Genomic DNA, 46150 nt, shown 5'->3' on the forward strand with positions numbered 1-46150 from the left:
CGATCACCAGCCACCCACCAGGCCCGGTGACAACACCCCCCGGATCATGACTGCGACTGGGGGCGAGAATCATGCCGGGCCTGGCTGGCCAAAGCCCCGATTATCGGGGCACGAAGATAGTAACGAGGGGCGCGGTGATGCGCATGCGCAACAGATGCCGACGATTTTGCCAAAGGGTTCCGGAACGCGCTGGCGACGCGCGGATACCCATGAGCCTTTCAGGGGTGCAAGGTACGGTCTGGGGATTGTTGCAGAAATCAACCCAATCTCAGAATAATTACCAATCTTTACGGCGATTGGGCATGTCTTCGCATCGACGCACAAATTTCCACGAAACGTTTGATTTTCAAGACTGCAATATGCCTGCAAAGCGCTTACGCTAACGTGAACGAGGTGGTATCAGAATGGTTCGTCGGCCGCACAGCTTTGCCGAAATTGCACCAGTCCGTTTCGCGAGGCGTCCGAGCGCGGGGCGGCGCGGGCTGATAAAATCCGGCGCCTGCCCATGTTGTGCCGATGGTAGCCATTCGAATCTTCCCGCATCCCGTCCCGGGCATCGCGCGAGGATATGCCACGCGAAGCCGGGCATGGCCGCCTTCGGGGACCGGGCCGTGCCTCCCCATTACACAGACGCTGCTGGAACAAGGAGTCGGGTCGTGCCCGCGTTCGTTGCTGTCGGAATATCCAATCACGTTCAACCCGGTTCGATCGATCGGCAGGGCGCGCGCGTTGCCGGAGAGCGTCGCGCATGACGCCGGCCGTCACGTTGCTGGACTGGCTCCTGACGGTGTTTACGCTGGCCGCGGCCGGCTATGCGCTCGTCGCCGCGTTCGCGCCGCGTCCGCGCACGCCGCGCACTGCCGCGCGCGACGGCTTCGAGCCCGTCAGCGTGCTCAAGCCGCTGTGCGGCGCGGAGCCGCACCTGTACGAGAACCTCGCGACGTTCTGCGAGCAGCGCCACCCGCGCCATGAAGTGCTGTTCGGGGTCGCGTCGGCGGCCGATCCGGCCATCGCCGTGGTCGAGCGGCTGCGCGCCGATTATCCGGAATGCGACATCACGCTCGTGGTCGACGCGCGCGTGCACGGCAAGAACCTGAAGGTCAGCAACCTGATCAATCTGGCGGAGCGCGCGAAGTACGGACGCATCGTGATCGCGGACAGCGACATCGCGGTGCAGCCGGATTATCTGGAGCGCGTGACGGCGCCGCTCGCCGACGCGTCGGTCGGGGTCGTCACGTGCCTGTATCATGCGCGCAGCGTCGGCGGGTTCTGGACGCGGATCGGCGCGCAGTTCGTCGATGCCTGGTTCGCGCCGTCGGTACGGATCACGCACCTCGGTCGCTCGAGCCGCTTCGGCTTCGGCGCGACGCTCGCGCTGACGCGCGACACGCTCGACCGGATCGGCGGCTTCATCGCGCTGAAGGACGAACTGGCCGACGATTTCTGGCTCGCCGAGCTGCCGCGCCGCCTCGGGCGGCGCACCGTGCTGTCCGAGGTCGAGGTCGCGACCGACGTGATCGAGCCGTCGTTCGGGCCGCTCTGGCACCGCGAGACGCGCTGGCTGCGCACGATCCGTTCGCTGAATCCGGCCGGCTTCGCGTTCCTGTTCATCACGTTTACCGTACCGTGGCTCGCGATCGGCGCGGCACTGGCACTGCGTCTCGACGGCACCGTCGCCGGCACGCTGGCGGGTGGCGCGGCCGTCGTCGGCGCGTTCGGGCGGCTCGTGCTGCACGCGCGCGGCGAGGACGGCTGGCGCGCGTTCTGGCGCGATCTGCCGCTCGTCGCGGTGCGCGACACGCTGCTCGCGCTCGAATGGCTCGCGGCCGCGTTCGGCACGCACGTCGTGTGGCGTGGCGCGAGGATGACGGTCGTCGGCGGCGAACGCGCGACGGCGGCAGTGGAAGGCGGGGACGGCCGCTGAGGTGTGTTCCCCGAGGGAGCCGGCCATGCGCCCGGCCCCGATCGAATCCGGCCCGAAGGCCGAGACGCGCCGCGCGGCAACGCCGCGCGACGCGACATGACAGAGAGGCGGGCGCCGGCAGGGCGGCCCGCGGTTGATTGACTGAATCGTTGAAACGAATCGAACTATGCAGGCTACCGGAGCATTCATGAAAACGCTGTTCTTGCAGGCCCCTTCGTATGACGGCTTCGACGGCGGAGCCGGCTCGCGCTACCAGGCGAAGCGCGAAATCCGTTCCTTCTGGTACCCGACGTGGCTCGCGCAGCCGGCCGCGCTCGTGCCGGGCAGCCGCGTCGTCGACGCGCCGGCCGACGGCCTGTCGGTCGAAGAGACGCTGAAGATCGCCAATGACTACGACCTCGTGATCATCCACACGAGCACGCCGTCGTTCCCGACCGACGCGATGTTCGCGCAGGATCTCAAGAAGATGAAGCCGTCGATGCTGGTCGGCATGGTGGGCGCGAAGGTGATGGTCGATCCGCACAACTCGCTCACGGCGAGCGAGGCGATCGACTTCGTGTGCCGCGAGGAATTCGACTACACCTGCAAGGAAATCGCCGAAGGCAAGCCGTTCCCCGAGATCAAGGGCTTGAGCTGGCGCGCGAAGGACGGCTCGATCGAGCACAACGAAGCGCGTCCGATCCTCGAGAACATGGACGAACTGCCGTTCGTCGCGCCCGTCTACAAGCGCGACCTGAAGATCGACAACTACTTCATCGGCTACCTGAATTACCCGTACGTGTCGATCTATACGGGCCGCGGCTGCAAGTCGCGCTGCACGTTCTGCCTGTGGCCGCAGACGGTCAGCGGCCATCGCTACCGCACGCGCTCGGTCGAGAACGTGCTCGCCGAAGCGAAGTGGATCCGCGACAACATGCCGGAAGTGAAGGAACTGATGTTCGATGACGACACCTTCACCGACGACCTGCCGCGCGCCGAAGCCATCGCCATCGGTCTGGGCAAGCTCGGCATGACGTGGTCGTGCAACGCGAAGGCGAACGTGCCGTACAAGACGCTGAAGGTCATGAAGGAAAACGGCCTGCGCCTGCTGCTGGTCGGCTTCGAATCCGGCGACGACCAGATCCTCGTGAACATCAAGAAGGGCGTGCGCACCGATTTCGCGCGCCGCTTCAGCGCGGACTGCAAGAAGCTCGGCATCAAGATCCATGGCACCTTCATTCTCGGCCTGCCGGGCGAGACGCAGGAAACCATCAAGAAGACGATCGAGTACGCGAAGGAAATCAATCCGCATACGATCCAGGTGTCGCTCGCCGCGCCGTATCCGGGCACGACGCTCTACAAGCAGGCCGTGGAAAACGGCTGGATGGAAGAGAACAAGACCATCAACCTGGTGAGCAAGGAAGGCGTGCAGCTGGCGGCGATCGGCTATGCGCACCTGTCGCGCGACGAGATCTATCACCACCTCGAGCAGTTCTATCGCCAGTTCTACTTCCGTCCGTCGAAGATCTGGGAGATCGTCCGCGAGATGCTGACGAGCTGGGACATGATGAAGCGCCGTCTGCGCGAAGGCGTCGAGTTCTTCCGCTTCCTGCGCGCGCACGAGGCCTGATTCGTGACGACGCAGCGGGCGGCGCGGGCGCTGATCTTCACCGCGGACGACTTCGGGCTGCACCCGCGCGTCAACGCGGCGGTCGAGCGCGCGCATCGCGACGGCGTGCTGAACGCCGCGAGCCTGATGGTCGGTGCGCCCGCGGCGCAGGATGCGATCGAACGCGCGCGGCGGCTGCCGTCGCTCGCGGTTGGCCTGCACCTCGTTCTCGCGGACGGGCCGGCCACGCTGCCCGCGCATGAAATTCCCTCGCTCGTCGGCCCCGACGGGCGGTTCGGCGATGCGATGGCGAAGGACGGCTGCCGCTTCTTCTTCCTGCCGCACGTGCGTGCGCAGCTGCGCCGCGAGATCCGCGCGCAGTTCGATGCGTTCGCGGCGAGCGGCCTGCCGCTCGACCACGTGAACGCGCACAAGCATTTCCACCTGCATCCGACCGTGCTGTCGATGATCATCGAGATCGGCCGCGACTACGGGCTGCGCGCGGTGCGGCTGCCGTACGAAACGCGCGCGCCCGCGCTGCTCAAGCCGTGGATCGCGCTGGTGCGCGCGCGGCTCGACCGCGCGGGGCTCGCGCATAACGACTATGTGGTCGGGATCGAGCATACGGGCGCGATGGACGAGGCCGTGCTGCTCGACGCGCTCGCGGCGCTGCCGCCCGGCGTCGGCGAGATCTACTGTCATCCGGCGGAAGCGGGCGACGGCCCGATCACGCCGACGATGGCCGATTACCGCCCGGTCGACGAACTGGACGCGCTGCTGTCGCCGCGCGTGGCGGCCGCGCTGAAGGCCGCGGGCGTCGCGACCGGCGGTTTTGCCGACGTGTTCGGCCAGCCGGCGGCGCGGTGCGGCACGCGAGCGTCGCGCGAAGCGGGGGCGCAGCCGTCATGACCAGGTGGATCAAATGGCTCGGCTGGCCGATCGGCATCGGGATCCTGCTCGCGCTCGGTTTGCACGAAGGTATCGGCGACGTGACGCAGATGCTCGAGCGTGCCGGTTTCGCGCTGCTGTGGCTCGTGCCGTTCCACGCGCTGCCGTTGCTGCTCGACGCGTACGCGTGGCACCAGCTGCTCGACCGGCGCGCGTCGCTGTCGTTCCTGTGGTGGGTCGCGACCGTGCGCGAAGCCGTGAACCGGCTGCTGCCGGTGGTCGGGATCGGCGGCGAGCTGGTCGGGATCCGGATGGCCCGCTGGCAGGTGCCCGACGCGAGCCGCGTGACCGCGTCGGTGATCGTCGAGGTGCTGGTGACGATCGTCGTCCAGTATGCATTCGCCGCGCTCGGCCTCGTGCTGCTGCTCGCGACGACGCACGACATGGGCGGCGGCACGATCGGCCTCGCGCTGCTGCTGACGCTGCCGCTGCCGGTGCTCGGCGTCGTGCTGATGCGTCGCGGTGGGATCTTCCATGCGATCGAGCGGTTCGCGGGGCGTCTGCTCGGCGATTCGCACCGGTTGCTGCAGGGCGTCGACGGCCGCCGCCTCGATGGCGACATCGACGCGCTGATGTCGCGCACGGCGCTGCTGTTCAGCGCGTTCTTCTGGCAGTTGTCCGGCTACGTGCTCGGCGCGCTCGAAATCTACTGGGCGCTCGCACTGCTCGGCCATCCGGTATCGATCGGCGGCGCGATCGCGATCGAGGCGATGACGCAGGCCGTGCGGCATGCGGCGTTCATGGTGCCGGGCGGCCTCGGCGTGCAGGAGGCGACCGTCGTGCTGCTCGCGCAGATGTTCGGCGTCGATCGCGAGACGGCGCTGTCGCTCGCGCTGGTCAAGCGCGGCCGCGAGGTGCTGTTCGGCTGCCTGGCGCTCGGTTCGTGGCAGCTGGCCGAACTGGTGCGCACGCGCCGCCGGATCAAGGCGACGCCAGCCGGGGCGCGCACCCCGCAGGCACGCCGCGAGGCCGAGGTGCAAACCGAAACGATGCAGTGAACACGAGACGGGCCGCGCGCCCGTCTCGCGCTTTTGGCGTTGCACGGGTATCCTTGCCGCGTGTTTTCTCGACGCGCATTTCTTCCGATGATTTTCCGTTTCCGGCTGCTTCCCGTGACGATGCTGGCCGCCGCGCTGGCGTTGACCGGCTGCGACGACAAGCAAGGCAATCTCGACGTGCAACGTATCAGGGACTTTTTCAACGCGATCAAGCCGGCGCCGCTGCTGCTCAAGGGGCTGAAGGCCGGCGTATCGACCGAAGCCGACGTGCGCGCCACGATGGGCAAGCCCGAGACCGAGCGCGCGTTCACCGACGGCTCGAAGCGTCTCGAATATCCGCGTGGCCCGATGGGCAACCAGACCTGGTTCGTCGACCTCGACGCGAGCGGGCACTACACGGGCGCGACGCAGGTGCTGACCGCCGAGAACTTCGCGAAAGTGCGTCCGGGGATGACCGAGGACGAGGTGCGGCGCCTGCTCGGCAAGCCGGGCGACATCGCGCAGTACCCGCTGAAGCCCGAGATCGTGTGGAGCTGGCGGTGGCTCGAGGACGGCGTAAACACCGACGCATTCTTCAACGTTCATTTCGGCCCGGACGGGCTTGTCTATACGACTTCGCGCTCCGACATCCTGAAGGGGCGGTGAGACCACCCGCGGCGCTATATCGAAAAAGCGACCGGAAAATTGCAAAAAGTCCGCTTCCCTGCGTGTCATCCGACTGTCAGGAAGCGGCTTTTTTCCTTTTGAAACAGTGGCGTAGGTCTTGCCTGCAAATGGTGCGACGAATTGCTGCGACGCAGCAATCACGCGCACGGTGATTTGAGGCAATCAATTTCGCTTGCGACTATCCGCGTCAGCCCGGCGCGGGAAGGTATGCGTGCCGGTGTTCATATCAACACTGGAGACGCGCGTGTTCCTTTACGGCTTTGGTCCTGTCCTCTGGGCCGGCACCGTGCAGACCATCGAGCTGTCGGTGCTGTCGCTCGCCGCTGCGGTGGCGCTGGGGCTGATCGGCGCGGTGGCGAAGCTGTCGCACAACCGGGTGCTGCGAGCGATCGCGACCGGTTATACGACGCTGATCCGCTCGGTGCCCGATCTCGTCCTGATGCTGCTGCTGTTCTACAGCATCCAGATCTGGCTGAACCAGTTCACCGACCTCGTCGGCTGGGACCAGATCGACATCGATCCGTTCGTCGCCGGCGTGTTGACGCTCGGCTTCATCTACGGCGCGTACTTCACCGAGACGTTCCGCGGGGCGTTCCTGTCGGTGCCGCGCGGCCAGCTCGAGGCCGGCGCGGCGTACGGGATGAGCGGGATGCGCGTGTTCGTGCGGATCATGTTTCCGCAGATGATGCGTTTCGCGCTGCCCGGCATCGGCAACAACTGGCAGGTGCTCGTGAAGGCGACCGCGCTGGTGTCGATCATCGGTCTCGCGGACGTCGTGAAGGCCGCGCAGGACGCCGGCAAGAGCACGTTCAACATGTTCTTCTTCATCCTCGTCGCGGCGCTGATCTACCTCGCGATCACGACCGTTTCCAACCTCGTGCTGATCCAGCTCGAGAAGCGTTATTCCATGGGCGTGCGGCACGCAGAACTATGATCGAGATCCTCCAGGAATTCGGCCAGGCGTTCCTTTATTGGGACGGCCAGCGCCTCTCCGGCCTTGCGGTGACGCTGTGGCTGCTCGTCGCGTCGATTTCGCTCGGCTTCGTGTGCGCGGTGCCGCTTGCGGTCGCGCGCGTGTCGAAGAAGAAGTGGCTGTCGATGCCGGTGCGGTTCTACACGTACGTGTTTCGCGGCACGCCGCTCTACGTGCAGCTGCTGCTGATGTACACGGGCATGTACAGCCTCGAGTTCGTGCGGTCGCACTCGCTGCTCGACGCGTTTTTCCGCAGCGGCTTCAATTGCGCGATCCTCGCGTTCGCGCTGAACACCTGCGCGTACACGACCGAGATCTTCGCCGGCGCGATTCGCGCGATTCCGCACGGCGAGGTCGAGGCGGCACGTGCGTACGGGATGTCGCCGTTCACGATGTACCGCCGGGTGATCCTGCCGTCGGCGCTGCGCCGCGCGCTGCCGCTGTACAGCAACGAGGTGATCCTGATGCTGCATGCGACCACCGTCGCGTTCACGGCGACCGTGCCCGACATCCTGAAGGTCGCGCGCGACGCCAATTCCGCGACCTACATGGCGTTCCAGTCGTTCGGAATCGCCGCGCTGATCTATCTTGCGGTATCGTTCGCACTCGTCGCGGCATTTCGCCGGGCGGAGCGCCACTGGCTCGCGTATCTCGCGGCCGGCCGTCATTGATTTCACTTCGAGGAGAGCCAGTTGGCCGAGATCACTCAAACGAGCGCGTCCGCTTCCGTCAAGCTTGCCGCCGTCGACATTCACAAGCGCTACGGCGATAACGAGGTGCTCAAGGGCGTGTCGCTGAACGCGAAGGCGGGCGACGTCATCAGCATCATCGGCGCGAGCGGTTCGGGCAAGAGCACGTTCCTGCGCTGCATCAATTTTCTCGAGCGGCCGAATGCGGGGCAGATCGTCGTCGACGGCGAGGCCGTGCGCACGAAGACCGACCGCTCTGGCGCGCTCGAGGTTGCCGATCACAAGCAGTTGCAGCGCATCCGCACGAAGCTCGCGATGGTGTTCCAGCACTTCAATCTGTGGGCGCACATGAACGTGCTCGAGAACGTGATGGAAGCGCCGGTGCACGTGCTAGGCATTTCGAAGAAGGAAGCCGAGGAGCGTGCGCGCGAGTACCTGGAGAAGGTCGGTTTGCCGCCGCGCGTCGAGAAGCAGTATCCGTCGCATCTGTCGGGCGGCCAGCAGCAGCGTGTCGCGATCGCGCGCGCGCTGGCGATGCACCCCGACGTGATGCTGTTCGACGAGCCGACCTCGGCGCTCGACCCGGAACTGGTCGGCGAAGTGCTGAAGGTGATGCAGAAGCTGGCCGAGGAAGGCCGCACGATGATCGTCGTCACGCACGAGATGGGTTTCGCGCGCAACGTGTCGAACCACGTGATGTTCCTGCATCAGGGGCGGACCGAGGAAGAGGGCGATCCGAAGGAGGTGCTGGTGCGTCCGCAGAGCGAGCGTCTGAAGCAGTTCCTGTCGGGCAGTCTCAAGTAACGCGAAAGGCGGGTTTCATACGTGGTACCGGTGTCTCGTCCCGCAGGCGCCACCCGCACGACGCAGGTGGCGATCGTTGCATTGCCGCCCGTGTCGATGTCGGGTGTGGGTCCGATCGTCGATGCGTTGCATCTCGCGAACGAGATCGACGGGCGCTTGCTGTATCGCTGGCAGGTGTGTTCGTGGGACGGGCGGCCGGTGCCGCTCGCCGGCGGTGCGCAGTGGCATGCCGATGCGGCGTTCAACGATGCGATTGCTTGCGACTGGCTGATCGTCGTGTCGGAGCGGTTTCAGCAGTTTGCGGACTATCGGTTGTTTCTCGCGAGTCTCGCGCGGGTCGGGCAGCGCACGCCGGTTGTGACCGGGATTCACCACGGCGTGTGGTGGCTCGCGATGGCCGGGCAGCTTTCCGGATATCGCGTGAGCGTGAACTGGGAGACGTATCAGCAGTTCGCCGAGCAGTTCGAGCGGTCGATCGTCACGCAGCAGATCTTCGAGATCGATCGCGATCGGGCGACGTGTGCGGGCGGGCAGGCGACCGTCGATTTCATGCTGGCCATGATCGGCCGGGAACACGGGGCGGATCTGGGTGAGCGCATTGCCGATGCGCTCGGGGCCGGCACGCTGCGCAGCGGCGAGGAGCGGCAGCGGATTCCTTTCGTGACCGCGCCGGGCGAGCGGCATCCTCGGCTGAACGATGCGTTGCTGTTGATGGAAGCCAATGTCGAGGATCCCTTGACGACCGATGAGATCGCCGGGCTCGTGGGCGTTTCTCGGCGGCAGCTCGAAAGGCTTTTTCGCCAGTATCTCGGGGCGATGCCCTCGAAGTATTACCTCAATCTCCGGTTGCTCAAGGCCAGGACCCAGTTGCAGCGGACCAGCAAGTCGGTGGTTCAGGTCAGCCTCGCTTGCGGGTTCTCTTCTGCTGCGCATTTTTCCAACGCTTATCGCGAGCGGTTTGGTGTGACGCCTCGGGAAGATCGGCGAGCGTGGCTCGAGAAGCAGACCGGCGGGGGCAGTGAGCCTCGTGGGGGGGCGCTTGTCGAGCGTGGTGCCAAGGATTGAGGTTTTTTGCGGTGCGCGGTTTGTTGGCGTGAAGCACCTGAGGTCGTGTCGGTCTATTAGCGTCGCCCCTGCGCGGGGCGGCGGTTACTTTTCTTTGTCTTGCCAAAGAAAAGTAACCAAAAGAAAGGCGCTCGGATAACGCATGACTTCCCGGTGCCATAGCCATCAAAGTGGCCCTCGCCTAAGTGTCCGCGCCAGGCGGGAACCCGGAGTGGTTCGAGCAATGGATCTGACATCACTCGCCACCCCACGGAGCGGTATACCGCCCGCTGGCTCCGTCCTCGCTTCGCTCGGCCGACAGGTCCACCCATCGCCTTTTCAACGCGGTTGGACGAATGTTTTCCAGAATCGTGGTGGGTAGCACATTGATCCAATAAATCGAATTTGTCGTCGCTATGCAGCGGAGCCTCACTGATTCGGCGAACTGATCAGTGGGCGTTCCTGATGACGCGCGCGCTCATGAATTGCGGCTGAAGAACCTTGCAGCCGAGCGAAGCGAGGACGGAGCCAGCGGGCGGTATACCGCTCCGTGGGGTGGCGAGTGATGTCAGATCCATTGCTCGAACCACTCCGGGTTCCCGCCTGGCGCGGACACTTAGGCGAGGGCCACTTTGATGGCTATGGCACCGGGAAGTCATGCGTTATCCGAGCGCCTTTCTTTTGGTTACTTTTCTTTGGCAAGACAAAGAAAAGTAACCGCCGCCCCGCGCAGGGGCGACGCTAATAGACCGACACGACCTCAGGTGCTTCACGCCAACAAACCGCGCACCACCAAACGACCCCAAATAAAGCCCACAAAAAAACCACCCCCGCCGAAAGGGCAAAATACGCCGAACCATCCGCTTCCGATAGAACCCGTCGCAAATCCGCAAGACGCTTGCGCCACCCTTACCTAAACTTGATCCTGTTGAACCCTCTTACGAAACCGAAAGGAACGACCATGACGACCTCGACCGTGACCCGCCAGACATTCGACGAAGTGATGGTGCCGGTATTCTCCCCCGCGCCGTTCGTGCCGGACCGTGCAGAGGGCTCGCGCGTGTGGGACACGGCCGGCCGCGAATACGTGGATTTCGCCTGCGGCATCGCTGTGACGTCGCTGGGCCACGGCCACCCGGAACTGCTGAAGGTTCTGGACGAACAAGGCCGCAAGCTCTGGCACATCGGCAACGGTTACACGAACGAGCCGGTGCTGCGCCTCGCGAAGCGCCTCGAATCGCTGACCTTCGCCGACCGCGCGTTCTTCGCGAACTCGGGCGCCGAAGCGAACGAAGCAGCCCTGAAGCTCGCACGCCGCGTCGCATTCGACCGCCACGGCGCCGACAAATACGAAATCGTGTCGTTCGTCCAGTCGTTCCACGGCCGCACGTTCTTCACGGTCAGCGTCGGCGGCCAGCCGAAATACTCGGAAGGCTTCGGCCCGGTGCCTGAAGGCATCAAGCACCTGCCGTTCAACGACATCGAAGCCGCCAAGGCCGCGATCGGCCCGCAAACCTGTGCGGTGATCGTCGAGCCGGTGCAGGGCGAAGGCGGCGTGATCCCGGCCGATCCGGCCTTCCTGAAGGCACTGCGCGAAGCCTGCGACGCCAACGACGCACTGCTGATCTTCGACGAAGTGCAAACGGGCGTCGGCCGCACGGGCCAGTTCTACGCGTACATGGACACGGGCGTCACGCCGGACATCCTCACGACCGCGAAGGCGCTCGGCAACGGCTTCCCGATCGGCGCGATGCTGACGACGAACGAACTGGCCGCGCACTTCAAGGTCGGCGTGCACGGCACGACGTACGGCGGCAACCCGCTCGCGTCGGCGATCGCGGACAAGGTCGTCGAACTGATCGGCGACCCGGCACTCCTCGAAGGCGTGCGCGAACGCAGCGTGCGACTGAAGGGCGCGCTGGAACGCATCAACGCACGCTTCGGCATCTTCAAGGACATCCGCGGCAAGGGCCTGCTGGTCGGCGCGGAACTCACCGCCGCATTCGACGGCCGCGCGAAGGACTTCGTCACCGCCGCCGCCGAGAACGGCCTGATCATGCTGATCGCCGGCCCGAATGTGCTGCGCTTCGTCCCGTCGCTCGTGATCCCGTTCGACCTGCTCGACGAAGGCGTGAAGCGCTTCGAGAAGGCGGTCGAGCAGGTGCTCGCGGCCCAGGAAGCCACCGCGCGCTGATCGGCGCACCCATCGCAGACAGGAACGACGATGCTATTTGTTCGCCCCGGCAAACTCACGGATCTCGATGCGCTCGCGCACATGGCGCGCACCGCGCAGCCGGTCCTGCACTCGCTGCCGCACGATCGCGCGGCGCTCGAAGCGCGCGTGGCGCTCTCCGAGGATTCGTTTCGCGCGGACGTCGATTTCGCCGGCGAGGAGTTCTACCTCTTCGTGCTCGAGGATTCGTCGACGGGCAAGCTGCTCGGCACGGCGAGCATCGTGGCCGCGGCCGGCTACTCGGAACCGTTCTACGCGTTCCGCAACGACGCACTGATCCACGCGTCGCGCGAGCTGCACGTGAACCGCAAGATCCACGCGCTCACGATGTCGCACGAGCTGACCGGCAAGAGCCGGCTGGCCGGCTTCTACGTCGATCCGTCGCTGCGCGGCGACGCGGCCGCGCACCTGATCTCGCGCGCGCGGATGATGTACATCGCCGCGAACCGCCGCCGCTTCACGCCGGAAGTATTCACGCTGCTGCTCGGCGTGAGCGACGGCACGGGCGCATCGCCGTTCTGGGAAGCGGTGGGCCGCAAGTTCTTCGGCCGCAACTTCACCGACGTCGACATCGCGTCGGGCGGCCGCAGCCGCACGTTCATCGCGGAAGTGATGCCGGCGTATCCGCTTTACGTGCCGCTGCTGCCGGAAGCCGCGCAGCGCGTGCTCGGCGAGCCGAACGAATCGGCGCTGCTCGCGTATGACATCCATCTCGAGGAAGGCTTCGAGCCGGACCGCTTCGTCGACATCTTCGACGCGGGCCCGGTGTTGACCGCGCAGGTCGACCGCACCGCGTGCGTGAAGCATGGTGCGGAGCGCGTCGTGCGCGAGGCCGCGCACCAGCAGGGCGACGTCGCATACATGGTGTCGACCGGCAGCGGCGACTCGTTCCGCTGCGTGCTGGCCGACCTGCCGGGCGACACGGCCGACGCGCGGGGCGCCGATGCGCCGCTGGCCGGCGACGTGCGCGCGGCGCTCGATGTGAAGGAGGGTGACGTCGTGCGTTGCGTGCCGCTGCACCGCCGCGACGATGAAGACATGAAGGGAGACGCAGCATGATCGTCGTTCGGGTCGTACAAACGGGCGACGTCGACGCGCTCGTATCGCTCGCGAAGGAAACCGGGCCGGGCCTGACCACGTTCAAGCCCGATCGCGACGCGCTCGCCGCGCGCATCGAACGCACGCGCCGCACGCTCGACGGCGAGGCGGCGCCGGGCGAAGCCGGCTACTTCTTCGTGATGGAAGAATCGAAGACGGGCGACATCGCGGGCGTGTGCGGAATCGAGTCGCAGGTCGGCCTCGAGCAGCCGTTCTACAACTATCGCGTGAGCACGGTCGTGCATGCGAGCCAGGAGCTCGGCGTGTGGACGCGGATGCACGCGCTGAACATCTCGCACGACCTGACGGGCTATGCGGAAGTGTGCTCGCTGTTCCTGAGCCCGCGCTATCGCACGGGCGGCGTCGGCGGCCTGCTGTCGCGCTCGCGCTTCATGTTCATCGCGCAGTTCCGCGACCGCTTTCCGGAACGCATCTGCGCGGAGCTGCGCGGCCACTTCGACGACGACGGCACGTCGCCGTTCTGGCGCGCGGTCGGTTCGCACTTCTACCAGATCGATTTCAATGCGGCCGACTACCTCAGCTCGCACGGCCGCAAGTCGTTCCTCGCGGAACTGATGCCGCGCTATCCGGTGTACGTCGACCTGCTGCCGCAGGACGCGCAGGACGCGGTCGGCCTCACGCACCGCGACACGCTGCCGGCCCGCAAGATGCTCGAGGCGGAAGGGCTGCGCTACCAGAATCACGTCGACATCTTCGACGCGGGCCCGGTGCTCGAATGCCACGTCAACGACCTGCGCACGGTGCGCGAAAGCGTCGTCGTGCCGGTCGCGATCGGCGAGCCGGACGTCGGAGCCGATGCGCCGGGCGGCCATTCGCCGAAGTCGCTCGTGTCGAATACGTCGCTCGGCGATTTCCGCGTCGGCGTCGCGCCGGGCGTGGTCGCGAATGGCGCGTTCGTGCTGTCGGCCGACGATGCCGCCGCGCTCGACGTGAAGGCCGGCGATCCGGTTCGCGTGCTGCCGCTCAAAGTCAAACAGGGATAAACGAATCATGACGGAACTCTTCATCGACGGCGCCTGGGTCGCAGGCTCGGGCCCCGTCTTCGCTTCGCGCAACCCGGGCACCGATGCGATCGCATGGCAGGGCGGCAGCGCATCGGCGGCCGACGTCGACCGTGCGGTCGCGAGCGCGCGTCGCGCATTCGCCGGCTGGTCGGCACTCGATTTCGAATCGCGCTGCGCGATCGTCAAGCGCTTCGCGGCGCTGCTCACCGAGCACAAGGAAGCGATCGCCACCGCGATCGGCCGCGAGACGGGCAAGCCGCTGTGGGAAGCGCGCACCGAAGTCGCGGCGATGGCCGCGAAGGTCGGCATCTCGATCCAGGCCTATCAGGAACGCACCGGCGAGAAGCGCCAGGACATGGCCGACGGCGTCGCAGTGCTGCGCCATCGTCCGCATGGCGTCGTTGCGGTGTTCGGCCCGTACAACTTCCCCGGCCACTTGCCGAATGGCCATATCGTGCCGGCGCTGATCGCGGGCAACACGGTCGTGTTCAAGCCGTCGGAGCTCGCGCCGGGCGTCGCGCGCGCGACGGTCGAGGTGTGGCAGGAAGCCGGGCTGCCGGCTGGCGTGCTGAACCTCGTGCAGGGCGAGAAGGACACGGGCATCGCGCTCGCGAATCATCGGCAGATCGACGGGCTGTTCTTCACCGGCAGCTCGGACACCGGCACGCTGCTGCACAAGCAGTTCGGCGGCCGTCCGGAAATCGTGCTCGCGCTCGAGATGGGCGGCAACAACCCGCTCGTGATCGGCGAAGTCGAGGACATCGACGCGGCCGTGCATCACACGATCCAGTCGGCGTTCCTGTCGGCCGGCCAGCGCTGCACGTGCGCACGCCGCATCTTCGTGCCGCAGGGCGCGTTCGGCGACCGCTTCCTCGCACGTTTCGCCGACGTCACGTCGAAGATCACGGCCGACGTGTTCGACGCCGATCCGCAGCCGTTCATGGGCGCGGTGATCTCGGCCCGCGCGGCCGCGAAGCTCGTCGACGCGCAGTCGCGGCTGGTCGAGCAGGGCGCGAAGCCGATCATCGCGATGACGCAGCGCGATCCGCGCCTGGGTTTCGTGAACGCGTCGATCATCGACGTGACCGGCGTGGCGCACCTGCCCGATGAAGAGCACTTCGGCCCGCTCGCGCAGATCGTTCGCTACGCGACGTTCGACGAAGCGATCGAGCGCGCGAACGACACGGCGTTCGGCCTGTCCGCCGGCCTGCTGGCCGACGACGCGCACGCATGGGACCACTTCCGCCGCACGATCCGTGCGGGGATCGTCAACTGGAACCGCCCGACCAACGGCGCATCGTCGGCCGCGCCGTTCGGCGGCACGGGCCGCTCGGGCAACCATCGGCCGAGCGCGTACTACGCGGCCGACTATTGCGCGTATCCGATGGCGTCGGTGGAAAGCACCGAATTGACCTTGCCCGCGAGCCTGTCGCCGGGCCTGCATTTCTGATCGAGGGAACGACGATGAACGCACAAGAAGCCAATTTCGACGGACTCGTCGGCCCGACCCACAACTACGCCGGGCTGTCGTTCGGCAACGTGGCGTCGCTCAACAACGAGAAGTCGGCCGCGAACCCGAAGGCCGCCGCGAAGCAGGGGCTGCGCAAGATGAAGCAGCTCGCGGATCTCGGTTTCGCGCAAGGCGTGCTGCCGCCGCAGGAGCGCCCGTCGCTGCGCCTGTTGCGCGAGCTCGGCTTCTCCGGCAAGGACGCGGACGTGATCGCGAAGGCCGCGAAGCAGGCGCCCGAATTGCTCGCCGCGGCGAGCTCGGCGTCGGCGATGTGGACCGCGAATGCGGCGACCGTCAGCCCGTCGGCCGACACGAGCGACGGCCGCGTGCACTTCACGCCGGCCAACCTGTGCAGCAAGCTGCATCGCGCGATCGAGCACGAGGCGACGCGCCGCACGCTGTCGACGCTGTTCGCCGATCCCGCGCACTTCGCGGTGCACGAGGCGCTGACGGGCACGCCGGCACTCGGCGACGAGGGAGCCGCGAACCATACGCGCTTTTGCGCGGAATACGGCCAGCCGGGCGTCGAGTTCTTCGTGTACGGCCGCGCGGAATACCGCCGCGGCCCGGAGCCGAAGCGCTTCCCGGCGCGCCAGACCTTCGAGGCGAGCCGCGCGGTCGCGCATCGCCACGGTCTCGCCGAAACGGCGACGGTCTATGCGCAGCAGGATCCGGACGTGATCGATGCAGGCGTGTTCCACAACGACGTGATCTCGGTGGGCAACCGCGACACGCTGTTCACGCACGAGCGTGCGTTCGTCAACAAGCAGGCGATCTACGACACGCTGACGGCCACGCTCGACGCGCGCGGCGCGCGGCTGAACGTGATCGAGGTGCCCGAAGCGGCCGTGAGCGTGAACGACGCGGTGACGTCGTATCTGTTCAACAGCCAGCTGCTGTCGCGCGCGGACGGCTCGCAGGTGCTCGTCGTGCCGCAGGAATGCCGCGAGAACGCGAACGTCGCCGCCTATCTGGATCAGCTCGCGGCCGGCAACGGCCCGATCCGCGACGTGCTTGTGTTCGACCTGCGCGAAAGTATGAAGAACGGCGGCGGCCCCGCGTGCCTGCGCCTGCGCGTCGTGCTGAACGAAGCCGAGCGTGCGGCCGTCACGTCGAACGTGTGGATCAACGACACGCTGTTCGCGTCGCTCGACGCGTGGATCGAAAAGCATTACCGCGATCGTCTCGCCCCGGAAGACCTCGCCGATCCGACGCTGCTCGACGAATCGCGCACGGCGCTCGACGAGCTCACGCAGATCCTGCGTGTCGGGTCGCTGTATGACTTCCAGCGCTGAGTCCCGCATGCCGGCCGCCGCGCTGCTCGACGACTTCCTCGCGTTCACGCTCGCGGGCGACGCGCCGGCCGTGAAGGACGGCACGTGCGCGGACAGTGCGGTGCGCTGGCAATGGCTCGGCGACGGGCTGCTCCAGCTCGAGCCGGCGTTGGCCGACGGGGCCGGCGACGCGGCGAGCGTGCTCGTGTCGGCCGGCGTGCATGGCGACGAGACCGCGCCGATCGAGCTGCTGTCGATGCTCGTGCGCGATCTCGCGGCGGCCACGCTGCCGCTCGCGTGCCGATTGCTCGTCGTGCTCGGCAACGTGCCGGCGATGCGCGCGGGCGAACGCTATCTCGACGACGACCTGAACCGCCTGTTCAGCGGCCGCCACACGCAAGTGCCCGCGAGTCGCGAAGCGCCGCGCGCGGCGCAGCTTGAAGCGGCGGCCGCCGCGTTCTTCGCGGCCGCGCCGGCGGGCGGCGCGCGCTGGCACGTCGACATGCACACGGCGATCCGCGCATCGGTGTTCGAGCAGTTCGCGCTGCTGCCGCACACGGGCACGCCGCCGACCCGCGCGATGATCGAATGGCTCGGCGATGCGCGCATCGCGGCCGTGCTGCTGCATACCGCGAAGGGCAATACGTATTCGCATTACACGGCCGAGCATTGCGGCACGCTCGCATGCACGCTCGAACTCGGCAAGGTGCGGCCGTTCGGCCAGAACGATCTGTCGCGCTTCGCGCCGGCGGACCGCGCGGTGCGCAAGCTCGTCTCGGGCGGGTGGGGCGGCCGTCCGCCGCGCGACGTCGACCATCCGCCGTTGCCGCGCGTGTTCACCGTCATCGACCAGATCACGAAGCAGAGCGACGCGCTCGAATTGTTCGTCGCGGCCGACGTCGCGAACTTCACCGCGTTCGCGCGCGGCACCGTGCTCGCGCAGGACGGCGACTATCGCTATACGGTGCAGCACGACGAGGAGCGCATCGTGTTTCCGAATCCGACCGTGAAGCCGGGTTTGCGCGCGGGCCTGCTCGTCATCGACACGACGCGCGAGACGCTCGCCGCACTCGTCTGACAAAAAAACGGTTGCGCGCGGCTTCGGTGATCCGTCGCCCGCGCATCGTCCCGCGGCATCCCCGAATTGCGTCGACGCACGCATGCCGCGCAGACGGCCCGCGCGTCGCGCCTTGCGTATTTGCGACATCGTCTTGCAAGTTCGACGGCGCATCCGGCCGTCATCGCGCATGCAGTGCAGCATCGTGTGCCGGCGGCCGCTTTGCCGTATCAGGCCGCGCGGATTGGTACAATCGCGGCCTTGCGGCTGTTGCGCCGCATCAAGGCACGGCATCGGCGTTGTCGTTGTCATCCGACCCTGCAATGATGCATGTGCCCGTAGTTCCGGAACATTCGAGTATCGAGGAGAACACCTGATGAAGTTGGATTGGCGTAAAGTGGCCGCGCATGCGGTAGTGGCGGCATCGGCCGTGGCGGCAGGCAGCGCGATGGCTGCGGATCTGAAGGAGATCCGGTTCGGCGTCGAGGCCTCGTACGCGCCGTTCGAATACAAGACGCCCGACGGCAAGCTGACCGGCTTCGACATCGACATCGGCAACGCGGTGTGCGCGAAGCTGAAGACGAAGTGCGTGTGGGTCGAGAACGACTTCGACGGCCTGATCCCCGCGCTGCAGGCGCGCAAGTTCGATGCGATCAACTCGGACATGACGATCACCGACCAGCGCAAGCACGCGATCGCGTTCACCGATCCGATCTACACGATTCCGAACCAGCTGATCGCGAAGCAGGGCAGCGGCCTGCTGCCGACCCCGCAAGCGCTGAAGGGCAAGCGCGTCGGCGTGCTGCAGGGCACGATCCAGGAAGCGTACGCGAAGAAGAAGTGGGCGCCGGCCGGCGTCGACGTCGTGCCGTACCAGACGCAAGACCTGGCCTACGCCGACCTGAAGTCGGGCCGTCTCGACGCGACGTTCCAGGATTCGGAAGCGGGCTCGAAGGGTTTCCTGTCGAAGCCGCAAGGCCAGGGCTTCGGCTTCGCCGGTGGCACGGTGAGCGATGCGGAGATCCTCGGCTCGGGCGTCGGTTTCGGCCTGCGCAAGAACGACGCGGCGCTGAAGACGGCGCTCGATCAGGCGCTGAAGGAACTGAAGGCCGACGGCACGATCGACAACCTCGCGAAGAAGTACTTCAGCGTGCCGGTCACGCTCAAGTAAGCGTTTCAATCCGTCGCACCATGCAGCCGGCCGCTTTCGCGGCCGGTTTGCTTTTGGGGCGCCGCTTGCGTTACGCGGGGAAGAACCGTCCCAGTTCGCGCGCGAGCTCGTTGAGCACGCTCATCTCCTGCTGCGTGATCTTGCGCGCCGGCTGCGCACCGGCCCAGTCGCCGTACAGCAGGCCGACGGTCTTCGTGCCGACGCGCACCGGCAGCAGCACGAACGCGCGCGTGTCGGGAAGCGCATCGAGATACCACGCGGGCAGGCGCTTCACCATCTTCGGGTCCTGCGCCTGCTCGATGAAGATGCCGACCGAGTTCGTGATCGCGAGATGGAACACGTCCGGCTCGAAGCGCTCGTCGAAGCACAGGCGGTCGAGCGCCGCGTCGACGTCCGGGCCGAAGCCGAGTCGCGCGGCGAACGCGCCGTCTTCACGGCGCACGAACATCACGGTGCGCGTGAACGCGAGGCCCGCCAGCAGGCTTTCCGACGCGAGCGCGAGCACCGGCGTCAGCACATGCTCGGACGGCAGCGCGCGCAGGTCCGCGAGGCCGGCTTCGAGGCATGCCTCGGGCTCGGGCTGCGCCCGCGCGATCGCGTCGGCGTTCGCGCGCAGCTCGACGATCTCGCGCATCACGGTGTCGCTCGCCTCCTCGCGTGCGAGCCGGTCGGCGATTTCCACCAGCGCGCCGGCGTCGATGTCCAGTTCCTGCTCGTAGTGCTGCGCGAGCACTGCGATATGCGCATCGCGCTGCGGGCCCGCGGGCATCGCGAGCGCACCGGCGACGTCGGTCGAGCAGCGGCTCACCGCGCGCAGCCAGCGCACGCGCTCGGGGCTGTCGTCGGCGCAGGCGTCGCGGGGCCGCTGGCGGTCTTCGTCGATGTCGTCCTCGTCGGCGCTGGCCGCGTGTGCGCCGTCGCCGTCGGCCATGCCCGCGCGGATCACGTCGGGCAGCCGCCAGCTCGCGGCGGCCTCGAGACCGATCTCGTCGAAGCCGACGCCCAGCACGTCGACGCACGCGGCCGCTTCGTCGCCGTTCAGCTCGGCGGCGCGGCGGCGGATCCGGTCCCATTCGCTGTCGAGATAGCAGACCACCAGCAGCTTGCCGACCTGACGCATCAGCGTGCAGACGACGGCTTCCTCGCCGCCGCGCAACTCGGCATGCTCGGTCAGCTTGCGGGCGACGCAGCCGGACAGCAGCGCGCGGTTCAGCTCGAGCTTCGCGTCGATGCGGCGCGGGGTGCTGTGGTGGAAATGGTCGACCAGCTTGAGCCCGACGACGAGATGGCCGACGGTGTCCATGCCGAGCACCATCAGCGCCCGCGTGACGGTCGTGATGTTGCCGCCGAACGCCATGTACATCGCGGAATTGGCGAGCCGCAGGACTTTCTGCGTGAGCGCGAAATCCGACAGCACGACGCGCACGAGCGCGGTGAAGTCGAGATCGTCGTTCTTCATCGCGGCCATCGTCGCGCGCAGCGACTCCGACAGCAGCGGGAAGTCGCCCCGTTCGTTCATCCGGGCCCACAGCTTGTCGAGCAGCGCCGTGCGGGGCAGGTGTGCGGTGATTGACATACGGATCTATCCGGTTCGCCGCGCGCGTCAGGCGGCGTGCAGGCGCAACTGCTGCGCCTCGAAGCGCCGCGCGAGCTCCTCGGACGGCAGCGCCTGACAGACGAGCCAGCCCTGGATGTGGTTGCAGCCCATCTCGGTCAGCAGCTCGCGCTGCGCCTCGGTCTCGACGCCTTCCGCGACGAGCTCGAGATCGAGCGTTTGCGCGAGGCCGACCACCGCCGACACGATCGCGCGATCGTTGCGCGACGTCAGCAGGTTCTCGACGAAGCTGCGGTCGATCTTCAGCTTCGCGAGCGGGAAGCGCTGCAGGTACGCGAGGCTCGAATAGCCGGTACCGAAATCGTCGATCGCGAAGCGGATGCCGAGCGCGGTCAGCTCCTCCAGCAGCCCCTTCGCCTGCACGGGGTCGTGCATCAGCAGGCTTTCGGTGATTTCCAGCACGATGCGGCGCGGGTCGATGCCCGTCAGCGCGATCGCCTCGCGCACGCTCTGCGTGAAGCGTGGGTCGCGGAACTGCTGCGGCGACACGTTGACCGCCACGTACTGCAGCGCGAGCCCCTGGCGATCCCAGGCGACGAGCTGCATGCACGCGGCCTTGAGCACCCAGTTGCCGAGATAGTTGATGAGGCCGATCGATTCGGCGAGCGGAATGAAGGTCGCCGGGGGCACGAGGCCGTGCACCGGATGGCGCCAGCGGATCAGCGCCTCCACGCCGTCCACCGTCCCCGACTGGCTGCGCGTGATCGGCTGGAAGTGCAGCGAAAACTCGCCGTTGCGCACGCCGTCGTACAGGTCGGCCTCGAGCTTCAGCCGTTCCGCGTCGGCCGGATCGTCGACCGGTTCATGGAACGCGAGCGCATTGCCGCCGGACGCCTTTGCCTGCGCGAGCGCATGGTCGGCGCGGCGCAGCAGCGGGCTGTGATGCTGGGCGCGATGGGGCGCGGCGCGCTCGTCCGGGTACAGCGCGATGCCGATGCTCGCGGACAAGTGGACGGTCTGCCCCTGATACGCGTAAGGTTCGCGCACCGCGGCCTGCAGCCGGCGCGCGAGCGCGTCGGCGGCATTGCTCGCGCGCGTGCGGTCCGGCGCGGTGAACACGATCGCGAACTTGTCGCTCGCGACGCGCGCGAGCTGTTCGCCGGGTGCGACGAGCGCCTGCAGCCGCTGCGCGGTGTCGCGCAGCAGCGTGTCGCCGGCGTCGTAGCCGAGCGCGCGGTTGATGCGCTGGTAGTCGTCGAGGTCGAGCAGCAGCAGCGCCGCGCAGGTGCCGCTTTCGTCGGCGGCCTGCTGCGCGCGCATCAGCGCGGGCACGAGCGCGGACAGATTGTCGAGCCCCGTCATCGGATCGTGGTGCATCTCGTACGTCAGGCGCGCCTCGAGCGCGCGCCAGGCCGACACGTCGAAGGCCGCGATCGCGAAGCCGTCGACGCCGTGGTGGCGGCTCTTGAACGCGCGGATCTCGACGTCGAGCGGGTAGGTGAGCGACTTGACGATGCACATCGTCGCCTTCTCGACCTGGCCGGAACGCGCGGCGCGCGCAAGCAGGCCTTCGAGCACCGCGGTATCCTGTTCCGCGATCAGGTCGCGCAGCGTCAGCGTGTGCAGGTAGTCGCGGTGATAACCGATGAAGCGCAGGCTCGCGTCGGACACGTACAGAAAGCGCAGCTCGCGGTCGACATGGGCGAGGAAATCCACCGTGCCGACCGTCTGTTCCAGCCAGTTGCGCACGGTGTCGTCGCGGCGCGGCGCGCCGGCGCGCGCAGGCATCAGCGCGCCGCCCGACCAGGCGAAGCGGCGCAGCGTATGCAAGGCATTGCGCCAGGAGCCCTTGCGTGGCGTCTGTTTCCTGTTGGCTTCCATGTATCTCGCTGACGTGAAGGGCTGGAACCGGCTGTCCGGAAGGAATAACGGCAGACTGCGCGGAATCTTTAACCGGCCGGCCGCGGCTGGCGCTGCCGCCGGGCCGGGTCGTGCACACCGGCGTTCGACAGGCGAACGCCGGTATGGCCTACATCGAGGCTGACTTTATAAGAAATGAGGACGCAGATGAAGCGAAAACTGTTGGTGGGCGGCGCGGCGGCGCTGCTGGTGGCCGGCCATGCGCTGGTCGCGCAGGCGCAACTGAAGCCGGGCGACGCGGCGCCCGACTTCACGACGCAGGCGTCGCTGGGCGGCAAGACTTACACGTACTCGCTGGCCGATGCGTTGAAGCACGGCCCGGTCGTGCTGTACTTCTACCCGGCCGCGTTCACGAAGGGTTGCACCATCGAGGCGCATGCGTTCGCGGATGCCGTCGATCGTTACAAGGCTTACGGCGCGACGGTGATCGGCGTATCCGCGGACAACATCGACACGCTGACGAAGTTCTCGGTGAGCGAGTGCCGCAGCAAGTTCCCGGTCGCGGCCGATCCGGACGCGAAGATCATCCGCGAATACGACGCGAAGCTGCCCGCGCTCGATCGTGCGAACCGCGTGTCCTACGTGATTTCGCCGGAGGGGAAGGTGCTGTACGAATACACGAGCCTGTCGCCCGACAAGCACGTCGAGAACACCCTCGGCGCGGTGAAGGCGTGGGCTGACGCGCATCCGAAGCCGTAAGCGGCAGTCAGCAAGCGCGCAGTAAAGCGGCCCGCATCGCGGGCCGCCGGCACGACGAAAACGCGCCGCCCGGGCGGGCGGCGCAGGCGTGCGTTACGCGCGCAATGCCTGTTCGATCGGCACGCTGCCGCCGACGAAGCCGATGACCTTGCGCGAAATGCCGAGCTTGATCGCCTCGATCGCGGCCCATGCGACATCCTGGCGTGACACCGGCGGCGCCGGGTCGAGCGGCTCCTCGGTCAGCGCGATCTTGCCGACGCCCGGGCCGTCCGCGAGCGGGCCGGGGCGCAGGATCACGTAGTCGATGCCCGATGCGATCACGCGGTCGTCGCCTTCGCGCTTCATCCGCGAATAGTGGCGCAGCGCGTCGCCGCTGCGCTCCGGCCAGTACGCGCTCAGCGAACTGATCACGACCAGCTTCTGCACGTTGTAGGCGAGCGCATGCTCGGCCGTGCGCGCGACCGCGTCGCGGTCGATCTGCTCCTCTTCGGCGGCGCCTTCCGATTCCGCCGAGCCGGCCGCGTAGATCACGTGCGTGATGCCCTGGAACGCGTGCGAGAAATCGCCCGTCAGATCGGCCTCGACGACCTTCGCGCCCGGCAGCGCATAGCCGTGCCGGCGCACCAGCGCAGTCACCTCGAATTCCGGCTGCTCGAGCAGCAGATCCGCGCAGGCTCGACCCGTGCGGCCGGTCGCGCCAATCAGCAATACCTTCGTCGTCATGAAACCGCTCCTTGCGCGATGCGTCATCCTCCCAGATAGGGACGGACGACCGATACTCAAGTGTATGTCGATTTGGGGAGGCGGCGCGCGGGTAATTGGGGCTGTACCGCTCCGTAACGGCCGGCGCGGCACCCCGTTATCCGCGCGGTCGCGCGCATGGATGGCGGAATCGACCCGCCGACCGGCTATCATGTGCGCGATGCATTTTTCGCCGCTACGCAATACAACGCGGCGACCAACCGGTTGGAGTACACATGGCATTACCCCTGGACAACGTCAGCATGGCCGTGTTCTGCGACTTCGAGAACGTCGCGCTCGGCGTGCGCGACGCGAAGTACGAGAAATTCGACATCAAGCCCGTGCTGGAGCGGCTGCTGCTGAAAGGCAGCATCGTCGTGAAGAAGGCGTATTGCGACTGGGAGCGCTACAAGGGCTTCAAGGCGTCGATGCACGAGGCGAGCTTCGAACTGATCGAGATTCCGCACGTGCGCCAGTCGGGCAAGAATTCGGCCGACATCCGGCTCGTCGTGGACGCGCTCGACCTCTGCTACACGAAGTCGCACGTCGATACGTTCGTGATCATCAGCGGCGACTCGGATTTCTCGCCGCTCGTGTCGAAGCTGCGCGAGAACGCGAAGAAGGTGATCGGCGTCGGCGTGAAGAAGTCGACCTCGGACCTGCTGGTCGCGAACTGCGACGAATTCATTTTCTACGACGACCTGGTGCGCGAGCAGCAGCGCGCGCTGGCGAAGCGCGAACAGCAGCGCACGGGCAACGGCGGCGCGAAGCGCGCCGACGAGCCGTCGCGCAAGCCGGAGCTGGAAGTGCGCCGGAGCGAGGCGATCGCGCTCGCGGTCGAGACGTTCGACGCGCTGGCATCGGAGCGCGACGACGTCGGCAAGATCTGGGCGTCGGTGCTCAAGAGCGCGATCAAGCGCCGCAAGCCGGATTTCAACGAGTCGTATTACGGCTTCCGTGCGTTCGGCAACCTGCTCGACGAAGCGCAGGCGCGCGGCCTGCTCGAGGTGGGGCGCGACGACAAGTCGGGCGCGTTCGTGTCGCGGCCGCGCCAGTCCGCCACGGCGGCCGAGCCGATGGCGGCGCGTGAAACGGGTGGCGCGCAGCACGGTCACGGCGGGCGCCACGGCGAGGCTGCAACGGCCGAGCGTGAGCCGCGGCATCGCGGGCAGCGTGCGGAAGCGGCCGTTCACGAAAGCGTGCAGGTCGATGCCGAAGAGGCGGACCTCGTCGACGTCGTGAGCGACGCGGCGCACGTGCCGGCCGCGACGGCTGAAGCGAATGAAGCAGCCGAGGCGCACGGCGACGCGAAGGACGGCCGCAAGCGCGCGCGCAAGAGCGCGGCGAAGAAGACCGGCGCGAAGAAGGGTGGCGAAGCGAAGGGCGCCGGCCGTCACGCGGCGGCTAAGCCGGACGAGGCTGCGCACGGCGGCGCCAAGCACGGCGGCGAGAAACATGCCGAAGCGCCTCATCGCGACGCGGAGCACGGTGAGGATCGCCACGTCGCGGCGCAGCATGCGGCGCCGACGGCCGGCGAGCACGGTGCCTCGACGGCGGCCGCGCAGCCGCCGCACGAAGCAGCACCGGCTGCCGAATCGACCGGTGAAGCGGCTGTCGAAGCGGCACCCGGCGCCAAGCCGAAGAAGCCGGCCCGCAAGACGGCGACCCGCGCGCGTCGCCCGCGCAAGACGGCAGCCGCCGCCGAGTAACGGCGTCACGGCGGGGCGGCATCCGATCGGGGGCGCCGCCCGCGTCGCCACGTCGGCCGGTGCAATGCCGGCCGACGCGTTCGGCTATCCGTTCAGCACGTATGGCTGCGTCATCACTTCGAGGAAGTGACCGTCCGGATCGTCGAAGTACACACCGCGCCCGCCGTTGTGGCGGGAGATGTCGCCGGTATGCCGTTTCGCAGGATCGGCCCAGTGCGGTAGCCCGCGCTCGCGAATGCGCGCGAACACGCGATCGAAGCCGGCCTCGTCGGTCAGGAAAGCGTAATGCTGGGCCGTGATGTCTCCCTCTTTTTCGTAGAAGTCGAGCGACACGCCGTTGTCGAGCTGGACGACCAGCATCGCGCCGAACGGCGTCGGCGCCGGCAGTTCCAGAAGCTCGGTGAGGAAGCGGCTCGACGCGTGCTTGTCGCGGCACCAGACGATCGTATGGTTCAGCTGGACGTTCATGGCGGGTCCCCGGGAAGGGGCGCGAGGGTGGGCATGGACACACGATAGCCGATCACGGCTGGCGTGCAAGCCCGTCACGCGGCCGCTTGATGCGGCCGCGTGCCCCGTTACCCGCTTACTCACCCGCCACCGCCGGTCCGCCAGGGTTGCCGCGGCGGTTGCGGCGCTTTTCGCCCCACACGCGGAACCGGTCCATGTACAGATAGACGACCGGCGTCGTGTATAGCGTCAGCACCTGCGACATGATCAGGCCGCCGGCGATCGCGATCCCGAGCGGCGCACGCAGCTCGGCGCCGTCACCGCTGCCGAACGCGAGCGGCAGCGCGCCGAGGAGCGCCGCCATCGTCGTCATCATGATCGGCCGGAAGCGCAGCAGGCACGCCTCGTGGATCGCATCGAACGACGACTTGTTGCCGTTGCGCGTCTGGTCGATCGCGAAGTCGACCATCATGATCGCGTTCTTCTTCACGATACCGATCAGCAGGATCACGCCGATCAGCGCGATGATGCTGAACTCGGTCTTGAACAGCAGCAGCGCGAGCAGGGCGCCGACGCCGGCCGACGGCAGCGTCGACAGGATCGTGATCGGGTGGATGTAGCTCTCGTACAGGATCCCGAGCACGATGTAGACCGCCAGGAGTGCCGCGAGGATCAGGATCGGCTGGTTGTTCAGCGACTGCTGGAACGCCTGCGCGGTGCCCTGGAAGCTGCCGACGATCGTCGGCGGCACGCCGATCTGCGCCATCGTCTGGTAGATCACCTGGGTCGCCTCCGACAGCGACACGCCCGGCGGTAGGTTGAACGAGATCGTCGTCGCGACGAACAGCCCCTGGTGGTTGACCGACAGCGGCGTCGTGCTCGGGCCGAAGGTCGCGATCGCGGACAGCGGGATCATCGTCGACTTCGACGTCGACACCGCCGCGCCCGACGACGCGCTCGACTTGCCGCTCGACGCGATCGAGTTCAGCGCCTGGTTGCGCGCCGAATCGGACGCGATCGCCGCGGCGCTGGTGGCGGCCGTCCCGGCGCTCGACGTGCCGGCCGAGGTCGCGACGAAGGTGCCGGCCGCGGCGTTGGTCGTCTGCGAGCCGTTCGCGCTGCCGCCCGACGTGCTGATCCACACCTGGTTCAGCATCTCCGGGCTCTGCCAGTATTTCGGCGCGACTTCCATCACGACGTGGTACTGGTTCAGCGGGTTGTAGATCGTCGAGACCTGGCGCTGGCCGAACGCGTCGTACAGCGTGTTGTCGATCTGTGCGGGCTTGATGCCGAGCCGCGCGGCGGTCGCACGGTCGATCGTCACCATCGCCTCGAGGCCGCCTTGCTGCTGGTCGGAGTTCACGTCGGTCAGCTCGGCGCGCTTTTGCAGCGCCTCGGTCAGCAGCGGGCCCCACTTGTACAGCTCGGCGCTCGAATCGCCGAGCAGCGTGAACTGGTACTGCGCATTGCTCTGCCGGCCGCCGACGCGGATGTCCTGCGCGGCCTGCAGGAACGTGCGCGCACCCGCGACGTCCGCGAGCGGCTTGCGCAACTGCTGGATCACCTGGTCGGCCGACAGCTTGCGCTCGGTGCGGTCCTTCAGCGTGACGAACATGAAGCCGGAGTTGGTCTGCGTGCCGCCGGTGAAGCCCGCAACGCTCTTCACGTTCGGGTTGGCCTGCACGATCCGCATCATTTCGGAGAACTTCAGCTTCATCGCCTGGAACGACGTCGACTGGTCGGCCTGGATGCCGCCGATCATCAACCCGGTGTCCTGCTGCGGGAAGAAGCCCTTCGGCACGATGATGTACAGGTAGACGTTCAGGCCGATCGTCGCGAACAGGATCAGCAGGACCAGCAGCGGACGGCGCAGCGCCCACGACAGCGTGCGCTCATAGCCGCGCTGCATCCGCGTGAAGAAGCGCTCGAGGAACCGGCCGAGGCGGCCTTCCTCCTGCACCTCGTGCGACTCGCGCAGCAGCCGCGCGCACATCATCGGCGTGACGGTCAGCGAGACGGCGAGCGACACGCCGATCGCGAGCGACAGCGTCAACGCGAATTCGCGGAACAGGCGCCCGACGATGCCGCCCATCAGCAGGATCGGCAGGAACACCGCGACGAGCGATATGCTCATCGACAGCACGGTGAAGCCGACCTCGCGCGCACCGTCGAACGCAGCCTGCAGCCGCGGCTTGCCGTTCTCGATGTGGCGCGTGATGTTCTCGAGCACGACGATCGCATCGTCGACGACGAAGCCGGTCGCGACGATCAGCGCCATCAGCGACAGGTTGTCGATCGAGAAGCCCAGCAGGTACATCGCGCCGAACGTGCCGATGATCGAGATCGGCACCGCGACGCTCGGAATCAGCGTCGCGCGCCAGTTGCGCAGGAACAGGAACACGACCATCACGACCAGGCTCACCGCGATCAGCAGCGTGTGCTCGGTGTCCTTCAGCGACGCGCGGATCGTCGTCGAACGGTCGAGCACCGGCGTCACCGTGATGTCGGCCGGCAGCGACGCCGTGAGTTGCGGCAGCGCCGCGCGCACGCGGTCGATCGTCTCGATGATGTTCGCGCCGGGCGAGCGGTAGAGGATCACGAGCACCGCGCGCTTGCCGTTCGACAGGCCCAGGTTGCGCAGATCCTCGACGCCGTCGACGACCTCGGACAGGTCGGACAGCCGCACGGCCGCGCCGTTGCGGTAGGCGACGACCAGGTCGCTGTACTGCGACGCCTGCGAGGCCTGGTCGTTCGTATAGAGCTGGTAGTGCTTCGGGCCGAATTCGATCGCGCCCTTCGGGCTGTTCGCGTTCGCGGACGCGAGCGCGGCCCGTACGTCCTCGAGGCCGATTCCGTAGTGGAACAGCGCGTGAGGCTCGAGCTCGACGCGCACGGCCGGGTTCGCGGAGCCGCTGACCGACACCTGGCCAACCCCGTCGATCTGCGACAGCGACTGCTGCAGCACCGTCGACGCGGCGTCGTACAGCTTCGCGGGCGACGACGTTTCGGATGTGAGCGACACGACCATGATCGGCGAATCGGCCGGGTTGACCTTGCGGTACGTCGGGTTGCTCTTCAGCGACGCGGGCAGGTCGGCGCGCGCCGCGTTGATCGCGGCCTGCACGTCGCGCGCGGCGCCGTCGATGTCGCGGTTCAGCCCGAACTGCAGGATGATCCGCGCGTTGCCGACGGTGCTGGTCGACGTCATTTCGCTGACGTCGGCGATCGAGCCGAGGTGCCGCTCAAGTGGGCTCGTCACGCTGGTCGCGACCGTCTCGGGGCTCGCGCCGGGCAGCGACGCCTGCACCGAGATGGTCGGGAAGTCGACCTGGGGCAGCGGCGACACCGGCAGCTTGATGAACGCGAACAGGCCCGCGAGCGCGACGCCGAGCGCGAGCAGCGTCGTCGCGACGGGGCGGGTGATGAAGGGGCGCGACAGGTTCATCGCTTACGCGCCCGTATGCTTGCCGGCGTCGCGGCCGGGGCCGTGCCGTTCGAACCAGCCGCGCACGCGGCGCGCGAGGCTGTCGAAGCCGAGGTAGATCACCGGCGTCGTGAACAGCGTCAGCACCTGCGACACGATCAGGCCGCCCGCGATCGCGATCCCGAGCGGCTGGCGCAGCTCGGAGCCCGCGCCGGCGCCGAAGATCAGCGGCACCGCGCCGAGCAGCGCGGCGAGCGTCGTCATCAGGATCGGCCGGAAGCGCAGCAGACACGCCTGGTAGATCGCCTCGCGCGGTGGCTTGCCTTCGACGCGTTCGGCTTCGAGCGCGAAGTCGATCATCATGATCGCGTTCTTCTTCACGATGCCGATCAGCAGCACGATCCCGATGATCCCGATGATGTCGAGATCGTGCCCGCTGATCATCAGCGCGAGCAGGGCGCCGACGCCGGCCGACGGCAGCGTCGACAGGATCGTGATCGGGTGGATGTAGCTTTCGTACAGCACGCCGAGCACGATGTACATCGTGACGACCGCCGCGAGGATCAGGAACAGCTGGTTCGACAGCGATGCCTGGAACGCGAGCGCCGCGCCCTGGAAGCGCGTCTGGAACGAGCCGGGCAGGCCGATGTCCTTCTCGGCGGCGTCGATCGCCTTCACGGCCTCGCCGAGCGACGCGCCCGGTGCGAGGTTGAACGAGACCGTCGTCGACGGGAACTGCGACAGGTGCGCGACGAGTAGCGGCGACGGCCGTTCGTGGAACGACGCGATCGACGACAGCGGCACCTGGCCGCCGCCCGCGGACGGCAGGTAGATGTCGTTCAGCGATTCGGCGTAGTGCTGGTCCTTCGGCTCCGACTCGAGAATCACGCGGTACTGGTTCGACTGCGTGAAGATGGTCGACACGATGCGCTGGCCGAACGCGTCGTACAGCGCGTTGTCGACGGTCGCCGGCGTGATGCCGAAGCGCGCGGCGCTTGCGCGGTCGATCTCGATGTAGACCGACTGGCCGTTGCTCTGCAGGTCGGTCGCGACGTCGGCGAGCGACGGCTCCTTCTGCAGCCGCGTGACGAGCTTCGGCACCCAGGTCGCGAATTCGTCCGGGTTCGGGCTCGTCAGCATGAACTGGTACTGCGTCGGGCTCACGGTCGAGTCGATCGTCAGGTCCTGCACCGACTGCATGAACAGCGTGATGCCGGTCACGTTCGCGACGCGCTGCTGCAGGTCGCGGATGATCTGCGCGGCCGACTCGGCGCGCTCGTCGCGCGCCTTCAGGTTGATCAGCATCCGGCCGCTGTTCAGCGTGATGTTGCTGCCGTCGACGCCGATGAACGACGTGAGGCTTTCGACGTTCGGATCCTTCAGGATCTCGGCCGCGAGCGCCTGCTGGCGTTCGGCCATCGCGCCGTACGAGATCGATTGCGGCGCCTGCGTGATCGCCTGGATCACGCCGGTATCCTGCGCGGGGAAGAAGCCCTTCGGCACGTACACGTAGAGCAGGGCGGTGAGCCCGAGCGTCAGCAGCGCGACGACGAGCGTCGAGCGCTGGCGGTTCAGCACCCATTCGAGCGCGACCGCGTAGCGCGCGATCACCCAGTCGATCGCGCGGTGCACGCGCGCCTCGAAGCGGTGGCTTTCGGGCGGCGGCGAGTGGCGCAGCAGCTTCGCGCACATCATCGGCACGAGCGTGAGCGACACGATCGCCGAGATCACGATCGTCACCGCGAGCGTGATCGCGAACTCGTGGAACAGCCGGCCGACCACGTCGCCCATGAACAGCAGCGGAATCAGCACCGCGATCAGCGACACCGTCAGCGAGATGATCGTGAAGCCGATCTGCCGCGAGCCCTTCAGCGCGGCCTCGAGCCCCGAATCGCCTTCCTCGACGTAGCGCGCGATGTTCTCGATCATCACGATCGCGTCGTCGACGACGAAGCCGGTCGCGATGGTGAGCGCCATCAGCGACAGGTTGTTCAGCGAGAAGCCGGCCATGTACATCACCGCGAGCGTGCCGATCAGCGACAGCGGCACCGACAGGCTCGGGATGATGGTCGCGTAGATGTTCGCGAGGAACAGGTACATCACCAGCACGACCAGCGCGACCGCGAGCAGCAGCTCGAACTGCACGTCGCGCACGGCGGCGCGGATCATCGTCGTGCGGTCGGTGACGATCTGCACGTCGAGCGCGGCGGGCAGCGTCTCCTGCAGCTTCGGCAGCTGCGCCTTGATCGCGTCGACGGTCGCGATCACGTTCGCGCCCGGCTGGCGCTGCACGTTCAGGATGATCGCGGGCTCGGCGTTCACCCACGCGCCGAGCTTGGTGTTCTCCGAGCCGGCGACGACCTTCGCGACGTCGGTCAGCATCACCGGGCGGCCGCTCTTGTAGGCGACGACCGCGTCGTTGTATTGATCGGCGCTGGTGAGCTGGTCGTTCGCGTTGATCGTGTACGCGCGCGTCGGGCCGTCGAAGTTGCCCTTCGGCGTGTTCACGTTCAGGTTCGAGATCGTCGTGCGCAGATCGTCGAGGTTCATCCCGTACTTCGCGAGCGCGGTCGGGTTCGCCTGGATCCGCACGGCCGGCCGGTTGCCGCCCGACAGGCTGACGAGGCCGACACCCGCGATCTGCGAGATCTTCATCGCGAGGCGCGTGTCGGTCAGGTCCTGTACCTGCGTGAGCGGCAAGGTCTTCGACGTGATGGCCAGCGTCAGCACCGGCGCGTCGGCCGGGTTGACCTTCGCGTAGATCGGCGGGGCGGGCAGGTCGGACGGCAGCAGGTTGCCGGCCGCGTTGATCGCGGCCTGCACTTCCTGTTCGGCGATGTCGAGCGGCAGGTCGAGCGAGAACTGCAGCGTGATCACCGACGCGCCGGCCGAGCTTTGCGACGACATCTGGTTCAGCGACGGCATCTGGCCGAACTGCCGCTCCAGCGGCGCGGTGACCGACGACGTCATCACCTCCGGGCTCGCGCCCGGATAGAAGGTCTGGACCTGGATCGTCGGGTAGTCGACTTCGGGCAGCGCGGCGAGCGGCAGGAAGCGCAGCGCGACGAGACCGGCCAGCATGATCGCCGCCATCAGGAGGGCGGTGCCGACCGGCCGGAGAATGAAGAGGCGGGATGGATTCATCGAGCGGCCCGCGCGTTACTGGGCCGCGGGGGCCGCTGCCTGCGACGCGCCGTGCTTCTGCCCGCCGCGGTGGGCGGCCGCACCCGATGCACCCGACGCCGCGCCGGCGCCGTGCGCGCCCGACGCGCCTTTCGGCTTGTCGGCCGGGATCGTGATCTTCGCGCCTTCGCGCAGCCGGTCGGAGCCGTCGGTGACCACGCGCTCGCCGATCGCGACGCCGCTGACGATGCTCGTGCGCTCGCCGTCGACCGGGCCGACCTTGACCTTGCGCACCGTCACCGTGTTGTCGGGTTTCACGATGTACACGAACTGGCCGATCGAGCCCGTCAGCACGGCGGCCGTCGGCACGATCGTCGCATCGCGCATCACGTCGACCAGCAGCCGCGTGTTCACGAACTGATTCGGAAACAGCAGGCCTTCCTTGTTGTCGAAGGTCGCGCGCAGCTTGACCGTGCCGGTGCTCGTGTCGATCTGGTTGTCGAGCGTCTGGAGCGAACCCGTCTCGAGCGGCACCGTGTTGTTGCGGTTGTACGCGGTGACCGACAGTTTCCGGCCCGCGTTCACCTGCTTGACGATCTGCGGCAGGTTGTCCTCCGAGGTCGTGAAGATCACGCTCATCGGCTGCAATTGCGTGATCACGACGATCCCGTTCGTGTCGCCCGGCGTCACGTAGTTGCCGGGGTCGACCTGGCGCAGGCCGACGCGGCCCGACACCGGCGCCGTGATGCGCGCGTACGTGAGGTTGAGCTTCGCGGAGTCGATCGCCGCCTGGTCGGTCTTCACCGTTCCTTCGTATTGCTTGACGAGCGACGCCTGGGTGTCGACCGTCTGCGACGCGATCGAGTCCTGCGACAGCAGCGTCTGGTAGCGCTTCAGGTCGATGCGGGCCGTCGCGAGCAGCGCCGAGTCGCGCGCGTGCGTGCCTTCGGCATTCTCGAGCGCGACCTGATACGGGCGCGGGTCGACCTGCGCGAGCAGGTCGCCTTTCTTGACGATCTGGCCTTCCTGGAACGCGACGGACTGCAGATAACCCGACAACTGCGTCTTGACCGTCACGTTCGCGAGCGGCGTCACGGTGCCGAGCGCGGACAGCACGATCGGCATCTCGCCCTGCGTCGCGGTCGCGACCGATACGGGTTGCGGAACGTTCGCCATGGCGGCGGGGCCGCCGCGGCCGCGATGGCCGCCACCGCCGCCGGCGCTCGCGCCGGAGGCCGCGCTGCCCGCTGCCGACGCGTCCGCCTGCGTACGGTTCCACGGGTGCCACCACAGCAAGCCGCCGATGACGACGACCGCGAGCGTCCCGATCACCAGCGTGCGGCGCGGGCGGCGCGCGGCGGGGGAGGCAGGATCCTTCGAAGGGGGCGTGGGCTTTTGTTGGTTGTCCATCGTGTTCTGTCAGGAAGACGGCGCGGCGGGCCGGGAGACGGGCCCGGGGCGGCGCGTGGGCTTGCGGTGCCGGAGGGCCGGCTCGATCCGGGCCCTTCCGGCCCGCGCGGGAAAAGAAAAGAGCGGTGCGCGCCGCGAATGCGGCGCGACGATGGGCATGATGCTACGTCCCGTCCCCGTTACAGTCCAGTCGTCTATCTTTCAACGGGTTACGGTCGTTACAGAAGGCGACGGGACGATGGCGGATCGATTACACGGCGCTGCGCCGGGCGGGTGCGCCGCCGATCTCGCGGGTGATTTTCGCGATGCATTCGTGCAGCGCGGGCACCACGTGTTCCTGCAGCCATTCGGGCGGGCACTGACTGGATGCGCCGCCGCAGTTCACCGAATAGCGCTGGCCCGACGGGCCGACGAAACCGGCCGCGACTGCGTTCAGCCCTTCGCGCCATTCGCCGATCGCGATCGCATGGCCCGTGCGCATCGCATCCTCGACGCCGGGGGTCAGGCGCGCGGATATGTGCGGCCAGTCGTCGCCGGCCGTCGCGCGCAGCGCGTCGAGCAGCACGCGGCGCTCGTCGTCCTCCAGTGCCGCGAGATACGCGCGGCCGACCGCGGTGCGCGCGATGTCCATCCGCGAGCCGATCTCGAGACGCGTGACGAGCACGGCCGAGCGCGGCCGGATCACGTCGATCGCGACCATGTCGAGCCGGTCGCGCACCGCGAGGTGCACCGACAGCGACGTGCGCTCGGCGAGTTCGATCATGAACGGCCGCGAGCGCGCGCGGATGTCGAAGTTGCGCAGGAAGCCGTGGCTCAGTTCCAGCACCGACGCGGTCAGCACGAAGCGCTCGCTGTCGGGCAACTGGAACAGGAAGCCGGCGCTGACGAGCGTCGCGGTGATGCGCGACACCGTCGGCTTCGGGATGCCCGTCAATTCGGTGAGTTCGCGGTTGCTGACCGGGGCATCGGCGGCCGCGATGCGCCGCAGCACGGCGAGGCCGCGCGCGAGCGCGGTGATCTCGTCCGGCGACGATTCGCGGTCGCGGGGCGCGGGAGGCGTTACAGGTGTCGACACGAGGGATTCTCTCTATTTCCGAAACTCGATTTCAATTTTGTTGGTATTGTAGGATGATTGTCAAAAGATGCGTGTTCCATGGGTGAATCGTTCATCGGATGATATTTTACGGGTTCACCCTTGGTTTATTAGGAAAGCGCTCAAATGTGCATTACCGGGAAGTGAACAAACCGGTGCAAATACCGCTTGACTTGTCGGGCGGAAACGGAAAGAATGTCTCACGTTTTCGAAACATCGTTTCACGAGTTTAACCGGCAACGGTGTTTCGCGCAGTCTCTCAGGTTCTAGCACGGCCCTCGGAATGGCTAGAACTTTTTTAGCGCCACGGTCTCCGTGGCGCTTTTTTTTGCCCGTCCGCCGGACGCATCAGGTCCGTATTATCCCCCGATCGCTGAAATCGCCCGTTCGACCGTGCTCGTGCGCGCCTGCGTGCGTGCGGCGCGCGCAAAAAAAAGCGCGATGCCCGCAATGGGCATCGCGCGTAAACCGGCGTGGAGCGCCGACGAATGAAACGTGAAGAAGAAAGCGTGACAGGGGCACGCGGCCCCACGGTGCAGAGGGTCAGCCCTTCGCGAGCTTGATGCTGGTCGGCTCGGCGGTCAGGTAGCCGACGCTGGCGCCGAAGCGGTCCTTGAAGTTCGCGCGCACGAGCGGATCGAGCGTCGGCTTGACCTTGTCGTGCAGCGGCGTCTCCCAGTCGCCCGCGTGCTGGAAGTTGCTCATGATGTAGGTCCAGCCGTTGATCTCGTCGACCGCGTGCAGGCCCGTCGATTCGGCGCCGGCCGGGCACGACAGCACGCGCACGAGCGACTTCGTGTCGACGTTGTACGCCCACAGGAAGTTGTTCACGTGCATGCCCGAGTCTTCGCCGATGAAGAGCGTGCGCAGCTTCTCGGAGAACTTCAGGTTGTCGGGGTTCGCGATCTTGTCCGGGTTCGCGAGGTTGCCGAGCGCATCGGCCGCGGCGAGGTCCTCGCCGACGAGCGCGGCCGGCGCGCCCATGTCGACCGGCACCCACTCGCTGTCGATCGCGCCGCCCGACGTGTCGCGCTGGCCGGCCTTCAGGTTCAGCGCGTAGACGGCGCCTGCTGCGATCTTCTTGTCCACCGCGACGTCGCGCGACACCGCATTGCCCTGGACCATCGACGTCTCGATCCGCGACATCGCCGTGTAGACGATCTTGTCCTTCGCGTTGACCGTCGTGCCTTCGAGCTTCGTGAACGCCATGCTGCCGCCGATCAGCGCCGCGTAGCGATGCGTCTCGAGGAACGCGGCCGCCTTTTCCATCCCGGGCTTCACGCGCATCCAGTTGAACTTGCCGCCGAAGTGGATCTTCGTGAAGCTCGCGTCGTTCGGGTCGGTCGTCGTCAGGTCCATGATGTCCGACGCCTTCAGCGTGTTCGCGAGCGTCTCGATCTCGCTGCTGGTCGCGTGACCGATCCTGATCCACGTGAGCGTCGCGCTGCCGGCGCCGGCGGACGACGTCTGCGTCCACTTCGCGACGTACAGCGTGCCGGCCGACAGGTCGGCCGCCTTGTCGGCGACGAACATGAACAGGCCGCCGTTGGTGGCGTCGTCGCCCATCATCACCGTGCGCTGGTCCGGCATCACCTGGATCAGCTCGTGCGAGATGCGGCCGAGGCAGTAGTGCTTCTTCACCGAGCCGGTGCCGTCCGGGTTCACCGTGATCTCCGGCAGATGGCCGTAGTGATAGGGGTTCGCCTTCGTCTCGTCGCCGAACGTGTTCCGGCTGAATGCCTTGAACTGCGCGTCGGTCGCGGCCTTCGTCGCGTCCGGCTCGTATTCCTCGCTTGACAGGTGCGTGCCCCACGGCGACAGGCTCGCGCCGCACGTGATCCACAGGCCGTGCGCCTTCGACGTGTCGACGTTGTGATACTTGACCACCTTCAGCGCGCCGCTGGACGGATCCTGGTCGAGCGTGATCACCGCGATCGGCGACGGCAGCTGGCCGTACTGCGATGCGCTCGCCTGGTCGCGCGTCGTGTATTCGAACTGCACGACCGCGAACACCGTGTTGCCCTTCACGCCGGCCACGTTCGCATTCTTCAGCGTCAGCAGCGAGCTGCCGTCCGGGCAGTCCGAATAGAACTGGCGCTCCTTGCCCGCCATCGAGCGGTCGATGATCGGCTGGTTGTTGATGTCGTAGTAGCCGCCCGCGAGCGTCGTGCCGCCCTTGCCGTCCGGCACCATGTCGCCCGTCACGAAGAACGGCCGGTACGCGAGCTTGAAGTTGCGCGACGAGCCGTCCGAGAACGACACCGACAGCGTCGAGCCGACCGTCGTCGTGGCCATCGCGGCCGCGTTGTCGAGCGTGGGCGCGGCCATCGCCGAGAATGCCGCCGACGTGTACGCGGCGGCGGCCGGCGTTGCCGCCGGATTGTCGTCGCCGCCGCAGCCCGTCAGCAGGGCCGGCAGCGCGAGGCCGGAGAGGGGCAGCATGGGCGCGCCGGCGAGGATCTTCAGGGCCTGACGACGGGAAGCATTGGGCAACGCGGGCATGTGGAGTCCAGTTTCGAATGTTGGAAGAATGGCCTTTCGCGAAGCAGGCGATCAGCAAGCAATGCGAAGGCAAGTTGAAAACTGGACCGAAGTTTAGGGACGCTCGATGAAAGTTTTTTGAATTGAAAACGTAATGATGCGTTGGGCGTCCGTCAGGCGCGCTGCCGGACGCCGGTTAGGTGTGTGTTCGCGCTCAGTCGCGCTCGGGCGTCGCCGAGATGCGGTGGATCGACAGGTCGGCGCCGTCGAATTCGGCTTCGCGCTCGAGGCGCAGGCCGACGGTCGCCTTCAGCGCGCCGTACACGAGCGTGCCGCCGGCGGTGGCGATCGCGATGCCGCCGAGCGTGCCGATGAGCTGCGACACGAACGACACGCCGCCGAGGCCGCCGAACGCGGGTTGCCCGAACACGCCGGCCGCGACGCCGCCGAGCGCGCCGCACATCCCGTGCAGCGGCCACACGCCGAGCACGTCGTCGATGCGCCACTTGTTCTGCACGCAGGTGAACATCGCGACGAACAACGCGCCGGCTGCCGCGCCGGTGACGAGTGCACCGATCGGGTGCATCACGTCGGAGCCCGCGCAGACCGCGACGAGGCCCGCGAGCGGCCCGTTGTACGTGAAGCCCGGATCGTTGCGGCCGGCCATCCACGCGGCGAGCGTGCCGCCGACCATCGCCATCAGCGAGTTCACGGCGACCAGGCCGCTGATCTTGTCGAGCGTTTGCGCGCTCATCACGTTGAAGCCGAACCAGCCGACCGCGAGCACCCATGCGCCGAGTGCGAGGAACGGAATGTTCGACGGCGGGTGCGCGGCGATCCGGCCGTCCTTCGCATAGCGGCCGTGGCGTGCGCCGAGCAGCAGCACGGCCGGCAGCGCGACCCAGCCGCCGAACGCGTGCACGACGACCGAGCCCGCGAAATCGTGGAACGGCGCGCCGAACGCATGCGTGAGCCAGCCCTGCACGCCGAAGCGTTCATTCCATGCGATTCCTTCGAAGAACGGATAGATGAAGCCGACGATGATTAGCGTCGCGACGAGCTGAGGGTTGAATTTCGCGCGTTCGGCGATGCCGCCGGACACGATCGCGGGAATGGCCGCCGCGAACGTCAGCAGGAAGAAGAAGCGCACGAGCGCGTAGCCGCTGTGCTGCGACAGCGTGCCGATGTCGTCGAAGAACTCGACGCCGTACGCGATCGTGTAGCCGATGAAGAAATACGCGAGCGTCGACACCGAGAAGTCGACCAGGATCTTCACGAGCGCGTTGACTTGGTTCTTCTTGCGGACCGTGCCGAGCTCGAGAAATGCGAAGCCCGCGTGCATCGCGAGCACCATGACGGCGCCGATCAACAGGAACAGTGTGTCGACGCCGGATTTCAGACCATCCATGCTGTGGCTTCCTTGCGCAAAAAACGGGCAAGGAATGCAAATATCGAGCCAACTTGGTGAACGAGTGCGTATAAGTGGTGCGGGCGGCCGTGCGATGCGGCATGTCGGCGACGCGTGCACGGAAGCGGGGCAGGCTGCGTGTGGGGCCGGTGGGGCAACGAATGCACGCGCGTGGTGCGATGCGAGCGCAACTGGTGCGTGCGATGCGCGGCGTGGTGCGCCGCGATGCACCGGTCTGGCGCGTCAGCGGCGGGCGAACAGCACGCGCGAGCGCCGTAGCCGCAGTGCGCAGGCACACCAATAGGCGGCAACGGTGGTGAGCCCGAGTGCGGCAAACGCGAGCGCCGCGAAGCCCGCGTGCGACTGGCCGTCGCCGTCGGGGCCAAGGATGCCTTGCGCGACGATCAGCGCGGCCGTCCAGAAGCCGATCACCGCCTGGGCGAGCAGGCGAGCGCACGCCACGCGGCGCGGGCGCCCGGCAGCGCGCAGGCACGATGCGGACGGTGAGCGAAGGCACAGGAACAGGGTGGCGGCGAGCGCGGCGGCCAGCGCAATGAACCAGTCGATGAGGAAAGCCATGAAGAAACGGGCAGCAGACGGAGCGGATTGAGGCCCGCCCACTTTAGTCTCGGCACGCCTGCGATTGAATCAGACAAATCCGAAATTGAAAGGCATTTTTAATCACCAGTCGTCATTGGCCCTGTTCCACAGGCGGTATCATCGACGCTGGTCCAACCATTCAGGCCGTGCGGCGCACGGCCGGAGATCGCTGATGAAGATGAAGACTTGGCTGGCGCGTCGCGTGCCCGGGTCCGTGCTGGCGGCCGCGGCCGTCGGTGCGGCGCTGTTGCTCGCAGGCTGCGAGAAGTCCGGCACGCCGGCCACGCAACCCGATACGGCCGCCAGCGCGGCCGCCGATGCCGCGAACAACGCGGCCAAGGCGCTCGACCAGGTGGCGAGCACCGTCAACCAGCAGATCAATGCCGCGAAGGCCGGCATCGCGAGCGCGGCCTCGGCCGTGCCGCCGCTGTCCGCGAGCGGCCTCGCGTCCGCCGCGCAGGCGCAGATCGATGCGGCCGCGTCCGCCGTCGTCGCACACGCGGCATCGGAAGCGGGCGCGAAGATGGCGGAGGCCGGCAAGAAGCTCCAGCAGTGGAGTCAGCAGAACGCATCGGGTGCGAAGCCGGCCAGCGGCGAGTAAGCGCCCCTTGCGGAATTCGTGAAATGTAACTATAGTGCGTACACATTGCCGCCGGCTGCCGTTCGGGCCGGCGTCACCGAGTGAGTGAGGAATGAATACCAGCAGCCGGTTCGCGTTTGCCGTTCATGTGCTTGCCTTGCTGTCGATGCAGGAAGGTGCGCCGCTGTCGTCCGACATCATCGCGGGTAGCGTGAACACGAATCCGGCGCTGATTCGCCGTCTGCTGTCGATGCTGGCGGCCGCGGGGCTGACCACGTCGCAGCTCGGTGCGGGCGGCGGCGCGCTGCTGGCACGCGAGCCCGGCGAGATCACGCTGCTCGACGTGTATCGCGCGGTCGACGATGCGCAGCTGTTCGCGCTGCATCGCGAGGCGCCGAATCCCGCGTGTCTCGTCGGGCGGCACATCCAGGGCGTGCTGATCGACTATATCGGCGACGCGCAGCGCGCGATGGAAGCATCGCTTGCCACGCGCACGCTTGCGGACGTCACGGCCGACGTGCTCGAATCGGAGCAGCGCCGCCGGCCGGCGGGAAGCACCGGCGGGTGATGGCGAGCAACGGCTGATGCAGGGCAGGAGGCCGGGTGACCCGTACGCGCGGCGACCGGCACGACGGAGTGTTGCTCCGTTTTTTTTCGATCTTATATGTAATCAACGTAGTTACTTTTTACTTCTGGAGAATCGACATGACGCAACGTACCTTGAACATCGCACTGTTCGGCGCCACCGGGATGATCGGCTCGCGCATCGCCGCGGAAGCCGTGCGCCGCGGCCATCGCGTGACTGCGCTGTCACGCCATCCGGGCGCGGCCGGCGACGGCATCACCGCGAAGGCGGCCGACCTGTTCGATGCGGCCAGCATCGCGGCCGCGCTGCCGGGCCACGACGTCGTCGCGAGCGCGTATAGCCAGAAGCAGGACGAACCCGCGAAGATCGCCGCCGCGGCGAAGGCGCTGGTGGAAAGCACGCGCCAGGCGGGCCTGAAGCGGCTCGTGGTGGTGGGGGGCGCCGGTTCGCTCGAGGTCGCGCCGGGCAAGCAACTGGTCGACACCGAAGGTTTCCCGGACGCGTACAAGGCAGTCGCGCTCGCGCATCGCGATGCGCTCGATTATCTGAAAACGGTCGGCGATATCGACTGGACGTTCTTCGCGCCGGCGGCCCTGATCGCGCCGGGCGAGCGCACGGGCACGTTCCGCACGGGCACGGGCAAGCTGATCGTGGACGCAGAGGGCAACAGCAGGATCTCGGCGGAAGACTACGCGGTCGCGTTCGTCGATGCGCTCGAGCAACACAGCTTCGTGCGCGAGATCGCAACGGTCGCGTATTGAGCGATCCCACGGCAAGGCGGCGCGCAGGTGCCGCATTCGCCGTGAGCGGCCAGCAGGCTGCGCAGCCGCAATGACTTCAGGCGATTCCATCTCGGCGGGTGGAATCGCCTGTTTCGTCTGGTGTGCCGATGATCGATGGGCCGCTGCGCGCGGGATCGCGCGTGACGCGGATGCTTCCCGGCCTGATTGGTATTTATCCCGGTCGACGCCGCGCGGCGGTTTCCATATTGTTCCCCGTCATGCAGGATGCATAGAAAAAATTTCTATCTACGAGGGACCGGGTAAATGGATGCCATCGATCGCAAACTGCTTGAGCTGTTGCAAGCAGATGCCACATTGCCGATCGCGGAACTCGCGCAGCGCGTGAATTTGTCGCAGACACCCTGCTGGAAGCGCGTGCAGCGGCTCAAGGAAACCGGCGCGATCCGCGCGCAGGTCGCGCTGTGCGATCCGCGCAAGCTCGGTGTCGGCACGACTGTGTTCGTCGCGATCCGCACGAACCAGCACACCGAGGAATGGGCGCAGCGCTTCACGCAGGCCGTGCGCGACATGCCGGAAGTCGTCGAGGTCTACCGGATGAGCGGCGAGACCGACTATCTGCTGCGGGTCGTGGTGGCCGGCATCGACGATTACGATCGCGTGTACAAGCAACTGATCCGCGCGGTGCCGCTGTTCGACGTGAGCTCGTCGTTCGCGATGGAGCAGATCAAGTATTCGACCGCGCTGCCGGTGCGCGATCTGTCCGAGCCGGCATAGCGCGCGGGGCGGCAACGGACCGCGTCGGTGCGCATGGGCGTTACGTGTGCGCGCCGCCGATACGTGCCGTTATCGCCCGGTCAGCGGCCGCGCGACAGCGCGCGTGCGCGTTCGTCCGCGAGCGCGTCGCGGCGCACGAATTCCGCGACGAACGAGCTGGCCGGATGGTGGTGCAGCGCGTACGGCGTATCCCATTGCGCGAGCCGGCCGTCCTTCATCACGCCGATCCGGTCGGCGATCGCGAACGCTTCCGCCTGGTTGTGCGTGACGAGGATCGCGGTGTGACCCGTGCGCTTCAGGATGTCGCGCAGCTCGAACGCGAGCCGCTCGCGCGTATCGACGTCGAGATTCGAGAACGGCTCGTCGAGCAGCAGCAGCTCGGGCGACGGCGCGAGCGCGCGGGCGAGGGCGACGCGCTGCTGCTGGCCGCCCGACAGTTCGTGCGGATACGCGCTGCCGGAAGCGGCGAGGCCGACGAGTTCGAGCATGTCCACGACGCGCGCGCGCCGTTCGGCCTTCGGCATGCGCCGCAGGCCGAACGCGACGTTGTCGGCCGCACTCAGGTGCGGGAACAGCGCATAGTCCTGGAACATCATCCCGATGCGTCGCCGCTCGGGCGGCACGTCGAGCGACGGCGCCGCGACGGGCGTGCCGTCCAGCACGATGCGTCCCATGCGCACGGGCTCGAAGCCCGCGATCGCGCGCAGCACGGTGGTCTTGCCGCAGCCCGATGCGCCGAGCAGGCAGCCGATGTCGCCGCGCGGCAGCGCGAGGCTCAGCCCGTCGACCACCGTACGGCGGCCGTGCGGCGTGTCATAGGCGACGCAGAGGTCGTCGAGTTTGAGCAGGTTCACGGTGTCAGGCTCCGATCTTGTGACGGGTGCGCGCGAGCAGGATCACGGGCACGAGCCCGGCCAGCACGATCGCGAGCGCGGCGACCGCGCCTTCCTCATAGGTGCCGCGCGCGGCCTCCGCATACAGCCAGGTCGCGAGCGTGTCGAAATTCAGCGGGCGCAGCAGCAGCGTCGCCGGCAGCTCCTTCATCGCGTCGACGAAGACGAGCAGTGCGCTCGTCGTGAGCGCGGGCCGCAGCAGCGGCAGGTGCACGCGGCGCAGCGTGCCGCCGGCCGTCTCGCCGAGCGAGCGCGCCGCGTGTTCGAGCGACGGCGGAATGCGCGCGAGGCCGGCTTCGATGCTGCCGGCCGAGATCGCTAGAAAGCGTACGGTGTAGGCGATCACGAGCGCGGCCGCCGACCCCATCAGCAGCAGCCCGTCACGGCCGAGCGCCGCGCCGACCAGCCGATCGGCCGCCGCGAACGGGATCAGCAGGCCGATCGCGAGCACGGTGCCCGGCACCGCGTAACCGAGGCTCGCGATTCGCGCGCACACACGGGCCGGGCCCGCGCGCGCGCTGTCGCGCTGCGCGCGCGCCGCCCACGCGACGACGAGCCCGCATGCGAGCGTCGCGACGGTTGCGGCGGCGGCGATCGTCAGCGTGTTCGCGAGCCCGGTCATCAATTGCGCGGATACGCCGCCGACGAGATGCAGCCGCTTGCCGGTCTCGACCGCGAGGTACGCGGCCGGTGCGCCGAAGCCGAGCAGCACCGGCAGCCAGCCGAGCGCGGCGGCGCTCCACGCGGCCGTGCCCGTCAGCTTGCGCGGTGCGGCCGGACGCATGCGCCGGCCGTGCGCGTAGCGCTGGCGGCGGCGCCCGTAGCGTTCGAGCGCGATCATGCCGACGACGATCGCGAGCATCGCGAGCGCGATCTGCGCGGCGCCGGCGAGATCGGAGCGCGTGATCCACGTCGTGTAGACCGACACGGTCAGCGTCTGCACGCCGAGGAATTCCGATGCGCCGATGTCGTTCAGCGTTTCGAGCAGCGCAAGGCTCACGCCGACCGCGATCGCGGGCCGCGCGAGCGGCACGACGACGCGCCAGAACGTCGCGATGCGTCCCGCGCCGAGCGTGCGCGCGGCTTCGAGCAGACTCGCGGACTGCGTGACGAACATCGCGCGCGTGCTCAGGTACACGTACGGATACAGCACGAAACCGAGCACGAAGATCGCACCGGGCAGCGAGCGCAGGTCGGGCAGACGGAACTGGCGCGGGCTGTCGAAGCCGAGCAGCCAGCGGATCGCGCCCTGCACGGGGCCGATCGGATGGAGCAGGTCGAGATAGGCGAACGCGACGATGTAGGTGGGCACCGCGAGCGGCAGCAGCAGCGCCCAGGTCAGCATCCGGCGGCCGGGAAAGTCGTACGCGGTGACGAGCCACGCGCAGCCGGTGCCGACCACCGTGACGATCGCGCCGACGCCCGCGAGCAACAGCAGCGTGTTGACGAGCGCCTGCGGCAGCACGAATTCGGCGAGATGCTTCCAGTGCGCGAGATCGGCGCCGAACGCGGCGGCGACCAGCACCGCGAGCGGCGCCGCGACCGCCGCGGCGATCGCGACGGCCGCGCCCAGCCAGAGGCCGCCCGCGCGCGAACGGAGCGGCCGGCGGGGCGCGCGGACGAACGTTGCGTCAGTTGTCAAAGCCGACCTTGTCGACGAGCTGGCTGGCCGCCTTGCGGTGCTTCGCGATGTCGGTCAGCGGCAGCGGGTCGACCTTCAGCGTGCCGAAGCTCGCGATCACCGGATCGAGCTTCACGTTCGCGCGCACCGGATATTCGTAGTTCGCCTGCGCATACAGCGCCTGCGCTTCCGGCGACACGAGGTACTCGAGCAGCTTCACCGCGTTGGCCTTGTGCGGCGCGTGCTTCGCGACCGTCGCGCCGCTGATGTTCACGTGCGTGCCGCCGCTTTTCGCGTTCGCGAACGTCGGCCGCACGACCTTGATCGCGTCGCCCCACTTGCGCGCATCGGTGCCCGGCTCCGCGTTCTTCATGTGACCGACGTAGTACGCGTTGGCAAGACCGACGTCGCAGATGCCACCGAGGATGTCGCGCGCGACGTCGCGGTCGCCGCCCGTCGCCTTGCGGGCGAGGTTCGCCTTCACGCCCCGCAGCCACTTTTCGGTCGCGGCTTCGCCGTCGTGCGCGATCATCGCCGCGACGAGTGCCGTGTTGTACGGATGCTGCCCCGAGCGGATGCAGACCTTGCCCTTCCATTTCGGATCGGCGAGATCCTCATAGCGGAACGCGTCGACCTTCAGGTCCTTCTCCACGTACAGCACGCGATCGCGCAGCGACAGCGCGTACCAGTCGCCTTGCGCGCCACGCAGGTTCGCGGGAATCGCATCGTCGAGCACCTTCGAGCGCACCGGCTGCGCGAGGCCGCCGTCGACGAGGTCGAGCAGGTTGCCGATGTCGACCGTCATCAGCACGTCGGCGGGCGACTGCGCGCCTTCCGCCTTCACGCGCTCGAGCAGGCCGTCCTTCACGAACACCGTGTTGACCTTGACGCCGCTCTGTTTCGTGAACGCGTCGATCAGCGGCTGGATCAGCTTCGGTTCGCGGGTGGTGTACAGGCTCACTTCCTCGGCCGCGTGGGCCAGTGGCGCAAATGCGGCGGCGGCAAGGGCGAGGGCGCCGGCGAGCGGCAGCAGGCGGGTGCGCGGATTCGACATGGAGACTCCGATGAGGCAGGCGGACGAAGAAGCGTTCCGGGGCGTGCCTGCCGCCCGAGCAACCCGAAACATTACAAAGCGAAAGATTTAGGATTCTAGATCGAAATGGGAATGATTATCAAATGAAAGGTGTCAGCAAGCCGGGAGGAAGATGGGGGGGGGGCCCCTATGTGTTTCGTCAAGCGGTAGGGGCTGACTTGGGTTGGTAAATGGTGCCGTCGCGCAGCATGGCGAACAGGACGTCACAGCGTCGCCGTGCGAGCGCGATGAGCGCTTGGTTGTGGCGC

Annotated in this window: 36 protein-coding genes; 22 read left to right on the forward strand and 14 right to left on the reverse strand. The window is 67.4% G+C overall.

Translation table 11 applies throughout. The features are described 5' to 3' along the window. Nucleotides 1-748 precede the first annotated feature (748 nt). From hpnI to HWX22_RS29140, 16 genes are all read left to right on the forward strand, one after another. Nucleotides 749-1924 carry a bacteriohopanetetrol glucosamine biosynthesis glycosyltransferase HpnI gene (gene hpnI, locus HWX22_RS29065; protein ID WP_175909676.1) on the forward strand — a complete coding sequence of 392 codons (1176 nt, stop codon included), beginning with the start codon at nucleotides 749-751 and terminating at the stop codon, nucleotides 1922-1924. 166 nt (nucleotides 1925-2090) lie between these two features. After that, nucleotides 2091-3533: a hopanoid biosynthesis associated radical SAM protein HpnJ gene (gene hpnJ / locus HWX22_RS29070; protein ID WP_306426965.1), complete on the forward strand. Its 1443-nt coding sequence runs from the start codon at nucleotides 2091-2093 to the stop codon at nucleotides 3531-3533. 3 nt (nucleotides 3534-3536) lie between these two features. Next, nucleotides 3537-4421, forward strand: coding sequence for a hopanoid biosynthesis-associated protein HpnK (gene hpnK / locus HWX22_RS29075; RefSeq protein ID WP_175909674.1), 885 nt, complete (start codon nucleotides 3537-3539; stop codon nucleotides 4419-4421). Continuing rightward, nucleotides 4418-5458 carry a lysylphosphatidylglycerol synthase domain-containing protein gene (locus tag HWX22_RS29080; protein ID WP_175909672.1) on the forward strand — a complete coding sequence of 347 codons (1041 nt, stop codon included), beginning with the start codon at nucleotides 4418-4420 and terminating at the stop codon, nucleotides 5456-5458. Before hpnK ends, HWX22_RS29080 begins: the two co-directional genes overlap by 4 nt. Nucleotides 5459-5545: 87 nt before the next feature. Further along, a complete protein-coding gene (locus tag HWX22_RS29085) occupies nucleotides 5546-6103 on the forward strand; it encodes a hypothetical protein (RefSeq protein ID WP_059815955.1) in 558 nt (185 codons plus the stop codon). Nucleotides 6104-6368: 265 nt separating this feature from the next. Continuing rightward, a complete protein-coding gene (gene hisQ / locus HWX22_RS29090) occupies nucleotides 6369-7058 on the forward strand; it encodes a histidine ABC transporter permease HisQ (protein WP_059523652.1) in 690 nt (229 codons plus the stop codon). Further along, nucleotides 7055-7768, forward strand: a complete 714-nt coding sequence (locus tag HWX22_RS29095) for an ABC transporter permease (protein ID WP_059447650.1) — start codon at nucleotides 7055-7057, stop codon at nucleotides 7766-7768. Before hisQ ends, HWX22_RS29095 begins: the two co-directional genes overlap by 4 nt. Nucleotides 7769-7789: 21 nt before the next feature. Continuing rightward, nucleotides 7790-8590 carry an ATP-binding cassette domain-containing protein gene (locus HWX22_RS29100; RefSeq protein WP_175916886.1) on the forward strand — a complete coding sequence of 267 codons (801 nt, stop codon included), beginning with the start codon at nucleotides 7790-7792 and terminating at the stop codon, nucleotides 8588-8590. A gap of 21 nt (nucleotides 8591-8611) precedes the next feature. Continuing rightward, entirely contained in the window at nucleotides 8612-9655 is a 1044-nt protein-coding gene (locus HWX22_RS29105) for a GlxA family transcriptional regulator (protein WP_059815947.1), read from the forward strand. A gap of 940 nt (nucleotides 9656-10595) precedes the next feature. Further along, entirely contained in the window at nucleotides 10596-11828 is a 1233-nt protein-coding gene (locus HWX22_RS29110; RefSeq protein ID WP_175909668.1) for an aspartate aminotransferase family protein, read from the forward strand. Nucleotides 11829-11858: 30 nt separating this feature from the next. After that, nucleotides 11859-12926: an arginine/ornithine succinyltransferase subunit alpha gene (aruF, locus tag HWX22_RS29115; protein WP_175916887.1), complete on the forward strand. Its 1068-nt coding sequence runs from the start codon at nucleotides 11859-11861 to the stop codon at nucleotides 12924-12926. Further along, nucleotides 12923-13969, forward strand: coding sequence for an arginine N-succinyltransferase (astA, locus tag HWX22_RS29120; protein WP_175909664.1), 1047 nt, complete (start codon nucleotides 12923-12925; stop codon nucleotides 13967-13969). The genes aruF and astA overlap by 4 nt, the downstream gene beginning before the upstream one ends. Before the next feature lie 7 nt (nucleotides 13970-13976). Then, entirely contained in the window at nucleotides 13977-15440 is a 1464-nt protein-coding gene (gene astD / locus HWX22_RS29125; RefSeq protein ID WP_175909662.1) for a succinylglutamate-semialdehyde dehydrogenase, read from the forward strand. Between the two features lie 14 nt (nucleotides 15441-15454). Continuing rightward, a complete protein-coding gene (astB, locus tag HWX22_RS29130; protein ID WP_059815932.1) occupies nucleotides 15455-16795 on the forward strand; it encodes an N-succinylarginine dihydrolase in 1341 nt (446 codons plus the stop codon). A 7-nt stretch (nucleotides 16796-16802) separates the two neighbouring features. Next, nucleotides 16803-17852, forward strand: a complete 1050-nt coding sequence (gene astE, locus HWX22_RS29135; protein WP_175916899.1) for a succinylglutamate desuccinylase — start codon at nucleotides 16803-16805, stop codon at nucleotides 17850-17852. A gap of 355 nt (nucleotides 17853-18207) precedes the next feature. After that, complete coding sequence (locus HWX22_RS29140; protein ID WP_059467138.1) at nucleotides 18208-19002, forward strand: ABC transporter substrate-binding protein; 795 nt, start codon at nucleotides 18208-18210, stop codon at nucleotides 19000-19002. 70 nt (nucleotides 19003-19072) lie between these two features. Here HWX22_RS29140 and HWX22_RS29145 read toward each other — a convergent pair whose 3' ends face one another. Together HWX22_RS29145 and cdpA are read right to left on the reverse strand one after the other, a co-directional pair. Beyond that, nucleotides 19073-20578: an HDOD domain-containing protein gene (locus tag HWX22_RS29145; protein WP_175916888.1), complete on the reverse strand. Its 1506-nt coding sequence runs from the start codon at nucleotides 20576-20578 to the stop codon at nucleotides 19073-19075. Between the two features lie 27 nt (nucleotides 20579-20605). Continuing rightward, nucleotides 20606-22345, reverse strand: a complete 1740-nt coding sequence (gene cdpA / locus HWX22_RS29150) for a sensor domain-containing phosphodiesterase (RefSeq protein ID WP_208456631.1) — start codon at nucleotides 22343-22345, stop codon at nucleotides 20606-20608. 279 nt (nucleotides 22346-22624) lie between these two features. Here cdpA and HWX22_RS29155 point away from each other — a divergent pair, with 279 nt between their 5' ends. Then, on the forward strand, nucleotides 22625-23176 hold the full coding sequence (locus HWX22_RS29155; protein WP_175916889.1) for a peroxiredoxin: 552 nt from the start codon (nucleotides 22625-22627) through the stop codon (nucleotides 23174-23176). Between the two features lie 93 nt (nucleotides 23177-23269). On the opposite strand, the gene HWX22_RS29160 is transcribed toward HWX22_RS29155, so the two are convergent. Next, the gene (locus HWX22_RS29160; RefSeq protein WP_059815920.1) at nucleotides 23270-23899 is read right to left on the reverse strand and encodes an SDR family oxidoreductase; all 630 of its coding nucleotides are present in this window, start codon (nucleotides 23897-23899) and stop codon (nucleotides 23270-23272) included. A gap of 254 nt (nucleotides 23900-24153) precedes the next feature. On the opposite strand from HWX22_RS29160, the gene HWX22_RS29165 reads away from it, so the two are divergent. Continuing rightward, a complete protein-coding gene (locus HWX22_RS29165; protein ID WP_175916890.1) occupies nucleotides 24154-25626 on the forward strand; it encodes an NYN domain-containing protein in 1473 nt (490 codons plus the stop codon). A gap of 84 nt (nucleotides 25627-25710) precedes the next feature. Here HWX22_RS29165 and HWX22_RS29170 read toward each other — a convergent pair whose 3' ends face one another. The 8 genes from HWX22_RS29170 to HWX22_RS29205 form a co-directional block, all read right to left on the reverse strand. Further along, nucleotides 25711-26094 (reverse strand): VOC family protein, encoded by a 384-nt coding sequence (locus HWX22_RS29170; RefSeq protein WP_347879485.1) that lies wholly within the window; start codon nucleotides 26092-26094, stop codon nucleotides 25711-25713. A 115-nt stretch (nucleotides 26095-26209) separates the two neighbouring features. Further along, nucleotides 26210-29518 (reverse strand): efflux RND transporter permease subunit, encoded by a 3309-nt coding sequence (locus tag HWX22_RS29175; RefSeq protein WP_175916892.1) that lies wholly within the window; start codon nucleotides 29516-29518, stop codon nucleotides 26210-26212. Between the two features lie 3 nt (nucleotides 29519-29521). Next, entirely contained in the window at nucleotides 29522-32641 is a 3120-nt protein-coding gene (locus HWX22_RS29180; protein ID WP_175916893.1) for an MdtB/MuxB family multidrug efflux RND transporter permease subunit, read from the reverse strand. 15 nt (nucleotides 32642-32656) lie between these two features. Continuing rightward, nucleotides 32657-34030, reverse strand: coding sequence for an MdtA/MuxA family multidrug efflux RND transporter periplasmic adaptor subunit (locus HWX22_RS29185; protein ID WP_059815905.1), 1374 nt, complete (start codon nucleotides 34028-34030; stop codon nucleotides 32657-32659). A gap of 250 nt (nucleotides 34031-34280) precedes the next feature. Beyond that, nucleotides 34281-35105, reverse strand: a complete 825-nt coding sequence (locus tag HWX22_RS29190) for an IclR family transcriptional regulator (protein ID WP_175916894.1) — start codon at nucleotides 35103-35105, stop codon at nucleotides 34281-34283. Between the two features lie 561 nt (nucleotides 35106-35666). Next, nucleotides 35667-37625, reverse strand: a complete 1959-nt coding sequence (locus HWX22_RS29195; RefSeq protein ID WP_175916895.1) for an alkaline phosphatase PhoX — start codon at nucleotides 37623-37625, stop codon at nucleotides 35667-35669. A gap of 193 nt (nucleotides 37626-37818) precedes the next feature. Further along, on the reverse strand, nucleotides 37819-39012 hold the full coding sequence (locus HWX22_RS29200; RefSeq protein ID WP_174907045.1) for an ammonium transporter: 1194 nt from the start codon (nucleotides 39010-39012) through the stop codon (nucleotides 37819-37821). A 243-nt stretch (nucleotides 39013-39255) separates the two neighbouring features. Next, nucleotides 39256-39591, reverse strand: coding sequence for a hypothetical protein (locus tag HWX22_RS29205; RefSeq protein WP_059815892.1), 336 nt, complete (start codon nucleotides 39589-39591; stop codon nucleotides 39256-39258). 193 nt (nucleotides 39592-39784) lie between these two features. Here HWX22_RS29205 and HWX22_RS29210 point away from each other — a divergent pair, with 193 nt between their 5' ends. The 4 genes from HWX22_RS29210 (at nucleotide 39785) to HWX22_RS29225 (ending at nucleotide 42295) form a co-directional block, all read left to right on the forward strand. Then, a complete protein-coding gene (locus HWX22_RS29210) occupies nucleotides 39785-40213 on the forward strand; it encodes a hypothetical protein (protein ID WP_059523609.1) in 429 nt (142 codons plus the stop codon). A gap of 91 nt (nucleotides 40214-40304) precedes the next feature. Beyond that, the gene (locus tag HWX22_RS29215) at nucleotides 40305-40760 is read left to right on the forward strand and encodes an Rrf2 family transcriptional regulator (RefSeq protein WP_175916896.1); all 456 of its coding nucleotides are present in this window, start codon (nucleotides 40305-40307) and stop codon (nucleotides 40758-40760) included. A 137-nt stretch (nucleotides 40761-40897) separates the two neighbouring features. Further along, a complete protein-coding gene (locus HWX22_RS29220) occupies nucleotides 40898-41539 on the forward strand; it encodes an NAD(P)H-binding protein (RefSeq protein ID WP_175909643.1) in 642 nt (213 codons plus the stop codon). A 285-nt stretch (nucleotides 41540-41824) separates the two neighbouring features. Next, nucleotides 41825-42295: an Lrp/AsnC family transcriptional regulator gene (locus tag HWX22_RS29225; protein ID WP_006754321.1), complete on the forward strand. Its 471-nt coding sequence runs from the start codon at nucleotides 41825-41827 to the stop codon at nucleotides 42293-42295. 80 nt (nucleotides 42296-42375) lie between these two features. Here HWX22_RS29225 and HWX22_RS29230 read toward each other — a convergent pair whose 3' ends face one another. Genes HWX22_RS29230 through HWX22_RS29240 form a run of 3 tightly spaced genes read right to left on the reverse strand, consistent with a single transcriptional unit; the run spans nucleotide 42376 to nucleotide 45863 of the window. Continuing rightward, nucleotides 42376-43149: an ABC transporter ATP-binding protein gene (locus tag HWX22_RS29230; RefSeq protein ID WP_175916897.1), complete on the reverse strand. Its 774-nt coding sequence runs from the start codon at nucleotides 43147-43149 to the stop codon at nucleotides 42376-42378. 4 nt (nucleotides 43150-43153) lie between these two features. Then, nucleotides 43154-44830 (reverse strand): iron ABC transporter permease, encoded by a 1677-nt coding sequence (locus HWX22_RS29235; RefSeq protein ID WP_175916898.1) that lies wholly within the window; start codon nucleotides 44828-44830, stop codon nucleotides 43154-43156. Beyond that, nucleotides 44820-45863: a Fe(3+) ABC transporter substrate-binding protein gene (locus HWX22_RS29240; protein WP_059683054.1), complete on the reverse strand. Its 1044-nt coding sequence runs from the start codon at nucleotides 45861-45863 to the stop codon at nucleotides 44820-44822. The genes HWX22_RS29235 and HWX22_RS29240 overlap by 11 nt, the downstream gene beginning before the upstream one ends. Between the last annotated feature and the right edge of the window lie 287 nt (nucleotides 45864-46150).

It is taken from the genome of Burkholderia sp. BCC1638, assembly GCF_902833195.1.
In the GTDB taxonomy this organism is placed as follows: domain Bacteria; phylum Pseudomonadota; class Gammaproteobacteria; order Burkholderiales; family Burkholderiaceae; genus Burkholderia; species Burkholderia diffusa.

Bases quoted from the DNA above. Each gene is read 5' to 3' on its own strand.
- hpnI (WP_175909676.1), top strand. From the start codon at position 749: ATGACGCCGGCCGTCACGTTGCTGGACTGGCTCCTGACGGTGTTTACG.
- hpnJ (WP_306426965.1), top strand. From the start codon at position 2,091: ATGCAGGCTACCGGAGCATTCATGAAAACGCTGTTCTTGCAGGCCCCT.
- HWX22_RS29080 (WP_175909672.1), top strand. From the start codon at position 4,418: ATGACCAGGTGGATCAAATGGCTCGGCTGGCCGATCGGCATCGGGATC.
- HWX22_RS29085 (WP_059815955.1), top strand. From the start codon at position 5,546: ATGATTTTCCGTTTCCGGCTGCTTCCCGTGACGATGCTGGCCGCCGCG.
- HWX22_RS29095 (WP_059447650.1), top strand. From the start codon at position 7,055: ATGATCGAGATCCTCCAGGAATTCGGCCAGGCGTTCCTTTATTGGGAC.
- HWX22_RS29110 (WP_175909668.1), top strand. From the start codon at position 10,596: ATGACGACCTCGACCGTGACCCGCCAGACATTCGACGAAGTGATGGTG.
- aruF (WP_175916887.1), top strand. From the start codon at position 11,859: ATGCTATTTGTTCGCCCCGGCAAACTCACGGATCTCGATGCGCTCGCG.
- astA (WP_175909664.1), top strand. From the start codon at position 12,923: ATGATCGTCGTTCGGGTCGTACAAACGGGCGACGTCGACGCGCTCGTA.
- astD (WP_175909662.1), top strand. From the start codon at position 13,977: ATGACGGAACTCTTCATCGACGGCGCCTGGGTCGCAGGCTCGGGCCCC.
- astB (WP_059815932.1), top strand. From the start codon at position 15,455: ATGAACGCACAAGAAGCCAATTTCGACGGACTCGTCGGCCCGACCCAC.
- astE (WP_175916899.1), top strand. From the start codon at position 16,803: ATGCCGGCCGCCGCGCTGCTCGACGACTTCCTCGCGTTCACGCTCGCG.
- HWX22_RS29140 (WP_059467138.1), top strand. From the start codon at position 18,208: ATGAAGTTGGATTGGCGTAAAGTGGCCGCGCATGCGGTAGTGGCGGCA.
- HWX22_RS29145 (WP_175916888.1), bottom strand. From the start codon at position 20,578: ATGTCAATCACCGCACACCTGCCCCGCACGGCGCTGCTCGACAAGCTG.
- cdpA (WP_208456631.1), bottom strand. From the start codon at position 22,345: ATGCCTGCGCGCGCCGGCGCGCCGCGCCGCGACGACACCGTGCGCAAC.
- HWX22_RS29155 (WP_175916889.1), top strand. From the start codon at position 22,625: ATGAAGCGAAAACTGTTGGTGGGCGGCGCGGCGGCGCTGCTGGTGGCC.
- HWX22_RS29160 (WP_059815920.1), bottom strand. From the start codon at position 23,899: ATGACGACGAAGGTATTGCTGATTGGCGCGACCGGCCGCACGGGTCGA.
- HWX22_RS29165 (WP_175916890.1), top strand. From the start codon at position 24,154: ATGGCATTACCCCTGGACAACGTCAGCATGGCCGTGTTCTGCGACTTC.
- HWX22_RS29170 (WP_347879485.1), bottom strand. From the start codon at position 26,094: ATGAACGTCCAGCTGAACCATACGATCGTCTGGTGCCGCGACAAGCAC.
- HWX22_RS29175 (WP_175916892.1), bottom strand. From the start codon at position 29,518: ATGAACCTGTCGCGCCCCTTCATCACCCGCCCCGTCGCGACGACGCTG.
- HWX22_RS29180 (WP_175916893.1), bottom strand. From the start codon at position 32,641: ATGAATCCATCCCGCCTCTTCATTCTCCGGCCGGTCGGCACCGCCCTC.
- HWX22_RS29185 (WP_059815905.1), bottom strand. From the start codon at position 34,030: ATGGACAACCAACAAAAGCCCACGCCCCCTTCGAAGGATCCTGCCTCC.
- HWX22_RS29195 (WP_175916895.1), bottom strand. From the start codon at position 37,625: ATGCCCGCGTTGCCCAATGCTTCCCGTCGTCAGGCCCTGAAGATCCTC.
- HWX22_RS29200 (WP_174907045.1), bottom strand. From the start codon at position 39,012: ATGGATGGTCTGAAATCCGGCGTCGACACACTGTTCCTGTTGATCGGC.
- HWX22_RS29205 (WP_059815892.1), bottom strand. From the start codon at position 39,591: ATGGCTTTCCTCATCGACTGGTTCATTGCGCTGGCCGCCGCGCTCGCC.
- HWX22_RS29210 (WP_059523609.1), top strand. From the start codon at position 39,785: ATGAAGATGAAGACTTGGCTGGCGCGTCGCGTGCCCGGGTCCGTGCTG.
- HWX22_RS29215 (WP_175916896.1), top strand. From the start codon at position 40,305: ATGAATACCAGCAGCCGGTTCGCGTTTGCCGTTCATGTGCTTGCCTTG.
- HWX22_RS29220 (WP_175909643.1), top strand. From the start codon at position 40,898: ATGACGCAACGTACCTTGAACATCGCACTGTTCGGCGCCACCGGGATG.
- HWX22_RS29225 (WP_006754321.1), top strand. From the start codon at position 41,825: ATGGATGCCATCGATCGCAAACTGCTTGAGCTGTTGCAAGCAGATGCC.
- HWX22_RS29240 (WP_059683054.1), bottom strand. From the start codon at position 45,863: ATGTCGAATCCGCGCACCCGCCTGCTGCCGCTCGCCGGCGCCCTCGCC.